The organism is Niveispirillum sp. FG156, from assembly GCF_057809555.1.
In genome coordinates this window covers 1-42,431 of the sequence record NZ_JBMDKE010000054.1, presented here as the reverse complement: position 1 = coordinate 42,431, position 42,431 = coordinate 1, and the positions used below count along the sequence as shown (strand labels likewise).

Sequence of the window (42,431 nt, the reverse complement as noted above, 5' to 3'; positions counted from 1 at the left end):
CAGATTCTCACATCGACGCCATCTTGTGAATCCTTTGTCAGCGTCATTGCACTAGACCCGACAGATTTGACTGATCTGAGTTTAGCCGATAGGGATTTGCGGTCCAGCCGCAACCGATAAGATCAAGGGGGCCGGGCCATCGGGAGTTTAGCCGATAGGGATTTGCGGTCCAGCCGCAACACTTGACCCGTGTCGGCAACGAGATTGACTAGTTTAGCCGATAGGGATTTGCGGTCCAGCCGCAACAGGCACGAGGCTTTGGTCCTTGCATCGCAGAGTTTAGCCGATAGGGATTTGCGGTCCAGCCGCAACGTGAAGGCCCACCATCCGCCAAACGATGAAAGTTTAGCCGATAGGGATTTGCGGTCCAGCCGCAACACGGCGGGTTCGTTCAGGGTGGCGCGGGCCAGTTTAGCCGATAGGGATTTGCGGTCCAGCCGCAACAAGTACGTGGAAGGGGGCGGGGATGATGAAAGTTTAGCCGATAGGGATTTGCGGTCCAGCCGCAACTTGGTCGCCATGAAGGGCGCCATCTGCCCCAGTTTAGCCGATAGGGATTTGCGGTCCAGCCGTAACAATGACGGACATCGGCGCATCGGAAATCTTAGTTTAGCCGATAGGGATTTGCGGTCCAGCCGCAACCAGTCCAGATCGCGGTTCAGGCGGCGATTTGGGTTGCCGGACTCCTTTCGTTCCATTTGGCCTCAGCGTCGCGGCGCAGGTCCGCAGCCAGTTTAGCGAGGAAAGCAGCGGCCGCTATGCATAGGGTCATGTGGCGGTGCCAGCCGTGCCATGATCGGGCCTCGCAATGGTCGAGGCCTAGGTCGTCTTTGGCGCGCTGGAAACATTCCTCGATAGTCCAGCGCAGCCCGGCGGCACCGGCCAGTTCAGCCATGGCGGTGCCGGCCGGTGCAAAGACGAAATAATAGGCCCGCCTGCCCGGATTGTGCCGGTTGCGGCGGATCAGGACCCAGCGTTCGAACCCTTCGTCACAGGTCCAGGCCAGCGGGATCCGTGCCCAGTCGTAAAGGCGCAGGCCCATGGCGCCTTCGCCGGCAGCCAGACGGGTCCAGGCTTCGGCCGGCAGGTCATCGGCCATGGCCCGCGGGTCGGTCTGCAACAAGCCTTCCGCTGTCAAGAACCGCAAGGTCTGGTTGGAACGGACGGCGAGTACATAGGGCTGCCGACGCCCCTCCAGCATGCGGCGCAGGCCGCCGTCCGAACCATACAAGGCATCGGCCAGCACCCAGGCACAGGTCACGCCACCATCCAGCGCCGCCGCGATCAGATCACGGGCGATCTGTGTCTTTGGTGCGAATGTTACGTCCTCCGGCACCTGCGCCTTCGCCCGGCGAGCCGTGTCCCCGCCCCAGTCCTTCGGCAGATACAGCCGACGGTCGATCAGTGCCTGGCCCCACGGCCCCGCATAGGCCAGAAACACACCAACCTGGTAATTCTCGATCCGGCCCGCCGTCCCCGAATATTGACGACCGACCCCAACCGAATGGGCGCCCTTCTTCACAAAGCCGGTCCCATCCACCACCAGGACCCCATCCCCGCCACCTAACGCCTCAAGCGCGTAGCCCCCAACCGTCCGGCAGACCGCGTCCGCATCCCAGCGCGAGCGCCCCAGCAGCGACTGCATCCGACAGCAACCCGTCAATGAAAGCCGACACAGACTGCCGAACCTCAGCCCGGCCAAGCAGAAAAACTAACCGGTCCTTCAAGTCCGACAAGGCCTCGCCCCACCCCAACAACGGTCCAGACCAGTCAGATACTCCCATGTCTCAGCATCCATAGCCCGAAGACACAGGGAATCATGGGAAATCTACAAATGCAACTGTAGTACTAAGCCGCCACCGGCCCCACATAGCGGGACGCGGGACGCATCAGACGGCCCGTCGCTTCCTGCTCCATGACATGCGCGCTCCACCCGGCAACGCGACCCATGGCGAAGATCGGTGTGAACAGGTCACGGTGCAGGCCCACGGCATCCAACAGCAGGGCCGTGTAGAACTCCACATTGGTTTCCAGCGGACGGTCGGGCCGGTGGGCGGCCAATGCTGAAACGGCCGCACGCTCCACCTGTTCGGCCAGATCGATGCGCGGGCTGCGCAGGGGGCGGACGGCGACCTTCAGCACCTCCGCACGCGGGTCGCGCACCCGGTAGATACGGTGGCCGAACCCCATCAGCCGCCGCCCCGCCGCCAGTTCGCCCGCGATCCAGTCGGGGGCGGCATCCGCACTCCCAATGGCGTCCAGCATGTCCAGCACGGGGCCGGGCGCACCGCCATGCAGCGGCCCCTTCAGGGCGCAGAGCCCGGCCACCACGCTGCTGACCATCCCGGCACGGGTGGAGGCCACGATGCGGGCGGCGAAGGTGGAGGCGTTCAGGCCATGGTCACTGACCGTCACCAGATAGGTGTCAAGCGCGCGGGCCAGTACCGGATCGGCGGCATGCCCCGTCATCATGCGCAGGAAATCCGCCGCATGGCCGGCACCGGCGTCAGGCGCGCTGGGGGACAGCCCCTGGGCATGGCGCACCCGTGCCGCGATGAAGACGGGAACGGCGGCCACCACACGCACTGCGTCATCCGCCGCGTCACCATCGGGCAAGGATGACAGCATCAGGCGCAGCGCCTCCACCGCGCTCAGCCCCGCCGTGGCAGGCAGCAGATTGGGCAGCTGCGCCGCAACGGCCACCCGCGCCCGGCCAATGGCATCACGCAGGGCATCGGGCCGCCCGCCCAGCGGATGGAACCCCTGCCACAGCAGGGCCGTGATCCCTTCGAAATCCAGGGTCTGCGCCGCGCGTTCCACGGGCAGGCCACGCAGGACGAGTTCGCCTGCCGCCCCATCCACATGGCTCAACACGGTTTCGGCGGCGATGATCCCATCCAGTCCGGTCGTCATTTCCGGCTCCTTGCAGCTTGTTGCATCCTGGACAGGGTTGGACGATGCGGATATACAGTCAATATTGATTCAATAAATCAATATATCATCATGACCGCACCCCTGACCCTGTCCGCCAAGGAAGCCGCCGCCGAGCTGGGCGTCAGCCTGGCCACGCTTTATGCCTATGTCAGCCGGGGCCTGATCCGGTCCGACGCCCCGGCGGGTGGGCGCACGCGGCTGTACCGCGCCGAGGACGTCCGCGCCCTGGTGACCCGACGTGACCGGCCCGTGGAGGCGGCCAGCGACCGGGCGCTGGATTGGGGCGCACCGGTACTGGAATCGGCCATCACCCTGATCACAGGCGACGGGCTGTATTATCGCGGACGGGATGCCGGCGATCTGGCGGCAGGCGCCACGCTGGAGGCGGTGGCCAGCCTGCTGTGGGACAGCACGGAGGATGCTTTCGCGGAGGAACCGCCCGCCCTGCCCGCCTTTGCCAGCCTGCCGCTGGGGCTGGACCCGCTGGACCGGCTTTTGTCGCTGCTGCCGCTGGCGGCGGCGGGCGACCTGCGGTCCGTGAACCGTACCCCGGCGGGGCTGGCGCGGACGGGCGCGCGCATCCTGCGCCTGACGGCGGGCATCCTGACAGGCACCAACCCCTCCGCCCTGCCCCTGCATCAGCAGCTGTGCGGCGCCTGGGGCGTGGCGGGGCCGGGGGCGGAGCTGGTCCGCGCGGCCCTGGTCCTGTGTGCGGATCATGAACTGAACGCATCGGCTTTTACCGTCCGCTGCGTCGCCTCCACCGGGGCCAGCCCCTATGCCGCCCTGTCGGCGGGGATTGGCGCGTTGCGGGGGCCGCGCCATGGCGGCATGACGGCGCGGGTGGCGGCCATCCTGCCGCGCCTGCTGGATGCGCCAGACCCGGCCCAGGCCCTGGCCGCCCATCTGGCGCGCGGGGATGAACTGCCGGGATTCGGGCATCCGCTTTACGCCAAGGGCGATGTCCGGGCGGCCTGGCTGCTGAAGCGGATGGCGGCAACCTGGGGTGCCGATACCCGCATGCGCCGCGCAATGGCGCTGGCCCGCACCGCGACGGAGATGGCGGGGACACCGCCGACCATCGACTTTGCCCTGGTCCTGCTGGCTGACCGGCTGGGCCTGCCGCCGCATGCACCCATTACCATCTTCACCCTGGGGCGCAGTGCGGGGTGGGTGGCGCATCTGCTGGAACAGGTGCGGTCAGGCGTCCTGATCCGACCGCGCGCCCGCTATACAGGGGTGCGGCCTGCCTGACCCCTTGCCCCGACGCGGTATCTTCGCCATATCCAGGGCATGAGCGAGCCTGCCGATAAATACAGTGAAGAGGCCCTGCGCATCGATCCGATCAAGATGCGCAGCGATGCCGACCTTGTCCGCCGCCGCTTCTGGGACAAGCTGCGCGGCAGTCTGGCCCGCATTCCCTTTGCAGACCGCATCATCGCCGCCCGGTATGCGGCCACTGACCCGGCCACGCCGCTGCGGGACAAGGCGGTGCTGCTGGGCGCGCTGGCCTATTTCATCATGCCGGTGGATGCGGTGCCGGACTTCGTCACCCTGTTGGGCTTCACCGACGATCTGGCCGTCCTGACACTCGCCCTGCGCACGGCCTCCGTGTCGATCAGGGAGGAACACCGACAGCAGGCCCGCGCCTGGCTGGATGGACACTCAGTCAGCAAGGCCAAGGCAGAGGATGTGGCCAAGGGGCCGATCATCGATCATGACGGGCGGGCATAAGCATAATTGCCTCCCCAGCAAAGGCCGGGGCCCAGGGGCCGCAAGCATCAACTTTTCCATCTGGCTCGATTTGGAAGTACCAGCGTTGGGCGCGTGGCCCCTGGGCCCCGGCCTTCGCCGGGGAGACAAATTAGGATAAGTAGCCAATCAGGCGCATAAAAAGGCCCCAGCCCGTTACCGGACCGGGGCGCAAAATCAGCTCCGTAACGCTTAGCCGTGGGCCAGGATGGCCAGCAGCAGCAGCGCCACGATGTTGGTGATCTTGATCATCGGGTTCACGGCGGGACCAGCCGTGTCCTTGTAAGGGTCGCCGACGGTGTCACCGGTCACAGCCGCCTTGTGCGCGTCCGAACCCTTGCCGCCATGATGGCCCTCTTCGATGTATTTCTTGGCATTGTCCCAGGCACCGCCGCCCGACGTCATCGAGATGGCGACGAACAGGCCCGTGACGATCACGCCCAGCAGCATGGCGCCGACGGCACTGAACGCCGCACCCTTACCCGCGATGGCGGCCACGATGAAGTACAGCACGACCGGGGCCAGCACCGGCAGCAGCGAGGGGATGATCATCTCCTTGATGGCTGCCTTGGTCAGCATGTCGACGGCGCGGCCATAGTCCGGCTTGGACGTGCCGGCCATGATGCCCGGATCGTCACGGAACTGTCGCCGCACCTCTTCCACCACGGAACCGGCGGCGCGACCCACGGCGGTCATACCCATGGCACCGAACAGATAGGGCAGCAGGCCGCCCAGGATCAGGCCGACGACGACATAGGGGTTGGCGAGGCTGAAATCGACGGTCACACCCTGGAAATAGGGATAGGCGTCGGTATTGGCGATGAAGTACTTCAGATCCTCATTATAGGCTGCGAACAGCACCAGGGCGCCCAGACCGGCGGAGCCGATGGCATAGCCCTTGGTGACGGCCTTGGTGGTGTTGCCGACCGCGTCCAGCGCGTCGGTGGTGACGCGCACATCCTTGGGCAGGTCGGCCATTTCGGCTATGCCGCCGCCATTATCGGTGACGGGGCCATAGGCATCCAGCGCCACGACCATGCCGGCAACCGCCAGCATGCTGGTGACCGCAATGGCGATGCCGAACAATCCTGCCAGCAGGAAGCAGGCGATGATGGCGACGCAGATCACCAGGGCCGGCAATGCGGTCGATTCCATCGACACGGCCAGACCCTGGATGACGTTGGTGCCGTGGCCCGTGGTGGAGGACTGCGCCACCGACTTCACGGGGCGGTAATTGGTGCCCGTGTAATATTCGGTGATCCAGACGATCAGGCCGGTGACGGCCAGACCGATCAGCCCGCAATAGAACAGATGCCGGCCCGTGAAGGTCACGCCATCACCCGTGGTGAAGACGGTGTGGAAACCTTCGGGCAGCACATAATGCGTGACCCCGCCGATGGCGACCAGCGACAGCAGACCGCAGGCGATGAAGCCCTTGTACAGCGCGCCCATGATGTTGTTGGACGAGCCCAACTTCACGAAATAGGTGCCGATGATGGAGGTGATGATGCACGCCCCGCCAATGGCCAGCGGATAGACCAGGGCCGAAGCCAGGACCCCCTGACCCGCGAAGAAGATGGAGGCCAGCACCATGGTGGCCACAACGGTCACCGCATAGGTTTCGAACAGGTCGGCGGCCATGCCGGCGCAGTCGCCGACATTGTCACCGACATTGTCGGCGATCACGGCGGGGTTGCGCGGGTCATCTTCGGGAATGCCGGCCTCGACCTTGCCCACCAGATCGGCGCCCACGTCGGCACCCTTGGTGAAGATGCCGCCGCCCAGGCGCGCGAAGATGGAGATCAGCGAGGCGCCAAAGCCGAGCGCGACCAGCGCGTCGATCAGTTCACGTCCCGTGACACCCATGGAGGTCAGCACGAAATAATAGCCGGCGACGCCCAGCAGGGCGAGGCCCGCCACCAGCATGCCCGTAACGGCACCGGCGCGGAACGCCAGCGACAGACCCTGGGCCAGCCCTTGACGCGAGGCCTCTGCCGTGCGGACATTGGCGCGCACGGAGATGTTCATGCCGATATAGCCGGCAGCGGCGGACAGGACCGCGCCGATCACGAAGCCGATGGTTACCTTGACGCCCAGCAGCACACCCACCAGCACCGCGATCACGACTCCGACAATGCCGATGGTCGTATATTGACGGTTCAGATAGGCACCCGCACCGATCTGGATGGCGTGGGCGATTTCCTGCATGCGGGCATTGCCCGGACTGGCGGAGAGCACGGCACGGGCCGTTACCAGCCCATAAAGAATGGCCAGCACCCCACATGCCAGCACGAAGTACAGCACTTGCGTGGTCATGTCGTTTCCTTACCCTGTTGAAGATGCCGCTTCTTTTTTCTGACCGGATGGCCGGCGGCATTAGGTGGGCGCAAGCATGCCATGCGTTTTTAAATGCGGCAATACGCCACCATTAACCAGACTTGCACTTTGCACTGCGGCATTGCAGTGCGGGATGATTCGGACGCGGATGCGGCAGCGTCCGTGCAACGGTGTGAAACAAAAAATAAAGGTGTGTTTCAGGAGCGCGCACCTTTCCCGCTCCGAAAGCCGATGGCTCCGGATGGGCGTAGGCGCAACTGGGGCGTTGATGACGATATTATAGCAGGATGGCAGCCAGAGGTCAGCAGTGCCGACGCGGCGCGTATCGGTTCTTAGGGTAGGGTCTGTCAGATTTATGTGGGGTCGCCCCCCGCGGTCATCCCCGCGAAAGCGGGGACCCAGCAAGAGCAGCGATAGCTGCGACATGATTCATATCGGCGCTGACCGCGCCTCTCGCTGGGTCCCCGCTTTCGCGGGGATGACTGTTGAGGACGCACCAACCCAATTCCACAAAACCTGACAATCCCTAATAAACCGGCCGCTGGCTGACCGACTGGATCAGCACGTCATGCACGATGCCGGGGCCCAGGACCTTGTCCGTGGTTTCCATCAACTTGGTCTTCAGGGCGGGAATGTTCAGGACCTGACCGTCGATCACCTGCCCCTTGTCGATGCCACCATAAAGGGCCTGGACATAGGCATCGATCAGACGCGGGCTTTGCACGCGGACCTGTTCGCGGGTCGTGTCGTCATCCACTTCCAGGCTGACGGTGACCATGATGTTCTGTTCCACGGTCTTAGCGCCCATGACGGGCACGATCATCGGCCCCACCTGCACGAAGACGGGGGGACCCGTGCGCTCCTTCTTCTTGGGCGCTTCTTCCGCATGCTCGCCTTCCTTGTGCGGCTTCGGCCCGAACATGACGTAGCCGCCGACACCGGCGCCGATCAGCACCAGCAAAGCCAGGACAAGCAGGATGATATTCTTCATGGAACAGACGCCCCTTCAACAGACAGACGCATCATAGCACCCCGACGCCCGCGCCCAAGAGCGCCAATTCCGGGAAGGTGCTGCGCCCCGCCGAATTGAACGTTGTTCATTCACTGTTTGAAGTCAAGCGAAGGTTGGGAGCAAAGCCCGCCCCAACCTTCGTGATCGGTTCAGCGCGGCTGTGCCTGGACGGTCCGCACCTTGATCTCTCCGCCCGGCGCGAAGGTGACGGTGGAGGACTGGCCCAGGGCGATGTCATGGATGCCCGTCACGGCCCCGGTGGTGATCAGGGTGCCTGCCGGCAAGGCGATGCCGCGCGCCCGGCAATGGGCCAGCAGGAAGGCGACGGCCTGGACCGGCGTGCCGGGGATGCTGGCAAAGCTGCCCGTACCGACCAGTTCGCCTTCGATCCGGGTTTCAACGGTCAGGCTTTCCGGTGCCGCATCGGCCCAGCCCTTCAGTTCGGGACCCACGATCAGGCCGGCATTATTGCCGAAATCGCTGACCACGACGGTGGGGCCCAGCTTGTTGATGGTGGCCAGCGGGCTGCCGGCCAGTTCGATACCGGCATGGATGGAACCGATCAGGGACTTCGCCTCAGCCTCATCCGACGGGCCGCTGGCCGGCATTTCGGCGCCCAGCTTCACCACGAACTCCCCCTCCACCGCCGCGAAGCCGCCGGGAATGACCGGCAGGTCGATGACCTGACCTTCGCTGTAATCCCAGACATTGCCGTCAAACACGGGACCGGCCAGGCGCATGGCCCCCAGTTTCTCCCGGAAGGAAGGCGGCACCATGCCGATCTTCCAGCCGCGCACCGGCGTGGGCCAGAGCGCGCGCGCCACATCCTGAATGTCATAGGACTGGGTCAGGTGATCGGGGATCGTGCCGGGATAATCCGGCAGGGATGTTGCGGCACGGCGGGCAGCGACAAAACGCTGGGCGATTTCCTGGGCGGTGGACACCGTCATAACTCCTGAAATATGGGATATATCAGGCGCCATCCTATGATGACACCGGTTTCCATGCAAGGCGGCAGGAGCCGTTGGATGAACCCACGGCCCCACCCATCAGGCCTTGGGCGGCGCGCTGCTTTCGCGGACCACCAGATGCGGTTGGAAAATCGTCTCGCGCAGCTTGGCGTCGGGCTGCGCGATGCGCTGGATCAGTTTTTCCGCCGCCACGCGGCCCATGTCGCGGACGGGCGAGCGTACAGTGGACAGGGCGGGGCACATGCGCAGGGCCAGCTGGCTGTCATCGAAACCGACAACAGTCAGCTCCTGGGGGATGGTGATGCCCTTCTGATAGGCGATGCGATAGACGCCGGCGGCCATTTCATCGTTACATGCGAAAATGGCCGTGGGCGGGTTCGCCATCGACAGCAGCTTTTCGGCGCATTCCTGGCCGCTTTCGAACGTGTAGGCGCCCTGGGCCGACAGTTCGGGGTCCAGCGACAGACCGTGGCGAGCCAGACCGTCGGCAAAGCCACGGCGGCGTTCCTGGGCGGATTTATATTGCGGTGTGCCGGCGATGTAGCCGATGCGGCGATGGCCCAACTCGACCAGATGGTCGGCCACCTCCGCCGCACCCTTATAATCCTCATACACGACCAGATGGGCCGCGACATCCAGGGGCACGCAGGCGACGCGGATAAAGCGGCAGCCGATTTCCACCAGCATGGCGGCCAGCGCCTCATCCTCCGACAAGGGCGGCAGCAGGATGACGCCATCCAGCTTCTGCCGCTCCACGAACTGCCGCATCTCCTTCATATAGGTCGGGCTGGTCCGGATGCAGGGATGCACCACCAGCTCAAACCCGCTTTTGCGGCAGGCCTCCAGAATGCCCGCCTGGACATTCACCACATACTGGCTGTTGGGATTGTCATAGATGATGCCCAGCAGGAAGGAGCGCTGGGACGCCAGCCCGCGGGCCTGCGGGTCCGGCTCGTACCCGATATCATCGATGACCTTGGCGATCTTCTGACGGGTTTCCTCATTTACCAGGGGCGACTGGTTGATGACCCGCGACACCGTCTTCTTCGACACTTCCGCCAGACGGGCCACATCATTGATGGTGGGCCGGCGCTTCAGGTCCCAGATATAGGTCTTCGGCGCTTCCGGCTTTTCGGCCTGTTCGGTCACGGCGGCAGCGTCGGCGGTGCGGGCACGGGGCATGGAGGGTGCTGTCCCATTTCGATGTGTTTATCGGCATCAATTGTCCCCCCAGGGGACAATAGGAATGTACTGCACTGTGCGCCGGGATGGCGCAACCCCAAATCAGTCATGGTCCGGGTTTGACGGCAGTGAAAGTCTGCTTTTCGTTTGCCCAGGCCTACAGAATAATGGTAACCGGTGTCAAATCATGTGTAAAGACGGTACGCAAAGCCAGTACCGGCTTCTGTGATAAAGGGAGTGCCCCGATGAAGATGCGCCCGGCAGCACTTGCTGCCCTGCTGTGCCTGCTGCCCTCCCTTCCCGCTGCCGCCATTGGCCGCGATGTGGCGCCCGCCGCCATACCGGCCTTTCCGGGGGCCGAAGGGGCCGGTGCCTATGCCATGGGGGGACGGGGGGGACGGGTCTTCACCGTTACCAGCCTGGAAGATGCAGGACCGGGCAGCCTGCGCGAGGCGGTGGAGGCCAAGGGACCGCGCATGGTGGTGTTCGCCGTGTCGGGGACCATCCAGCTGAAATCCGACCTGCGTATCAAGAACGATTTCATCACCATCGCGGGCCAGTCGGCGCCCGGCGGCGGCATCACCTTGCGCGATTATCCGCTGATCGTGACGGCCAGCCATGTGGTGATCCGCCATGTCCGCTCCCGCTTGGGCAGTGCGGCGGGACAGGAAGCCGATGCCGTCACGGTCTTTGATGGCAAGCACATCATCCTGGACCATGTCTCCGCCAGTTGGTCCACCGATGAAAGCCTGTCGCTGTCCTTCAAGTGGAAGGAAGGGATGACGGGGCTGGACAATGTGACGGTGCAATGGTCGGTGATCGCCGAAAGCCTGAACAAGTCGGTGCATGCCAAGGGCGATCACGGCTATGGCACGCTGGCGCGCGGGTCGTTCGGATCGCGTTTCAGCTTTCACCATAATCTGTGGGCCAGCCACACGGCCCGCATGCCGCGCCCCGGCAATTTTGAAAAGCAGGCCGATGACCCGACCGGCGCCTTCATGGATTTCCGCAACAATGTCTTCTTCAATTGGAAGGGGACGGGCAAGGGCGGGGCGTCGGGCTATAACGCCGATACCGATGCCGTCACGGCCTATAATTTCGTGAATAATTACTATGTGGCCGGCCCAGATTCGAAGGGCGCACATGCGTTTGACGAGAAAAGCCCCGTGGCCAGGGCGTATTTTGCCGGCAACTGGATGAACCATGCCGAGCCGGCGGACCCCTGGTCGCTGGTCACCGGTGTGCAGGCCGATGGCTACCGCCAGTCTGCCCCCATCCCGATGGCGGCGGTGACGACGGAGCCCGCCGATGCCGCCTTCCGCGCGGTTCTGGCCAAGGCCGGGGCGGGCCGCGTGCGCGACAGTGTGGATGAGCGGATCACGGCAGGCGTGGCCAAGGGCGAGGGTCGGATCATCGACAATCAGGACGATGTCGGCGGCTGGCCGGTGCTGACGGCGGGAGTGGCACCGACCGACAGCGACCGGGACGGCATGCCCGATGCCTGGGAAAAGGCCCACGGCCTGAACCCAACCGATCCGGCGGACGGGGCGACCGACCAGGATGGCGATGGCTATACCAATCTGGAAGAATATCTGAACGGGTTATGAGGGGCGAACGGGGGTTGCCCTCACCCTCCCAAGCCTTGGCAGGCTTGGGCCCCTCCCTCTCCCACGTTCGTGGGCGAGGGGTGGAAATTTTGTCCCTCGCTTGGCGGGAGGGTGAGGGTGCAACCGACTTGGATCAGCTCTTGTCGGCCATGACCTGACCGGTGGCGCCGTCGACGCGGATGGTGCGGGTGCCGTTGCCGTTCAGCACCTCGACCTCATAGGTCAGGCGGCCATTATCGTGATCGACCTCGGCCTCGATGGCCTTGCCGCCGCCCTTATTCTCCGCGATGCCGATGGCCTGCGCCAGGCTGGTGGAAGAGGCGGTCAGTTCGCGGGGCTCCACGCCCGCCCCCAGTTGCTGTGCCCAGGTGGCCAGGGTCTGCTTGTCAGCCGAAGCGATCTTGCCGTTGGAGGCATCGACATCCCAGCGGGTCACGGTCTCGCCGGACACGATGTCGATCTGATACAGGCCGACGCTGTTCTTGGTATCGAAATCGACATCCACCGCCTTGCCCTTGCCCTGCTGTTCAGCCTGGGCAATGGCCTGGGTCAGGGAAACCTTGGCCTGACGGAAGGCGGCGATGTCACTGTCGGAGCTGGCGGCCAGGGCCGGGGCGACTAGGACCAGGGACAGGGCGGCTGTGCCGAGAAGCATCTTCATGGTTTGCATCCTCCGGTTAGTGGATGCAGCCTTAACGATACCACCCTGCCCCTGGTTCCGGGCTTACCCCGTTTGAGGCGTTTGTGTTAAACGCCGGGCGTCGCGAACGCGGCTGCCGCGCGGGCATTGGCGGTGATGCCGGCCCAGTCGCCATCCGCGATCTGCTTGTTGGTGGCGATCCAGGAGCCGCCGACGCCGACCACATTCTTCAGCGCCAGATAAGACGCCACCTTGTCGCGCCCGATGCCGCCCGTGGGGCAGAAGCGGGCCTGCGGCAGGGGGGCGGCCAGGGCGGCGATGGTGCCGGCACCGCCATACTGCTCCGCCGGGAACAGCTTCAGCACCTCAAACCCGTCATCCAAACGCTCCAGCACCTCGCTGGGCGTGGCCACACCGGGGATGACCGGCACGCCACAGGCCTTCAGCGGGGCCACCAGGGCCGCCGTCGTGGCAGGGGTCACGATGAAATCCGACCCCGCCGACATGGCGGCATCCAGGTCCGACGGCTTCAGGATGGTGCCGGCACCCACGATCAGGCCGGGCACGGCCCGCTTCATGGCGGTGATGGCGTCAAGGGCGGCGGGCGTGCGCAAGGTCACCTCCACCACCGACAGGCCACCCTCCTTCAGGGCCACGGCCAAGGGGTCGGCATCCTCCACCCTTTCGATGGTCAGGACCGGAATGACGGGCGAGCTTTTCAGCAGCAGGGTGAAGGCCTGGATATTCACGTTGTAAGGCTCCCATCAACAGGAAAACGGCCCCGCCTGTGCCGGTGGGGCCGTGATGAGGTCGGAACAGGAGATCAAGGCAATAGCGGAGGCGATCATGCATTGCCACCGGTTTCCACGCCGGGCCGCGATGCAGCCCCGTGGGGTCTTCCCCCGACCCTGTCGGGCCGGGGGAAGCGGAGGTCATCAATACTTGTACTTGGCACCCAGGAAGAACTGGCGGCCATAATGGACATATTCTTCAGAGTTCTGGCGCTCGCTGGTACCGACCCAGCGCTCGTCGAACTCGTCGGTCAGGTTGATGGCTTCGAACGTCACCGAGATCTGCTCGCTAATGTTGTAGCTGGCCGAGAAGTCCAGGTTGAAGGTCGAGGCCTTGCCACGGATGTCGTTGGCATTGCCCGGCGATATCTGCGTCAGGTAGCTGTCGCGGAAGGAGCCGGAGACGCGGGCGCTGAAATCATCGTTCTCATAGTAAAGAGTGGCATTGAACGACTTGGGCGACAGACCAACCAGCGGCTCACGCACGATACGGGTGCCGACGCGATAGTCGATATCCGACGTCACATAGGTGAAGTTGGCGATACCACCGAAATCATCGAACGGAGCCGGCAGGAAGGTGAACGGCTTCTGCACGCTGATTTCAAAGCCCTTCAGCGGGCCGCCCTTGGTATTGCCGGAGCGGGTGATGGTGAAGGTTGTGTCAGGCCTATTGTTGTTGGCCAGAAGGCTCTCCGGCAGCCCCGTTTCGGCAAAAGTCATCTGCTCGGAGATGTTCTGGATGTAGCTCTTGATGTCCTTATAGAAGAAGCCAACCGTTACCAGCGTCTCCTTCTCCGGATACCATTCAAAGGAGAGATCGACCGTATTGGCGCGGATCGGGTTCAGTTCCGGGTTGCCGACGCTGATGGTCTGGCTGGCATTGGTGATCGAACCACCGGGGGTCAGGTTCGGCAGGTCGGGGCGCGACATCACCTTGGCCGCCCCAAAGCGTACCAGGAAATCGTCAATCGGCTCCAGCGACAGGTTGATAGCCGGCAACGTATCGTCATAGTCGCGCTGCTTGGTGACCAGCGTCGTGCCGACATAGCCGGTGGAGGTCAGCTTGGTCTTCACCTGACGCAGACCGACATTGCCACGGAACGGCATATCACCCAGTTCGGTATTGAAATCGGCCTGGACGAAGGCGCTCAGGCTGCGTTCGCGGGCGTTGCGGTTATTGCCGATGGCGCCCTGGCCGTCCTTGGCGACGCGGAAATCGCCATATTGGTTGATACAGTTACAGTAGAAACCCAGCAGTTCCTCAAACTTGTCGATCGACGGAACCACCCAGGAAGTCGGCGTACCGTTCGGGATATTCAGGTGACGACCGAAGCCCGACACCAGTTCCGACAGGCTGGCGATGGTGGTGCCGGCCGGCAGCGGTACGGCGGCCTCGGTGAGATTGCCGGTCCCCTGGATCGCATCCAGCGTGCCGTAACGGCGCCATTCCTGGGTCTTGAACTTGTAATCCTTGTGGGCCAGACCGGCCTTCAGGGTTACCCAGTCCTGGGCATCCCACTCAAACTCGCCCCGGAAGGTCTGGAAATCGTTATTCGTCTTGTTGGGACGAATACGGATCAGTGACTGGTCACCGATGACAGCGCCGTTGCGGACCAGACGGGTCGACGGGCTGAAGATATAGTTGGCCGGATTGGTGACGTCGAAACCGTAATTGAAGGCCGGCAGGTTCTTGTTGCCGGAATAGTCGTAGCTGTAGCCCTGGACATTATAGGCTTCCAGCGACAGGGTCGTCTGTTCCGGGTTGTCCTGCACCGAGGAGGACCAGCCGGCAACACCCTTGAAACGGATCGTGTCGGTGAATTCCTGGTCTAGATTGAAGGAATATTGCAGGAATTCGGTCTGCAGGCGGTCGCGGCGCTGTTCGGTACGGATATCGACGCCGTTGAAGGTGCCCTTGATCAGGTTGCCCAGATCATCATAGGTGGCCTGGGTGACGGTGGTGCCGCCCATGCCGCCCGCACTGGTGTTGCGGCTGAAGGAAATGGCTTCCAGATACTGTTCCTGGCGCGTGCCCTTCAGATCGGCATAGAGGCCGTCCAGCGTGATACGCGTCGTCTCAAACGGCTGGAACTGCAGGGCGGCGGTGGCGCCCAGGCGTTCCTGATCGTAATCCAAGCGGCCATAGCGCGGGATGCGCGGGTGCCAGGCCGACTGTTCCGGCAGGGCGCGGTTGGCCGGCGAGTTGGACACCGTATTGCCCGGACCTCCAAACAGGAAGTTGGCCGTGGCGCTGCCCAGACCCGTGGTCTGATTGACCGTGCCGATCGTGTCGATGCCACGTTCCCAACGGCCCGTGGAGGAGCCTTCCTCCAGACGGTTGGTCTCCGAGTAGGCGACGGAGAACAGGGCGCCGATCTTGCCATCCGCGAAAGTATCGGACACCAGCAGGGTGCCGCGCGGGTCCTTCGACTTGGACAGATCATTATAGCCGATCTTGCCCGAAGCGGAGAAAACGAACTTGTTATAGTCGAACGGGCGGGCCGTCTGCAGGTCGACCGTGGCGCCCAGCGAGCCTTCCTCGGTCTGGGCAGACGTGGACTTGCGCACCGTCAGGCTGTTGAACAGTTCCGACGCGAAAATCTGGAAGTCGAAGCCGCGGCCACGGTTGGCGCCGCCCGACCCGTCCTTGCCGCCCGTGGTGGCCAGGGCTTCCAGCCCGTTCAGCCGCACGCGGGTGAAGGTGGAGGAAAGACCGCGCACCGTGATCGAACGGCCTTCGCCGCCATCACGGTCGATGGAGACGCCGGGGATACGCTGCAGCGATTCTGCCAGATTGGTATCCGGGAACTTGCCAATATCTTCGGCATTGATGACATCGACGATGTCATTCTCGTTCCGCTTCTTGTTGATGGCGCTGGCCAGCGAGCCACGGAAGCCCGTAACCACGATTTCTTCCAGGGCTTCCTGTGCCTGCGCACCCGCAGGGATCAAGCCGGCCAGCAGGACCAGGGCCGAGGCGCCGGCGAGACGGCGGCGGATGCAGGGCGTACCCGCGAACTTCATCATTGCTTCCTTCCCCTTCAGATTTATCGTTCTGGCCGCACCGATCCAGCCCGCAGCCGGAACGGCAAGCAGGGGGTAGGACGAACGATTTAGGTCTTTATACCAGTCGTCTTAGCCGGTAGGCGTTGACACCGGTGACAGGGCTATTAATGATCCGATCTGACACCGGTGGCAATACGTTTTTGCATTGAGATATCCAAGTTCGTCACAGGATGTGGCACAAATCCCGCAGTAGGTGGGTTTGCATGGTGGAAGGGAGAGACCCGATGACCGGGCGTATCGTGTGTTTTGGTGAATTGCTGATGCGCCTGACGGCGCCGGGCCGGGAAATGCTGCTGCAAAGCCCGCGTCTGGACGTCACCTTTGGCGGGGCGGAGGCCAATGTCGCCGTGTCGTTGGCCCGATTCGGCTGGGACGCTGCCGTCGTCTCCACCCTGCCCGACCAGGGCATTGGCGAGGCCTGCCGGGGTGAGTTGCGCCGCTATGGCATCGACACGCGCGGCATCCAGATGCGCCATGGCCGCATGGGCCTGTACTTCCTGACCGTCGGCGCCATGCAGCGCCCGTCGGAGATCATTTATGACCGCGCCGGGTCCGCATTCGCGGTGACGGAGGCTGGCGCCTATGATTGGCCCACGCTGCTGAACGGGGCCGAATGGCTGCATGTCGGCGGTATCACGCCCGCCGTCAGCGAAGAGGCCGAGAAGGCCGTGGTCGCGGCGGCAGAAGCCGCCAAGGCCGCCGGCGTCAAAGTTTCCTTCGACTGTAACTACCGCGCCAAGCTGTGGGCCGACCGGGGCGGTGACGCGCCGGCGGTGTTTGCCAAACTGGCCTCCTGCGCCGATCTGATGTTCGGGAATGAGCGCGACATCGCCCTGATCTTAGGCGCGGATTTCCATGCCCTTCCCCTGTCGGAGCGGTTTTTGGCGGCGGCGGAGCTGGCGTTTAAGACCTGGCCGGGCCTGAAATGGCTGGCCTCCACCATCCGCAGCCATCATGACGTGGACCATCAGGAACTGACGGGACGTGTCGCCGCGCGTGACCACCGGGTGCATTATTCCCGCACCTACAAGCTGAACGGCATTGTCGACCGCATTGGCGGCGGCGACGCCTTTGCCGCCGGCCTGATCCATGGACTGGACAAGGGCTGGGCCGCCGATCAGGCCATCAATTTCGCCGCCGCCGCCGCCGCGCTGAAACATTCGGTGCCGGGTGACGCCAATCTGGTGTCGGTGGCCGACGTGATGAGCCTGGTCAATGAGGAAGGGTTGGATGTGAAGCGGTGAGGGCACTGTTGCTCCGTTGCTCCCTCACCCTCCCAAGCCTTCCGGCTTGGGAGGGTGAGGGAACCACGCCAGCCCCCCACTCCAAGCCATGCACGCCGCGCAGTCTTGCCCCGGCGCGTGCCCCGGATGGCGCAAAAGCCGCTGCGCAACTATATTACGTCCATCGAAAACAACGATGGAGACTCATCATGCGGTACTTTTTCCTGCTTCCTATGCTGCGGCTCGGTGCTTTTTCCCGGTATGCCGTTTCGGTTGAGCAGTACCCGGCCAACCGCCGCGATTGAGGCGGAAAGGCCTGCTTCTTTAAGCAGTTCCCATTTTTCAGTCTGATGTATGCTGTTCCCTCAAACGCCGGGCGGCGGCATCCGCCGCCTTGGCTCACGCAGGCACAAGCCTGCGGGCCAGCAGTCGCTGGCCTTCAAGGGGCAAATTAATGCCCCTTGATATGAGTATCGGTTCGGTGGGGAACCGGCATGGTTGTCAGGACAGCGCCCCGGCGGGTACCCTCGCCGGGGCGTTTTCATGTCTGGCCCAGATCAGAAGCAAGGATCGCATCATGACCCATCCCGCCGCCGAAGGCTTTTACATGCCCGCCGAATGGGCGCCGCATGCGCGCTGCTGGATGGCGTGGCCGGTGCGGGAGGAAACGTTCCCCAACGGCCTGCCCGCCGCGCGTGCCGCCTATGCCGAGGTGGCGAAGGCCATTGCGCAGTTCGAACCAGTGACCATGCTGTGCCCCGACGGGGCGCTGGCCGATGTCTCGCTGGCCTGCGGGCCGGGCGTGTCGGTGCTGCCGGTGCCCTGCTCCGACAGCTGGCTGCGCGACAACGCGCCCAGCTTTGTCGTGAACGGCAAGGGCGATGTGGCCGGCGTGCATTGGGGCTTCAATGCCTGGGGCCGGAATTATGACGATTTTCAGCCGGATACGCAGGTCGGGCGCCTGATCCTGGAGAACCAGGGACTGAAGCGGTTCGCGGCCCCGCTGGTGATGGAGGGCGGGTCATTCCATGTCGATGGCGAGGGGACACTGCTGACGACCGAGGAATGCCTGCTGAACCCCAACCGCAACCCGCATCTGTCGCGCGGCGAAATTGAGGCGCATCTGGCGTCCCATCTGGGCGTGCGGGAATTCATCTGGCTGAACAGGGGCTATGAGCAGGATGAAACCGACGGCCATATCGATGAGATCGCGGCCTTTGTGAAGCCGGGCGTCGTGCTGACCATGGTGACCGACGATACGTCGGACCCGAACTATCCCGTGTTCCAGGACAATGTCGCCCGGCTGAAGGCCGCGCGCGACGCGGCGGGCCGGACGCTGGAGGTCGTGACCCTGCGCACGCCGGCGCGTCAGGAACAGCATGGCGTGCGCCTGACGCTCTCCTACACCAATTTCTACATGGCCAATGGCGGCATCGTCATGCCGCTGTTCGAAGACCCGATGGATGCCGAGGCCGTCACCCTGTTCGGCAAGCTGTTCCCCGACCGGCATATCGTGCCGGTGCCGGCGCTGGATATCGTGCGCGGCGGCGGTGGTATCCATTGCATCACGCAGCAGCAGCCGGTGGGGTGAGGTGGCAGCGTTGCACCGCGGATTACGCTTACGCTAATCCGCGCTACGTCCCTAACGTCCCCGCGAGGCTGCATCCGTAGCGCGGATTAGGCGAAGCCGTAATCCGCGAAAACCCCGGCGTCATCCCTTCACCGACCCCGACGTGATCCCCTCGACAAAATATTTCTGCGCCAGGAAAAAGACGATCAGCGAGGGCAGCAGGGCGATGGTGGACATGGCCAGGACCTGGTTCCAGGCCGTGGCCTCCGTCACGTCGATGGCCATTTTCAGGGCCAGGGCTACGGGGTATTTGCCCACCGAGGACAGGTAGATCAGGGGATAGAGGAAGTCGTTCAGGCTCCACATGAACTGGAACAGCGCGACGGAGATGATGGCCGGCATGATCACCGGTACCACCACATGCCACAGTACCTGAAGCGAGTTGCAGCCATCGATGACGGCCGCTTCCTCCATATCGGGCGGGATGCCACGCAGGAACTGCACCACCATGAACACAAAGAAGCCGTCGGTAGCGAAGGCGCAGGGAACATAGAGCGGCAGATAGGTATCCAGCCAGCCGAATTCCCGGAACATCAGATATTGTGGGATCAGCAGCACGCTTTTCGGCAGCAGGATGGTCGCCACCATCAGCGCGAACCAAAGCTGCTTGCCCGGCATGCGGAACCGCGCGAAGCCGAAGGCCACCAGCACCGATGACACGACGGTCAGCACCACCTTCGGCATGATGAAGGCGAAACTGTTCAGCAGGTATGTCGCGAAGCTGTATTCGGTGCCGGTGCGCCAGCCCTTCACCACCCCATCCATGGTCGGTTCCTGCGGCCACAAGCCGACCGATCCGAAAATCTCATGGTTGGGCTTGAAGCTGGCGGCCACCATCCAGAACAGGGGATAGAGCATGACCAGCCCCACCCCGATCAGCACGCCATAGCGCAGCAGGGCACTGAAACGGCCAATCCAGGCGGCATCGCGGCGAGGCACGCTGATCAGGCTCATTCCCCATCCTCCCGCTCATTCCCGTAGAAGACCCAGTATTTGGCAGACGCAAAGGCGATGATGGTGAACAGCGCGATGATCAGGAACAGGACCCAGGAGAGGGCGGCGGCGTAACCGACATTGAAGTACTTGAATGCCTCTTCATAGATCATCAGGGGCAGCAGGTAGGTGGATTTCAGCGGCCCGCCGCCCGTGATGATATAAGGTCCGTTAAACTCCTGAAATGCCTGCACGATCTGCATAATGAAATTGAAAAAGATCACCGGCGTCAGCAGCGGCAGGGTGATGGTGAAGAAAATGCGGGCCTTGCCGGCCCCATCGATGGTCGCCGCCTCATAAAGGTCGGTGGGAATGTTCTGCAGACCCGCCAGGAACACCACCATGGCCGACCCGAATTGCCACAGGCGCAGCAGCACGACGGTGAACAGGGCATAGGCAGGCTCCCCCAGCCAGTTCAGCGGCTCCCCCCCTGCCCAGACCAGAACCTGATTGATCAGCCCATCGCCCGCGAAGACATAGCGCCACAGCACGGCAATGGCCACCGACCCGCCCAGAATGGAAGGCACGTAATAGGCGGTGCGGAAAAAGCCGATGCCCCGCAGCTTGAAATTCAAGACGAAGGCGATGAACAGGGCGAAGGCCAGTTTCAGGGGCACGGTGATGAACACATAGAGGAAGGTGACGCCCAGCGAGCCATGGAACGTGTCGTCGCCCGCCATCTGCGTGTAATTGCCCAGCCCCAGAAACCGCGCCTGTTCCACCGGGTCCTGCAACTGATAATCCGAAAAGGACAGCAGGAAGGATGCCAGGAAAGGAAACAGGGTGAAGGTCGCCAGACCGATCAGGAAGGGCGCGATGTAGAGATAGCCGGAGACGCGGTTGTCATACATGGGCAGACCTGCCATTGCGCTGGCGCTGACCCATCCCGCCCCCCTTCGTCATCCCGGCGAAAGCCGGGACCCAAGGGCCGCAGGGAAAGCCATAGCCACCGCCAACCAGGATGCCACCGATAGGTCGGGCACGCTGCCCCTGGGTCCCGGCTTTCGCCGGGATGACGATGATGGGAGGATGATTAGCAGGCCTGTTCATAATCCCCCCTCACGCCGCCACGGCTGCGCGCGCCGCCGGTTCACCCACGGCGCGGCCATCGGCATCGAACAGGTGGCATTGCGCCAGCCGGACGCCGATGCGCAGACCCGTGCCGATGCGCAGGGGCACATCGCCACTGATCTTTACCACCAGCACCCCATCGGACAGCGACGGCATGCGCAGATGCGCCAATGTTTCCCCGCCCAGCCGTTCGACCAGATCGATGATGGCGTCAAACTCCACCGCCTGATCATCGTCCATGTCCGCCGGGGTGGGGCCGACGCGAAAATGTTCTGGCCGGATGCCCACCGTGACCTTGGCCCCCGGCTTCACCGCCGCGTCATGGCGGGGCAGGCGCAAGGTGGCGCCGTTCAGGCGCACGCTGACGCTGTCCGTTTCCACCGCCTCCACGATCCCATCCATGAAATTCATGCGGGGGGAGCCGATGAAGCCGGCCACGAACAGGTTGGCGGGGTGACGGTACAGCTCGATGGGTGCGCCGATCTGTTCGATCCGCCCGGCATTCAGCACCACGATGCGGGTGGCCAGCGTCATCGCCTCCACCTGATCATGGGTCACATAGATCATGGTGGCGCCCAGCTTGGCATGCAGGCGCGCGATCTCCACCCGCATCTGGCCGCGCAGCGCGGCATCCAGATTGGACAGAGGTTCGTCGAACAGGAATACCTCCGGTTCACGCACGATGCAGCGGCCAATGGCCACCCGCTGCCGCTGCCCGCCCGACAGGGCGCGGGGCTTGCGGTCCAGCAAGGGGGTCAGTTGCAGGATCTCCGCCGCCTTTGCCACCTTTTCCTTGATCAGGGGTTTGGGCAGGCCCGCGATCTTCAGGCCGAAGCCCATGTTTTCCGCCACGCTCATGTGGGGGTAAAGCGCGTAGGATTGGAACACCATGGCGATGCCGCGTTCGGACGGGTGAACCAGGGTGACATCGCGGTCGCCGATCATGATCGACCCGCCGGTCGGCAGTTCCAGGCCGGACACCAGGCGCAGCAAGGTGGACTTGCCACAGCCCGATGGGCCGACAAACACCGTCAGTTCCCCCGGCGCGATTTCCAGGTCCACACCCTTGATCACATCGACGGCGCCGAAGCATTTCGTCACCCCGCGCAGCAATACCCTACCCTTGGCCACGCCCCCTCCCCTGCTTTTATCGGTGGTCGCCCCTTCGGCGATGTCAGCCTTGGATGCCACCTGTCCTCTTGATCTATCCGGTAACCGGTGTCAGTTTCAATCAGCCAGACGCGGGACGCGCCGGAAAGGTGCCGGCTGTCCGCATGCCCGAGGATGACGCCAAGATGAGTTGCGTGCAACCACCCGCACCGCTGCATGACGAGCTTCCGTCCGCCCATATCGTCGATCCCGCCGATGATGTGGCCATCGCCGTCAAGGCGCTGGAGGCCGGCACGCGGATTGAGCTGGGCGCGCACAGCGTCACCCTGCTGTCCGACATTCCGCGCGGGCACAAGTTCGCCCTGCGCCCGTTGAGGGCGGGTGAGGCGGTACGCAAATATGGTTGGCCGATTGGCGTTGCCACCGCTGGCATCGATCCCGGCGCGCATGTTCACAGCCATAATCTGGCCACCGGCCTGTCGGGTACGCTGAGCTATCAGTACGCGCCGGCGGGCACGGATGCGGCCTGGACCGCCATGCCGAAGCCCGACCAGAGTTTCATGGGATACCGGCGCCCCGACGGGCGGGTGGGGACGCGAAACGAAATCTGGATCCTGTGTACCGTCGGCTGTGTTGCCCGCACCGCAGAGCGTATCGCCACGCTGGCCAGCCACCGCTTTGCCGGCAAGGTGGATGGGGTGGTCGCCTTCCCGCACCCGTTCGGCTGTTCACAGCTGGGCGACGATCTGGCGCATACCAAATCCATCATCGCAGCATTGGCGCAGCATCCCAATGCCGGCGGCGTCCTGCTGCTGGGCCTGGGGTGTGAAAGCAACCAGTTGGACAAGCTGCTGCGCGATGCGCCCGGCATCGACCGGTCGCGCCTGCGCGCCTTTACCGCGCAGGCCAGCAGCGATGAGGTCGAAGACGGCATCAATGCGGTCGCCGAACTGGTGGAGATCGCGGCGGGCGATGTCCGCGTGCCCTGCCCCGCATCCGATCTGGTGATCGGTCTGAAATGCGGTGGGTCGGACGGGTTCAGCGGCCTGACCGCCAACCCCCTGGTGGGCCGCATGGCCGACCGGGTGACGGCGGCGGGCGGCAGCGCCATCCTGACCGAGATCCCGGAGATTTTCGGGGCGGAGGAACTTCTGATGCGCCGGGCCGTTGACGAGACGGTGTTTGACGGCGTCGTCAATGTGGTCAATGGCTTCAAGCAATATTTCCTGGACCATAACCAGCCCGTCTATGAGAATCCGTCCCCCGGCAATATCGCGGGCGGCATCACGACGCTGGAGGAAAAGTCGCTGGGTGCCGTGCAGAAAGGGGGCCGTGCGCCCCTGTGCGATGTCATCGCCTATGGGCAGATGCGGCGGGTCAAGGGCCTGACCCTGCTGGAGGCGCCCGGCAATGACGGTGTTTCCTCCACGGCACTGACGGCGGCGGGTGCCACGGTGATCCTGTTCACCACGGGGCGCGGCACGCCGCTGGGCTTTCCGGCCCCAACCCTGAAGATCGCGTCCAACAGCGCGCTGGCCCGGCAGAAACCGAACTGGATCGATTTCGATGCCGGCCTGGCCCTGACCGATGCCGGGCTGGACGGGGCGGCGGATGCGATGTGGTCCCTGATCCTGGACACCGCGTCGGGCAAGGAAACCCGCGCGGAAAAGAACGGCCAGCGTGAAATCGCCATCTGGAAGAACGGAGTGACCCTGTAATGCCGACCCTGTCCACCGCCAATCTGGACCTGCTGCGCGCCGATGTGGCCAGCCCCGCCTATGACCGGGATGCCGCCGGGATCGGTGTGGTCCATTTCGGGCCCGGCGCCTTCTTCCGCGCACATCAGGCGTTCTTCTTTGATGAGGCGCTGGCACAGGGTGGCAACTGGGCCATCTGTGCCGCTGCCTTGCGCAGCACCGATGTGCGCGACGCCCTGCGGCCCCAGGATAATCTCTATATCCTGGCGGAGCTGGAGCGGGAGACGCGGTATCGCGTGATCGGATCGATCAAGGAGACGCTGGCCGGTCCGGGCGACCGCGCGGCCCTGCTGGACCGGCTGGCCAATCCCGATACGGTGATCGTCACCATGACGGTCACGGAGAAGGGGTACTGCCTGAAGGGCGATGGCAGCCTTGATTTCGATCATCCCGACATTGCCCATGATGTGGCCGAGCCGCTGAACCCCGTCAGCCTGATCGGCCATCTGGTTGAAGGGCTGCGGCGTCGGTTCAAGGCTGGGACCGCGCCCTTCACCGTCATTTCCTGCGATAACCTTGTCGATAACGGCCACAAGCTGGGCCGCGCCGTGGCGGCCCTGGCCGAACGGCAGGATGCGGCACTGGCCGACTGGATACGGACCAAGGTCGCCTTTCCGCGCACCATGGTGGACAGTATCACGCCTGCCACCGACGATGCGCTGCGCGCCCGCGTGGCCAGTGAAACCGGCCTCTCGGATAATTGGCCGATCCAGCGTGAACGCTTCACGCAATGGGTAATCGAGGACAAGTTCTGCAATATCCGCCCGGATTTCGCGTCCATCGGCGTGACCCTGACCAAGGATGTCAGCGCCTATGACCGGGCCAAGCTGCGCCTCTTGAACGGGCCGCATTCAACGCTGGCCTATCTGGGATCGCTGGCGGGGTATGAGACGGTGGCCGACGCCATGGGCGATGCGGATCTGGCCGGGTTCGTGCGCCGCCTGATGCTGGACGATATTCGCCCCACCCTGAATCCCGACGCAGGCATCGATTATCCCGCCTATATCGACGCCATTCTGGCTCGCTTTGCCAATCCCGGCATCCGGCATCTTCTGTCGCAGATCGCCTGGGACGGGTCAGCCAAGCTGCCCTTCCGCCTGTTCGGTACCATCGCCGAGCGGCTGGCGGCGGGGGCAGCGGTCGATAATCTGGCATTGCCCGTGGCGGCCTGGATGCATTTCATCCGGGGCAAGGTGGCGGATGGGACCAAGCTGACCGACCCGCTGTCCGATGCGCTGCTGACCATCGGGCGGGCCTGCACCGGCGATGCGCACCGCGATGTCTGCGGCTTCTTCGCGCTGGAACAGGTATTCCCGGTGACGCTGACCGGCAATGCCGCCTTCCGCACGGCCCTGGAACGCGCCTACGGCCTGCTGGATGGCGGGGTCAAGGCGGCGTTGCGGGGGATTTGAGGTTTTGAGGAAATCGGGGCCGGGATTGCACCGGCCCCGAATTGCATCAGGTTTCAGTCCCGGACACCGTTTCGGGCCGTTCCTGCAGCTTCGCCGCGGCCTCCGCCAACTCCTTGTACCGGCGGGCGGAGAAGGGGATGGAAATGATATAGACCAGCCCCACCACCGACAGCGTCATCCAGGGCGCGCTGACCAGGGCGGCGGCGGTTGCCCCCACGCCCAGCAGCACGAAAACGACATAGCGCTGCGGGATGCGCAGCCCCTTCATGGAGAAGGTGGGCACGGCACTGATCATCAATCCCGCCACCGCCACGGTCCAGGGGGCGACGATCCAAGGGCTGTCGAACCAGCCCGGCCCCGCCTCCAAGGTCGCGATCAGTGGCAACAGCGCCAGGAACGCCCCCGCCGGGGCGGGCACGCCCGTAAAGTAATTATAGGCAAAGGCAGGTTTCTCCGCCGCCGCTCCCAGCATGGTGTTGAACCGCGCCAGACGCAGGGCCGCACAGACACCCATCAGCAGGGCCGCCATCCAGCCGACGGTACGGGCATCGTCCAGTGACCAGAGATAGAGGATCATGGCCGGCGCCACGCCAAAGCTGACCACGTCGGACAGGCTGTCCAGTTCCTCGCCAAACTTGCTCTGGGCGTTCAGCATGCGTGCGATGCGACCGTCCAGCATGTCGAACAGGGCACCGACGGCGATGGCGATCACCGCCTCCTGCCACTTGCCCTCCATGGCGAATCGGATGCCTGTCATGCCCGATGCCAGATTCAGCATCGTCAGCATGTTGGGCAGCAGCTTGTTGATGGACAGGCCCTTCAGGCGCGGCGGCCGAAGCCGCCGAACCCGGTGCCGGTGACCCGTGCGCGATGACGGGTTCTCCTCCGGCGGCATCAGCGGACCTCGCCCTCGCGCTGTTCATCGCTGCTGTTCAGATCGGCCAGCACCGTTTCGCCGGCGATCATCTTCTGACCCACAACGACCTGCGGATGCACGCCATCGGGCAGGTAGATGTCGCAGCGGCTGCCAAAGCGGATCAGGCCATAGCGTTCGCCGGCCTTCAGCGACTGAACGGGCGCCACCCACCAGATGATGCGGCGGGCGACCAGACCGGCGATCTGCACAAAGGCGATCTCACGCCCGTCGGGCAGGCCCAGACGGATGGACATCCGCTCATTCTCTTCGCTGGCCTTGTCCAGGTCGGCGTTCAGGAACTTGCCGGGCTTGTACTCCGCGGCCTTGATCACGCCATCGGTGGGGCAGCGGTTCACATGCACGTCGAAGACGTTCAGGAACACGGAGATGCGGGTCAGCTTCTCCTCGCCCATACCCAGCTCCGCCGGCGGGGCGACCTTGGTGATCAAGGTGACGCGGCCATCGGCGGGGGAGACGACCAGACCCGGCTTGGTCGGCGTCACGCGGTCGGGATCGCGGAAGAAATAGACGCACCAGGCGGTCAGGACCAGCCCGATCCAGCCCAGCGCCGGGGACAGGGTGGCCAGCAGGGCCGAGACCACGGCGAACAGGGCGATAAAAGGCCAGCCGGCCTTGTTGATCGGGACGATGACGGTTTTCAGCGCGGACATGTCTTTCGCGGCTACCCGCTAATGGTGGAACAAGCGGCCATACTAGACAGTCGGAACATGGATTTGAAGCGCCATGGTCAAACCCTTGGGCCAAGGGCGATTTTTCCACACAATCGAGGTAGGCCGGCAGGCGCATTGACCCGAACGGACGGGCAAGCGACAGTCGTGTCGGTTGTATTTCTCCCGAGGAGCCGCCCTTGACCATCAGCATCGCGCGTTTTGCCGGCCTGGCCGCCCTGTTGCTGCTGGCCGGTTGCGGCACGCCGAAGCCGGCAGCCCTGGTGGAACGGCCCCCCGATGCGCGTTTCGTGGCCAGCCTGCCCGATGGTCCCATCACCCAGCCCGCCGAACCGGCAGAGGCAGCGGCGGCGCTGGCCGAAGCCGAGGCGCAATCCAAGGCCAGCAGCGATCCCGCCACACAGCTTGCCGTCTGGCAGAAGGCGGCAGCGGCGGGCAGTCCGGAGGGCCGGTTCCGCTATGCCACCATGCTGTCCTTTGGTGCTGCCGGGCCGGACAAGGTGGGCGCAGGATTCGACATGCTGCTGGACCTTGCCAAAAAGGGGCATGGTCCGGCGGCCATGTCGCTGTGGCGGCTGTCGAAACTCTCCAAATCCGCCAACCTGAACCAGCATGCCCCCTATTGGTTCAACATCGCCCGCCGGTCGGGCGATCCCATGGCGGTGGAAGTCTATGACAAGGTCTTGGCCGATTACCGCGCCAAGGGCGAACTGCCGCCCGGCAGCGGCACCGGCGATTATTTCAACAGCGCTATCACCTTCTCCCAACCGCTTGCCGGCAGCCATGAGGGCGTGCCGCTGGAATATAAAGTGGTGGGGGTGCTCTATCCGGGCTGGAAGCGGGTGACGCAATCGCTGATCCAGCGGAATGGGAAAAGCTTCGACGTACTGGAACTGGAGAATGTTGAGGGTCAGCGGGTGAAGATTTTTTTCGACATCACGGCTTGGGTAAGACCCTAAAACTACAATTGGGTGTCTTCAGTTTCTATTTCTGTCAGCTGCGGCTCAAGTGTTTTTGACGCTTTTAGCAGTTGCTCACTAACCATAGCTGACAACATAAGCATTGTTTCACACTCTCGCTTCATTGTTTCGAGTTTTGATATGATCTGTGCATTGGCTGAACTTTCCGCAAGCCCGTCACTGGACACCTTACCTCCAATAGAAGAAACATCGTCGTCAAAATACTTCCACGACTCTTCAAATTTATAGTTTAAATCATTGAGCATCGATATCTGACTAACAATCAATAACTTTGCCCTTGCCAATACGGACACATCTTCATCGTCAATATTTACCAATATATTTGCCCGAGCGGCCCTGTCTTGACTTTCAATATCGTAGCGCCCAATGTTATTAAGGCTCCAAATATATAAATCAAGAGAAGCGTAGCGATTATGCACAGAAGTCATGATACGACTAATTCTAAATAAATATTTATGCAGAACTCCAAACGTCTTTTCTACCTCTTTTTTAATTTCACCCCGCAATCGAATTTTAGCTTCTTCCCTGAATTTCGCCTCACGCTCCCTCTTTGCAATGTCAGCATTATATTGCTCTTTCCAAAAAACACCCCATAAAGCAAATGAGGCTGCCAAAAGGGCAACAGAGGCACTAACAAGTGTTTGATAGTCTTTTATGAATGTTAAGCCAATTGCAATAAAACCACTAATTGATATTGTAAAAATTACCCCAACGATCACACCAACGAGCCCAACCGCGAGAAACTGCGATACCCTTCGTTCCATTTCAGCCCCCACTCGATTGCTTTAGCAGCAAAGCTATGATCTTCAGATTAAACACCCAACATCAAGATTTACATAGCATAATACGCAGAAAGCTAAAATTGTAACCATAATAATTCGATTGATCAGTCCGGCATTTGGGACGCTACCAACTGATGCCATTATATATGAACAGAAGATACTGCTACAGCATCTAACGACGAAGTGATGCAACTGTGTTTACAGCTTGCATTATCAGCCTCTGGCCTCAGCGCTTCCATCCCGCTATAGCATCGCCCCATGCCTGACTTTCCCGCCCTTCCCATTGACGATGCCCTGCCGGCCCTGCTGTCGGCGCTGGACACCGGTACGACCGCGGTGCTGCAGGCCCCGCCGGGGGCCGGTAAGACGACGCGGGTGCCGCTGGCCATGCTGGACCAGAGCTGGGCGGCGGGCGGGCGCATCATCATGCTGGAACCCCGCCGTCTGGCCGCACGGGGCGCAGCGCGGCGGATGGCGCAGATGCTGGGCGAGGAGGTGGGGCAGACGGTCGGTTACCGGGTGCGCATGGACAGTCGCGTCTCGGCCGCCACCCGGATTGAGGTGGTGACGGAGGGGATTTTCCTGCGCCGCCTGCAATCCGATGCGTCGCTGGACGGGGTCGCGGCGGTACTGTTCGATGAGTTTCACGAGCGCAGCCTGGACGCCGATCTGGCGCTGGCCTTTTGTCTGCAGACGCGCGAGCTGCTGCGCGATGATCTGCGGCTGGTGGTGATGTCGGCGACGCTGGATGGCGGGCCGGTGGCGGCCTTGCTGGGCGGGGCGCCGCTGGTCACATCGGAAGGGCGCGCCTTTCCCGTGGAGACAAGCTGGGTGGAACCGGGGCCGACCGACCGCGCGGATGAACATATGGCCCGTACGATCCGCCGCGCCCTGGCCGATGAAGATGGCTCCGTCCTGGCCTTTCTGCCCGGCAGTGGGGAGATCCGGCGGGTGGAAAGGCTGCTGGCCGACGGTCCCCTGCCCGCCAATGTCCTGCTGACCCCGCTTTATGGCGACATGAGCCTGGAGGCGCAGGATATCGCCATCCGCCCCGCCCCGGCAGGCCAGCGCAAGGTGGTGCTGTCCACCAGCATCGCCGAAACCAGCCTGACCATTGAGGGTATCCGCATCGTTATCGATAGCGGCCTGTCGCGCCTGCAACGCTTTGATCCGCGCAGCGGCATGGGACGGCTGGAAACCGTCAAATCCTCCCGCGCATCCGCCGATCAGCGACGGGGCCGCGCCGGTCGCCTGTCGGCGGGTGTCTGTTACCGGTTATGGTCGGAGGCCAGCGACCGCGCCCTGATCCCCTTCACCGCCGCCGAGATCACGCGCGCCGACCTGACGCCGCTGGCCCTGGAGCTGGCGCAATGGGGGATTATCGACGCCGATGAACTGTCCTGGCTGGACAGTCCGCCGGCAGCGACTCTGGCCCAGGCGCGCAAGCTGCTGCAACAGCTGGGTGCCATCGACGACGCCCTGCGCATCACGGCCCATGGCAAGGCCATGGCGGGGCTGGGCGTGCATCCGCGACTGGCGCATCTGGTGCTGCGCGGTAAAGAACTTGGCCGCACGCGGCTGGCCTGCCGCATCGCGGCCTTGATCGGGGAGCGGGATATTCTGCGCGGCGGCGGGCGGCGGGATGCCGACCTGCGCACCCGCCTGGAACATCTGGATGAACGCGGGCGCGGCGGCGATGTCGATCGTGGAGCCCTGCATCAGGCGCTGGAACAGGCGCGGCAGTTGGAACGGCAGGTGGGTGGGCCGGCGGGGCCGGTGGATCACGACGATGCCGGCCTGCTGCTGGCGCTGGCCTATCCCGACCGGATCGGCCAACGGCGGGCGGGAGCGGCGGGGCAGTTCCGCCTGTCGGGCGGACGCGGGGCCATGCTGGACCCGACCGACGCGCTGGCCGCTGCCGACCTGCTGGCGGTCGCCGATCTGGACGGCCAGGGGCGTGACGCGCGCATCTTCCTGGCGGCTCCGGTCACGCAATCCGCATTGGAAGAGGCCTTTGCCGACGTGATCCGGGCGGAGACGGAGGTGGTGTGGGACGGGCGGGAGCAGATTGTGCAGGCCCGTCGCCGCCGCCGTCTGTTTGAACTGTCGCTGAAGGATGAGCCGCTGAACAATCCGCCCCCTGATCTGGTCCTGCCGGCCATGCTGGAGGGGGTGCGGGCCATGGGTCTTGCCTGCCTGCCCTGGAGCAAGGAGCTGGAGGGATGGCGGCGGCGGGTGGATTTCCTGCACCGGGCATCGCCCGACCGCTGGCCCGACATGTCGGACGAGGGGCTGCTGGCAAGCCTGGAGGATTGGCTGGCGCCGTATCTGTCGGGTGTGACGCGGCGGTCGCACCTGGACCGGGTCGACCTGCATTCGGCCCTGACCGGTATCCTGGACTGGAACCAGCGGCAGGCCATGGATGCGGAAATCCCCACGCATCTGACGGTGCCCACCGGCAACCGCATCCCCATTGACTACTCGGGTGAAGAACCCGTGCTGGCGGTACGGTTGCAGGAACTGTTCGGTCTGGCGGAAACGCCGCGCCTGGGCGGCGGGCGCATCCCCGTGCTGCTGCATCTTCTGTCGCCCGCGCACAGGCCGGTGCAGGTGACACGCGATCTGGCCGGGTTCTGGGCTGGTTCGTACAAGGATGTGAAGAAGGAACTGGCCGGACGCTACCCCCGCCATTACTGGCCCGACGATCCCCTGATCGCCGAACCCACGGCCCGGGCCAAGCGGCGCGGCACCTGAAGCCATGCGTGACACGGCCATCGCCACAGCCTAACCGCGATGAAATGGGTATTGTGATCCCGAAAAGGAAGCGTAGCCTGATCTTATATCAGACAGCGATAATGGAGGTTCCCTTTGCGTTGGACCATCCGTCTGAAACTCGTCGCTGTAGGCGTGATCGCCTTTGTCGGGCTGTCCACCCTGGCGGCAACCTTCTTCATTGTTGACAGGGTCTCCGTGGAGAAATCGGCCATTTCAGATCAGGCAGAGGCCTATCTGAAGCTGGTGCACAAAGCCGGTGCGCTTGCCACTGAAATGAGTCTGGTGGCCATGGATGTGATCGTCGACAAGGATGACGGTGCCGTCAGCGCCGAGCGTACCAAAGCCATGCATGAGGGCCTAGACGCACTGGCCGCCCTGACGGCGCAATTGTCAGCGACGGCCACAGCGGCGGAGAAGGCGTATACCGCCAAGGCCGCGACCGATACCGCCGCCCTGACCCTGGCCATGCGCGACGGGTTGGTGAAGGCCGTGGAGGGGCGGGCCGATACCGCCCGTTTCGCCGAACTGGATGACCAGATTGATGGGTTGGCCGAGGAGATCAAAAGCCAGTTGGATGCTGTCGATGCGCTGGTCACGGCGCGGGCCGACCGGGCGGAGGCGGAACGGCGCGACTGGATGGCGAAGTCCCGGATGGTGGCGGGGGCGGCCTATGGCGTGACCCTGCTGGTGATGATCACCATCCTGACGCTGGTCAGTCGCGCCATCATCGGGCCGATCCAGGGGTTGACCAATGTCATGGGACGGCTGGCGGCGGGGGATACGGCGGTCACCCTGCCCATCTGTGACAACGGCGACGAGTTGACTGAAATGGTGGCCGCCACAGGCCATTTCCGCGATGTCGCCGTCGCCAATGCCGCCCTGGAACAGCAGAACGCCGCCGCCACCGCGCAGGCGGAGGCCGAACGCCGCCGGACAATGGAAGAGGTGGCCGACGCCATCGACCGACAGGTGAAAGTGGCCGTTCAGGCCATCGTAGAAGGGATCGGCAAGGTCCATGCCCTGACCAGCGATATGGCGGAAAAGGCACGCGAAACCACCATCTCCTCCACCGCCATTGCCAGCGCCACCCAGGATGCGGCCAGCAATGTGCAATCGGTGGCGGGGGCGGCAGAGGAACTGGGCATTGCCAGTGCCGAGATCGCGCGGCAGGTCAGCACCGCCACAAGCGTCACCCAGGACGCCGTGGCAGAGGCGGACACCGCGCGGCAGGTGATGAACGGCCTATCTACCGCCGCCGGCCATATCGGCGCGGTGGTCGCCCTGATCAGCGATATCGCATCGCAGACCAACCTTCTGGCGCTGAACGCCACCATTGAGGCGGCACGGGCCGGTGAGGCGGGCAAAGGCTTTGCCGTGGTGGCGGGCGAGGTGAAAAGCCTGGCCGGACAGACGGCGCGGGCGACCGACGAAATCACCCGCCAGATCGCATCCCTGTCGCAGACGGTGGCCGACGCGGTGGCCGCCATCGGCCGCATCGCCGCCACCATCGAGGCCGTGAACGGCAACGCCGCCGCTATCGCCAGCGCCGTGGAGGAGCAGGCGGCCACCATCGCCGGCGTTTCCGACAATACGGCACAGGCCGCCACCGCATCGCGCGCCGTGTCCGAACAGGTCAGCGGCATCTCGCAAGGGGCCAGTGCCGCCCTTGACAGCGCCGCCGGGGTCGAACGCTGGACCCAGGAACTGGTGGAACAAGCGGGCGCATTGGCCCGGCAGGTGGAGCATTTTGCAGTTGATATCAGACGGACGGCAACGGGTTGAGGGCGCCCGAGGAGTAGGCGGGGCACCCTCAACCCAATATCCGATCATTTCGTTAACTACCGCCACCCGCGCTATTGGCACCATTCTTGTTTTTCGATGAGAAGTTATCCCGATCCTCAATTATTTGAGTGCCCCACTTTTGCGTCTCCCCCATCGTAATGTCATACAGATCGGAACAGTATTTTCTGAGTATACTGAGGGCTTCCCGATATTTTCTGCAATCTTCAGATTCCTTGCATTCCCTGCCATGGGAAGCCGTATCGGACTGGGGTGCATCAGATGCCTCCGTCCTTTGGCTCGTCTCAGGCGGCCTCTCTCCAGCGTCAGGCGGCGAACCCTCCTTTGTTGGCTTTCCCGGGCTGTCACTGCCCCCATGATGGTCAGCATCATGACAATTGTTCACCAGCACTGCACGCCACTCTATCTCGTTTGTGATAACTAATTTTTCAAGTTGAAGTTGTGAAGTGATATAACGGATATGACCACTTGTCGCGCCGGTAAATTGATCTGCTGCATAAAATGCACCGGCAATAGCAAGAAAAAGCAGACTGACCGTCGAATATTCAGGCAAAGCCAGATCTGCATTAAAATAAATTAACGCTTTTTCGATGAAAGGCTTTGAAACCGGAGACGCAACTGGAATAATACTACCAAATGCGCCAAAAATAAAACATGGATATCTAAAATATCTAGAGACTTTTGATTTTTTACTCTTTTTTAAATAATAATAATTTATCATTGACATGGCGGCTTCAGTAGTAGCTTCAAATAACTTTGATAGCTCCGCAACCCTATCGTTACCATTTACGTCAAAATTTCTTATTTTCTCCAGAATAACTTTAAATTTTACCGGATCTTCAGGTTTTGGGATGTCTTTGGGGGTATTTTTTGACCAGTTCCACATAATGCTTATTCCTGTCTATGGTAGAAGATAGATAGATACAATTCTCTATATAGGCATAAAATATATATTCGTGCATGGCAGATGCAAAATCCTACACCATGCACGCTCTCAGCAATGTTTTTCTGGAACATTCGGCGAACATCCTGTAGCGTCGCCGCCATGATCGGACCGGATATCGACCGCCTTATTCAGTTGCTGGCCAAGCTGCCCGGCCTGGGCCCCAGGTCGGCCCGGCGTGTGGCGCTGCATCTGATCAAGCGGCGCGACAGTCTGATGGCGCCGTTGGGGGAGGCGCTGGCGGCGGCGGCGGCATCGATCCGCACCTGCTCGGTCTGTGGCAACCTGGACAGCCACGATCCCTGCACCATCTGCGCCGACCATCACCGCGACTCGGGGTTGCTTTGTGTCGTAGAGGATGTGGGCGACCTCTGGGCGCTGGAGCGGACGGGGGCGTTCCGGGGGCGTTACCATGTGCTGGGCGGCACCTTGTCGGCGCTGGACGGGATCGGGCCGGACGATCTTTCCATCCCCAGCCTGCTGGAACGCGCCAGCCGCCCGGAGGTGCAGGAGGTGATCCTGGCGCTTAACGCCACGGTCGGCGGGCAGACGACGGCGCATTACCTGTCCGACCGACTGGCCCCTTGCGGCGTGCGCCTGTCGCGGCTGGCCCATGGCGTGCCCGTGGGCGGGGAACTGGATTATCTGGACGATGGCACCCTGACAGCGGCACTCCGGTCACGCCGCAGCCTGTGACATGGGCTGTTCTACTGTGGGTCATGGTCGAGGCGGATACCTCATCCTGACAGAACAGATCCTGTCAGGGTTCGCCTTCGGCTCGACCTGACCTACGCAGCAACATAGATCCGTCTGATATGTAAACAGCCCCCGCACAAGGCAGGTGAGACCGGTGTCACGCACCACCCCCTACTTTGGTCGCCTGGAAGTCATCTTAACGGTTTCGAGATTTATCTGTTGCAAGCTGTCCAAGCGTGGTTAGGCTACGCACCTGAGACAGGGTGCCGCAGGGTTACCGCTATCGAGGGTCCCCGGACGGGTGTCCGCCGGGGTTGGGTTCAAAGGTTTGAGCGCCATCCAGAGTTGGGATGGTGGCTTGGTTGAAAGGGGACGTTCACAGTGCTCTATCACCTGTATGATCTTCAGCATGCCGCCCTGACGCCCATGCGCCTGATGGCAGAGGCCACGCAACAGACCTTCCAGAACCCGTTCCTTCCCGCCTCCTATACCAAGGTTGGCCGCGCCGTGGCGGCAGGGGCAGAGCTGTTCAACCGCACCACGCGCCGCTGGGGCAAGCCGGATTTCGGCCTGCCGACCACGCGCATCAATGGCCGCGATGTCGCCGTGACCGAACAGGTCGTGCTGGAAAAGTCCTTCGGTAACTTGGTGAATTTCGCCCGCGCCGTTCCGCGCGATGACCCGAAGCTGCTGCTGGTCGCCCCGATGTCGGGCCATTACGCCACGCTGCTGCGCGGGACCGTTCAGGCGCTGCTGCCCAATCACGATGTCTATATCACTGACTGGCACGACGCCAAGCTGGTGCCGCTGTCCAAGGGTCGCTTCGACCTGGAGGACTATATCGACTATGTGATGGATTTCATCCGTCACCTCGGCCCCAACACGCATGTCATGGCTGTGTGCCAGCCGGCAGTGCCGGCCCTGGCCGCCGTCGCTCTGATGGCGCAGCTGGATGATCCGTGCCAGCCCTCCTCCATGACGCTGATGGGTGGGCCCATCGATACTGCCGCTGCCCCGACGGTGGTGACGCAGTTGGCCGTGGACAAGGATATCGGCTGGTTTGAGCGCAACGTCGTCTCGACCGTGCCCTTCTATTATCCGGGCGCCCTGCGCCAGGTTTATCCGGGCTTCGTGCAGTTGACGGGCTTCATGTCCATGAACCTGGACCGCCATGTCGGTGAGCATATGAAGCTGTTCCGCCATCTGGTGCGCGGCGACGGCGACAGTGCGGAGGCACACCGCAAATTCTATGACGAATATCTGTCTGTCATGGATTTGACGGCGGAATTCTACCTGCAGACCGTCAATCAGGTGTTCCAGGAACGCGCCCTGCCCAATGGCCGCATGAAGTGGCGCGGCATGACCGTCGATCCCTCTGCCATCGAAAAGACCGCCCTGCTGACGGTGGAAGGCGAGTTGGACGATATCTCCGCCCCCGGCCAGACCATCGCCGCCCATGGCCTGTGCAGCAGCATTCCCGAGGCCAAGAAGCACAACCACCTGCAAAAGGCGGTCGGCCATTATGGTATTTTCAACGGTCGCAAATGGCGCGAAGATATCGAGCCGCGCGTGCGTCGCTTCATTCTGGAAAATGACGCGGTGCGCGCCGGGCGGAAGACGACCGCCGCGGCCTGAGTGACGGGGGAAATCACGATAAGGCGGGGGCGCCGGTCCTGATGGATCGGCGCCCCTTTTTATACCAATCCGCCTGATACTGACCGATGGTCAGTATCAGGCGGCCCTCAAACGCCGGGCGCATGCATCCGCACGCTTGGCTTGACGAGCGCACGAGCGCCGGGCCGCCAGTCGGCGGCCTCCAATCCGCCGAAGGTCAAACCTTCGGCGGATTGGTATTATTTGGATGGCTCCCGCCGCAGGCCATCGACAGCGGCGATGACACCGCCGGCCCAGGGCCAGATATCGGCATGGTGCATGCCCTTACCGTTCCAACCCTGGCCGCTGGCCGCCAGAACCGGACTTTCAGGGCATTCCACCTCCTGATACCGGGTCGGGGTCAGTACCGTGATGGCAAAAGCCCGCAGGCCATGGCCGTAGCGAGGGCCGCAATCCTGCGCCAGACGGTAAAGACCACCCTTCCACGCCACCACCCGGCCACCGGGGCGCGACCCGGTGGGGGATGATCGGCGCAACGGATTGGCCGGATGCGGATGCCACGGCCCGAACAGATCATCGGCATGATAGAGCACCAGCGCGTCATGCCGGTCGGGCGTGGGGCAGGCGAACATCCACCAGCGCCCGTCATGCTGGAACAAGGTGGGGTCGGCCAGCCGGCCCGCGACCAGATCAGCCACGGGCACCCAGCGCGTGGGAAACGGGTCAGCGCGATAGAGCCGCACCGCCCCGGCATCCAGGGTTTCCGGCAGCATGTAGATCTGCCCGTCATGGGTGAAGACCTGCGGATAGGAGAGGTGAAACCCGTCGCGCAGCACGATGCGCTGATAGGTCCAGCGGGTCAGGTCGGTGCTGCTAGCCCATCCCACCTCCCCCAACCCGCTATCATGGTTCAACACTTCAAAGAACAGGTGCCAGACCCCTGCATGGGGAAACAGGAACGGATCGGCCACGAAGCGAGCCACCACATCCGTCACCTGTTCACGCGTCATCACCGGCCCATCGCTGCCGGGCAACGGTGACAGGTGCAGCGGGTCAGGCCCCTGATAGATGGCGATGGACCAGGGGTCGGGGGGCAGCGGCGTCATGGCAACCGCCCGATCCGCCGCCGGCCCGTGGCCCAGCGATCCTTATAGGCCTCCAACCCGCGCAGCAGGTCAAATTCCGCCAGACCCCGCGCCGCCACCTCGCCCAGAGCAGAATGCAGCATCAGGACACCGGGCGAAAACGGCTCCATCACCGCCCGGAACCCGGCATTCCAGTAACCCAGATGGTCGGCCCCCACCATGCACAGGCACATGCCCGTTATCTCTCCCCCGCTGCGCAGGGTGACGACATGGGCGGCCCCGTCGGCCAACAGGCCCGGCAGGCCCGCGCGCACGAAGTCGGCAGCCCAGGGGAAGCGGGTAAACAGGCTGCGATCGCCGAACCGGTCCGCATGCAGGGACAGGAACAGGTCGGCGGCCAAGGACCATTCATCAGGTTTGAGTGCATCGACGATCACGCCCGCCGCCGCTGCCTTCCGCTGCGTCCGGGTCAGCTTCTCCCGAAAGGATGGGCTGCGGGCGGCCCGCCAAGCGTCATACCCCTGCGACAGGTCGGCAAAGGGACAATCAACGGTGGGGTCGGCCAGGGGTGCATCGGTGATGCGGCAGGCCGCGTCGGGCCGCACGCAGTCCAGTTCCAGTGAGGGGAACCAAACCCTGGCATGGGCCATCAGGGCGTGGGCCGCCGCGCGGTCGCCCCGGACCACCACCACGTCGTTGTAATCCGACAGGTTGCTGGCGAAACGCGCCGGGCCTTCCCCTTCCTGAACCAGGGGCAGCAGCCCGACCAGTTCCCCGCCACGCCACGCGGTCAGCAGCCGGGGGGACAGATGGGGAGCAGAGGCCAGCGCTGCCTGATACCAGACCGGACCCGAGAAAGCCCGGTTGCAGGAAGAACGCGCCAGAAGCGACAGCCAGGCGGGGCGCAGGGTGGCGATGGCGGCGGGATCATCCAGCAGGGTGCATGTCACCTCCCCCGCCGCGACCGCCATGTCGGCGGCCACCATGCCCACATCGTCCCCGATGAAGGTCGCCAGTCCCGCCACGGCAGGCGGGGCTGGCCGTGGGTCATTCCAGAACAGGCGATCCAGGCTGGGCAGATGCTCCAGCACACCCGGCGGCGGTGGATGGCGCAGCAGCACCATGCATGCCGCACGCGTCGGGTCGGGTTGACCGGCACGACCAGCCAGGAACGCGGCCGGGTCGGTGATGGCATCCACCCACAGGTCGCATTGGCTGTACCCGGAGGTGCTGCGGGCCAGTGCATGGGCGAGTGGCCCGCCATGCAGCCGGGCCGCCATCTCAATCAGCACCGGCCCGTCCGGCCCCATGCGGATTTCGCAATGGCCCGCCCCCTGCCCTATCCCCAGCGCATCCAGCACATGGCAGGCGAAAGCAAAGAGTGAGGGGACCAGGGGATGATCGCTGGGTAGCAGCGATTTGGTCATGAACTGACCGGCACTGTCAAAGCCGGGCGCCCCCTTGCCATAAGTCCAGAGGGTGGAAAGCCGGTGGACACCATCGAGGCTGACCGTGTCCACAACATATTCCGGACCCGAAATAAACTCCTGAACCAGTACCGCGCGGTTCATCGCCCCCATCACATCGCGTTGGCCATAAAGCGCATGGAAGGCACGGGCGGCCTGTTCGGCACTGGTGCAGTAATGAACACCATCCCCGCCCTTGGCCTGCTGCGGCTTGATGATCACGGGCCAGTGACTGTTCGCAAAATCAAGTACTTGGGCCAGATTGTCGGCCAGAATCTGACGCGGGACGCGCAGAGCGTGGGAGGCCGCCACCACATGCATACGGTGTTTATCCCGGCGCGCGGTGGACAGGTCCGTGCCATTGCCGGGCAGACCCAGCCGTTGGGACAGCCAATCCGCCGCCAGAACCGCTTGTTCCGAACCCGGAATGATCAGATCAACACCAATATCCTGCAACGGTTTCAGCCAGTTTTCCGGGTCGGGCGACCAGGGCAGATGATGGGTAAATCCATCCGCATCCTGCCCATCCTGCCCTGGCACCAGAACGGTCATCACGCCCTTGGCCAACAAGGCGGGCGCCAGCAGCACGCCTGCATCCAGCGGATCGACAATGGCCACGCACCGGACCTCAGACATCTGGATGCTCCAGTATCGACAGGAATCGGATGAAGTGGCTGACATCCGTGCAGGGCAGGAAGGCCGTCGCCGCCTGCCAGGCACGCTGCGACTGTTCGGCATAATGCGCGGGGTTCCGCAGAAGGAGGGACAGGGCTGCCTGCCACGGGCCGATATCCTGTTCGGAGACCGAACCATCGACATCAAGCGGACGGACAGGCAATGCGGTAGCGGCATCCAGCCCAGCCTCCCCCTGCCCGCCCTGATTTCCGGTCAGGACGGGGATGCCGCGCAGCATGGCATCCACCGCGACATAGCCGAACGTTTCAGGGATCAGGGAGGGGGCCAGCAGGATGCGGGCCTGGGCCAGAACCGTGCCCACCGCGTCCGCCGGTTCCAGGATGCGGATATGGGGCCGGGCCGACAGTTGTTGCAGCACGGCTTGATCCGCGCCCCAGGTTGGGACGGCGGCAAAGGGGGTGTCAGGAAACCGGTCGGCCAAGGCCAGGAAGATGGAAAGGCCCTTCACGGCACAGGGATTGATCATCATCACCGCCCCATCCGCCGGGGGCCGCCGTTGCGGGAACGGACCCTGCCCAAAGACCGGAAAATAAAGCAGCGATGCTGTCAGCCCGCCATGCTGGCGGATATAATCCTGGCTGTAGCGGCTGACGACGACCAAGGCGCGCACCCGTTTCAACCGGTCATGGCGCGCGGCATCGGGCGCGGTGGCGGCGGGGCCGAAGGGCAGATGCGTATGGGTATGGACCAGGGCGATGGTGCGATCCGCCGCCACGCTCAGGGCCGGGTTCAGCAGACGGCCATCGCGATCGTCCGATACCAATATCCAGTCGGCATCAATGGCGCGCAGCCGGGCGGCGATCCGGGATTGCGCATCGGCGCCGGTGAAATCCATCACCTCCACCTGCACGCCCTGATGGCGGTAACGCTGCGTGCCGTCTTCGGTCTGGGTCACGGCGATGCCGCGCGCGGCCAGCCCTTGCCCACCGAATTGATGCGCCAGCACCGACCCCGCCCCCGCCGGGCGGCATAGCGACCAGCAATCGAAGCCGCGTGCCGCCAACGCCTCCATCAGCAGGCGGTTGGCCTTATTCCCGCCACCGAAGGAGGGGAAATGCACCGCGTCCTGCAGAAGAATGATCCGGGTTGCCACGCCGCGCCTGACTCCATCATTAAGTCATATGATAGATTGCGCCTTATGGTATTTTGCCAGCACCATAATATCAATATTCATGGTTGCAGCATGGGAATGATCTTGGACGGATTGGTCTGCGCCCTGCTAGGGGTGGTGGAGGCAGCGGGGCCGAGGACGGCAGCGGGCCGTGCACGGGACCTGACGGTTTCCTGGCTACGCTGGAACTATGCCGGCGACATTCTGGAGGATGCGTCCCTGCCCCGGCTGCTGTCGCGCGCCGCCGATGCCGGGTACCGTAGCCTGCTGGTTCAGGGCTATGGCCATATCCTGACCGAACATGCCGGCCCCGCCGGCGGTAAGGCGGTCAGCGCCTTTGACGCACTGGCCGCATGGGCGGCTGGCAAGGACATGATCCTGGCGGGCACGCCCGACCGCTGCCTTCTGGTTGATCTGACCCGCTGGCAGGCGGCGGGACGGCCCGATCCCACCGCGCTGCCGTCCGTGCCATTCGGCGCGGCGCTGTCGCCGCATCTTCTGGACCTGGGGGCCGACATGGGCGGGGCCGGGCCGTTCCTGGCCTTTCTGGCGGAAATGGGCGCCAAGGGGGAGCGCGGGGTTTTCGTCCTGAATTACGAGAATTATGCCGATGTGGACGATCCATCGCCGGATTTTCCGCGCCCCCTGTCGCGGCTTTACTGCGTGGCCGCCGGGTTGAAGCCCAATCGGATTCTGGAAACCCACGGCTTCAATGCCGACAGCCGCATCCTGTTCTTCGATTACAGCCAGCATGCCCTGGATTTCCGCCGCCGCCTGGACGGGGGCTGGGACGGGCGCGACTACCACGCCTATCTGCGGCGGGAATTCGCGCGCGACGGCGATACGCATTTCTACCTCTGGCCCGGCGTCACACCGGGACAGATGGATTGGGTGGAGATGGAGCGTCTGTGGCAGGGGGAACTGTCCCGCTGGGGCGGGGCAGACCGGTTTGCCGACCATTGGCAGCGTTATAGGGCCATCGGGCGCGATTACGTGTGCTGCAACATCCTGGAACCGGGGACCCTGCTGGACCGGATCGAGGATCGGCCCGGTGCGGCGATCTGGTGGAGCAATGCCTTCTGCACCATCTACAGCGCCCTGCATCACGGCCTGTCGGGCAAGCGGCGTCTTTATGAGGAATGGATCGACGCGCTGGCCCGGCGCGCACCGTCCCTGTTTCTCTATGGCGCGGATCACGCCAACATGAGCGTGAATGGCATGAATGCGGCGGACTATCACGACGCCTATCACCGCGCGGGCGGTGACCCGCTGACGGCCCGCCATCTCTACCGCCATACCCTGCGTTTCTAGAACATGTTTCCTCAAGCGCCGGCGCTGCATCCGCAGCTTGGGCTTACGCGGCACGTGCCGCGGGGGGGGGGGCGGCCGC

31 protein-coding genes, 1 pseudogene and 1 CRISPR repeat array are annotated in these 42,431 nt (G+C 63.5%); of the genes and pseudogenes, 13 read left to right on the top strand and 19 right to left on the bottom strand.

Annotation, left to right across the window (positions count from 1 at the left end; all coding sequences use genetic code 11):
• Positions 1–78: 78 nt before the first annotated feature.
• Positions 79–642: a CRISPR direct-repeat array (repeat unit 36 nt; unit sequence AGTTTAGCCGATAGGGATTTGCGGTCCAGCCGCAAC).
• Positions 643–658: 16 nt separating this feature from the next.
• Together ACODSP_RS25700 and ACODSP_RS25695 are read right to left on the bottom strand one after the other, a co-directional pair.
• Positions 659–1,784: pseudogene (locus ACODSP_RS25700) on the bottom strand (IS701 family transposase).
• 64 nt (positions 1,785–1,848) lie between these two features.
• Positions 1,849–2,913 carry a citrate synthase/methylcitrate synthase gene (locus ACODSP_RS25695; protein WP_488968373.1) on the bottom strand — a complete coding sequence of 355 codons (1,065 nt, stop codon included), beginning with the start codon at positions 2,911–2,913 and terminating at the stop codon, positions 1,849–1,851.
• Between the two features lie 90 nt (positions 2,914–3,003).
• Between ACODSP_RS25695 and ACODSP_RS25690 the strand changes: the two genes are divergently transcribed.
• Both ACODSP_RS25690 and ACODSP_RS25685 read left to right on the top strand, forming a co-directional pair.
• Complete coding sequence (locus ACODSP_RS25690) at positions 3,004–4,188, top strand: citrate synthase family protein (protein ID WP_488968372.1); 1,185 nt, start codon at positions 3,004–3,006, stop codon at positions 4,186–4,188.
• A 39-nt stretch (positions 4,189–4,227) separates the two neighbouring features.
• Positions 4,228–4,668, top strand: coding sequence for a YkvA family protein (locus tag ACODSP_RS25685; protein ID WP_488968371.1), 441 nt, complete (start codon positions 4,228–4,230; stop codon positions 4,666–4,668).
• A 210-nt stretch (positions 4,669–4,878) separates the two neighbouring features.
• On the opposite strand, the gene ACODSP_RS25680 is transcribed toward ACODSP_RS25685, so the two are convergent.
• From ACODSP_RS25680 to ACODSP_RS25665, 4 genes are all read right to left on the bottom strand, one after another.
• Positions 4,879–7,002 carry a sodium-translocating pyrophosphatase gene (locus tag ACODSP_RS25680; RefSeq protein WP_488968370.1) on the bottom strand — a complete coding sequence of 708 codons (2,124 nt, stop codon included), beginning with the start codon at positions 7,000–7,002 and terminating at the stop codon, positions 4,879–4,881.
• Positions 7,003–7,549: 547 nt separating this feature from the next.
• Positions 7,550–8,014, bottom strand: coding sequence for a flagellar basal body-associated FliL family protein (locus tag ACODSP_RS25675; RefSeq protein WP_488968369.1), 465 nt, complete (start codon positions 8,012–8,014; stop codon positions 7,550–7,552).
• A gap of 170 nt (positions 8,015–8,184) precedes the next feature.
• The gene (locus tag ACODSP_RS25670) at positions 8,185–8,985 is read right to left on the bottom strand and encodes a 2-keto-4-pentenoate hydratase (protein WP_488968368.1); all 801 of its coding nucleotides are present in this window, start codon (positions 8,983–8,985) and stop codon (positions 8,185–8,187) included.
• Between the two features lie 99 nt (positions 8,986–9,084).
• Positions 9,085–10,188, bottom strand: coding sequence for a LacI family DNA-binding transcriptional regulator (locus ACODSP_RS25665; protein ID WP_488968367.1), 1,104 nt, complete (start codon positions 10,186–10,188; stop codon positions 9,085–9,087).
• Positions 10,189–10,433: 245 nt separating this feature from the next.
• Here ACODSP_RS25665 and ACODSP_RS25660 point away from each other — a divergent pair, with 245 nt between their 5' ends.
• Positions 10,434–11,795: a pectate lyase family protein gene (locus ACODSP_RS25660; protein WP_488968366.1), complete on the top strand. Its 1,362-nt coding sequence runs from the start codon at positions 10,434–10,436 to the stop codon at positions 11,793–11,795.
• Between the two features lie 133 nt (positions 11,796–11,928).
• Here ACODSP_RS25660 and ACODSP_RS25655 read toward each other — a convergent pair whose 3' ends face one another.
• The 3 genes from ACODSP_RS25655 to ACODSP_RS25645 form a co-directional block, all read right to left on the bottom strand.
• Positions 11,929–12,456 (bottom strand): PepSY domain-containing protein, encoded by a 528-nt coding sequence (locus ACODSP_RS25655; RefSeq protein WP_488968365.1) that lies wholly within the window; start codon positions 12,454–12,456, stop codon positions 11,929–11,931.
• A gap of 86 nt (positions 12,457–12,542) precedes the next feature.
• Positions 12,543–13,184: a bifunctional 4-hydroxy-2-oxoglutarate aldolase/2-dehydro-3-deoxy-phosphogluconate aldolase gene (gene eda, locus ACODSP_RS25650; RefSeq protein ID WP_488968364.1), complete on the bottom strand. Its 642-nt coding sequence runs from the start codon at positions 13,182–13,184 to the stop codon at positions 12,543–12,545.
• Between the two features lie 186 nt (positions 13,185–13,370).
• Positions 13,371–16,253, bottom strand: coding sequence for a TonB-dependent receptor (locus ACODSP_RS25645; RefSeq protein WP_488968363.1), 2,883 nt, complete (start codon positions 16,251–16,253; stop codon positions 13,371–13,373).
• 263 nt (positions 16,254–16,516) lie between these two features.
• Here ACODSP_RS25645 and ACODSP_RS25640 point away from each other — a divergent pair, with 263 nt between their 5' ends.
• The gene (locus ACODSP_RS25640) at positions 16,517–17,536 is read left to right on the top strand and encodes a PfkB family carbohydrate kinase (RefSeq protein WP_488968362.1); all 1,020 of its coding nucleotides are present in this window, start codon (positions 16,517–16,519) and stop codon (positions 17,534–17,536) included.
• A gap of 556 nt (positions 17,537–18,092) precedes the next feature.
• Positions 18,093–19,106, top strand: coding sequence for an agmatine deiminase family protein (locus ACODSP_RS25635; RefSeq protein ID WP_488968361.1), 1,014 nt, complete (start codon positions 18,093–18,095; stop codon positions 19,104–19,106).
• A gap of 120 nt (positions 19,107–19,226) precedes the next feature.
• On the opposite strand, the gene ACODSP_RS25630 is transcribed toward ACODSP_RS25635, so the two are convergent.
• The 3 genes from ACODSP_RS25630 to ACODSP_RS25620 all read right to left on the bottom strand — a co-directional run bounded on the left by ACODSP_RS25630 (position 19,227) and on the right by ACODSP_RS25620 (position 22,340).
• Positions 19,227–20,099 (bottom strand): carbohydrate ABC transporter permease, encoded by an 873-nt coding sequence (locus tag ACODSP_RS25630; RefSeq protein ID WP_488968360.1) that lies wholly within the window; start codon positions 20,097–20,099, stop codon positions 19,227–19,229.
• Entirely contained in the window at positions 20,096–20,989 is an 894-nt protein-coding gene (locus tag ACODSP_RS25625) for a carbohydrate ABC transporter permease (RefSeq protein ID WP_102114935.1), read from the bottom strand. The genes ACODSP_RS25630 and ACODSP_RS25625 overlap by 4 nt, the downstream gene beginning before the upstream one ends.
• 208 nt (positions 20,990–21,197) lie before the next feature.
• Positions 21,198–22,340: an ABC transporter ATP-binding protein gene (locus ACODSP_RS25620; protein WP_488968359.1), complete on the bottom strand. Its 1,143-nt coding sequence runs from the start codon at positions 22,338–22,340 to the stop codon at positions 21,198–21,200.
• A 143-nt stretch (positions 22,341–22,483) separates the two neighbouring features.
• Between ACODSP_RS25620 and ACODSP_RS25615 the strand changes: the two genes are divergently transcribed.
• The gene (locus ACODSP_RS25615; RefSeq protein WP_488968358.1) at positions 22,484–24,037 is read left to right on the top strand and encodes a UxaA family hydrolase; all 1,554 of its coding nucleotides are present in this window, start codon (positions 22,484–22,486) and stop codon (positions 24,035–24,037) included.
• A complete protein-coding gene (locus ACODSP_RS25610) occupies positions 24,037–25,488 on the top strand; it encodes a mannitol dehydrogenase family protein (protein WP_488968357.1) in 1,452 nt (483 codons plus the stop codon). The genes ACODSP_RS25615 and ACODSP_RS25610 overlap by 1 nt, the downstream gene beginning before the upstream one ends.
• A 46-nt stretch (positions 25,489–25,534) precedes the next feature.
• On the opposite strand, the gene pssA is transcribed toward ACODSP_RS25610, so the two are convergent.
• A complete protein-coding gene (gene pssA, locus ACODSP_RS25605; RefSeq protein ID WP_444733659.1) occupies positions 25,535–26,383 on the bottom strand; it encodes a CDP-diacylglycerol--serine O-phosphatidyltransferase in 849 nt (282 codons plus the stop codon).
• Entirely contained in the window at positions 26,383–27,075 is a 693-nt protein-coding gene (locus ACODSP_RS25600; protein ID WP_488968356.1) for a phosphatidylserine decarboxylase, read from the bottom strand. Before ACODSP_RS25600 ends, pssA begins: the two co-directional genes overlap by 1 nt.
• 197 nt (positions 27,076–27,272) lie before the next feature.
• Here ACODSP_RS25600 and ACODSP_RS25595 point away from each other — a divergent pair, with 197 nt between their 5' ends.
• Positions 27,273–28,052 (top strand): SEL1-like repeat protein, encoded by a 780-nt coding sequence (locus ACODSP_RS25595; RefSeq protein WP_488968355.1) that lies wholly within the window; start codon positions 27,273–27,275, stop codon positions 28,050–28,052.
• 2 nt (positions 28,053–28,054) lie between these two features.
• Here the strand turns inward: ACODSP_RS25595 and ACODSP_RS25590 are convergent, their stop codons facing one another.
• Complete coding sequence (locus ACODSP_RS25590; RefSeq protein ID WP_488968354.1) at positions 28,055–28,837, bottom strand: hypothetical protein; 783 nt, start codon at positions 28,835–28,837, stop codon at positions 28,055–28,057.
• A 276-nt stretch (positions 28,838–29,113) separates the two neighbouring features.
• Here ACODSP_RS25590 and hrpB point away from each other — a divergent pair, with 276 nt between their 5' ends.
• The gene (hrpB, locus tag ACODSP_RS25585) at positions 29,114–31,609 is read left to right on the top strand and encodes an ATP-dependent helicase HrpB (RefSeq protein ID WP_488968353.1); all 2,496 of its coding nucleotides are present in this window, start codon (positions 29,114–29,116) and stop codon (positions 31,607–31,609) included.
• 114 nt (positions 31,610–31,723) lie between these two features.
• On the top strand, positions 31,724–33,412 hold the full coding sequence (locus tag ACODSP_RS25580; RefSeq protein WP_488968352.1) for a methyl-accepting chemotaxis protein: 1,689 nt from the start codon (positions 31,724–31,726) through the stop codon (positions 33,410–33,412).
• A 52-nt stretch (positions 33,413–33,464) separates the two neighbouring features.
• Here ACODSP_RS25580 and ACODSP_RS25575 read toward each other — a convergent pair whose 3' ends face one another.
• A complete protein-coding gene (locus tag ACODSP_RS25575; protein WP_488968351.1) occupies positions 33,465–34,316 on the bottom strand; it encodes an SLATT domain-containing protein in 852 nt (283 codons plus the stop codon).
• Positions 34,317–34,475: 159 nt separating this feature from the next.
• On the opposite strand from ACODSP_RS25575, the gene recR reads away from it, so the two are divergent.
• Positions 34,476–35,069 carry a recombination mediator RecR gene (gene recR / locus ACODSP_RS25570; protein WP_488968350.1) on the top strand — a complete coding sequence of 198 codons (594 nt, stop codon included), beginning with the start codon at positions 34,476–34,478 and terminating at the stop codon, positions 35,067–35,069.
• Positions 35,070–35,450: 381 nt separating this feature from the next.
• Positions 35,451–36,704 (top strand): polyhydroxyalkanoate depolymerase, encoded by a 1,254-nt coding sequence (locus ACODSP_RS25565; protein WP_488968349.1) that lies wholly within the window; start codon positions 35,451–35,453, stop codon positions 36,702–36,704.
• A 218-nt stretch (positions 36,705–36,922) separates the two neighbouring features.
• Here ACODSP_RS25565 and ACODSP_RS25560 read toward each other — a convergent pair whose 3' ends face one another.
• The 3 genes from ACODSP_RS25560 to ACODSP_RS25550 are packed head-to-tail and all read right to left on the bottom strand — an operon-like array spanning position 36,923 to position 41,023.
• Positions 36,923–37,789, bottom strand: coding sequence for a glucosamine inositolphosphorylceramide transferase family protein (locus ACODSP_RS25560; RefSeq protein ID WP_488968348.1), 867 nt, complete (start codon positions 37,787–37,789; stop codon positions 36,923–36,925).
• Positions 37,786–39,870 (bottom strand): GNAT family N-acetyltransferase, encoded by a 2,085-nt coding sequence (locus tag ACODSP_RS25555; RefSeq protein WP_488968347.1) that lies wholly within the window; start codon positions 39,868–39,870, stop codon positions 37,786–37,788. Before ACODSP_RS25555 ends, ACODSP_RS25560 begins: the two co-directional genes overlap by 4 nt.
• On the bottom strand, positions 39,863–41,023 hold the full coding sequence (locus ACODSP_RS25550) for a glycosyltransferase family 4 protein (protein WP_488968346.1): 1,161 nt from the start codon (positions 41,021–41,023) through the stop codon (positions 39,863–39,865). The genes ACODSP_RS25555 and ACODSP_RS25550 overlap by 8 nt, the downstream gene beginning before the upstream one ends.
• A gap of 90 nt (positions 41,024–41,113) precedes the next feature.
• Here ACODSP_RS25550 and ACODSP_RS25545 point away from each other — a divergent pair, with 90 nt between their 5' ends.
• A complete protein-coding gene (locus tag ACODSP_RS25545; RefSeq protein WP_488968345.1) occupies positions 41,114–42,352 on the top strand; it encodes a hypothetical protein in 1,239 nt (412 codons plus the stop codon).
• Positions 42,353–42,431: the final 79 nt, after the last annotated feature.

Excerpts from the sequence above, each read along its gene's own strand:
- ACODSP_RS25695 (WP_488968373.1), bottom strand. The coding sequence starts at position 2,913 with ATGACGACCGGACTGGATGGGATCATCGCCGCCGAAACCGTGTTGAGC.
- ACODSP_RS25690 (WP_488968372.1), top strand. The coding sequence starts at position 3,004 with ATGACCGCACCCCTGACCCTGTCCGCCAAGGAAGCCGCCGCCGAGCTG.
- ACODSP_RS25685 (WP_488968371.1), top strand. The coding sequence starts at position 4,228 with ATGAGCGAGCCTGCCGATAAATACAGTGAAGAGGCCCTGCGCATCGAT.
- ACODSP_RS25680 (WP_488968370.1), bottom strand. The coding sequence starts at position 7,002 with ATGACCACGCAAGTGCTGTACTTCGTGCTGGCATGTGGGGTGCTGGCC.
- ACODSP_RS25675 (WP_488968369.1), bottom strand. The coding sequence starts at position 8,014 with ATGAAGAATATCATCCTGCTTGTCCTGGCTTTGCTGGTGCTGATCGGC.
- ACODSP_RS25670 (WP_488968368.1), bottom strand. The coding sequence starts at position 8,985 with ATGACGGTGTCCACCGCCCAGGAAATCGCCCAGCGTTTTGTCGCTGCC.
- ACODSP_RS25665 (WP_488968367.1), bottom strand. The coding sequence starts at position 10,188 with ATGCCCCGTGCCCGCACCGCCGACGCTGCCGCCGTGACCGAACAGGCC.
- ACODSP_RS25660 (WP_488968366.1), top strand. The coding sequence starts at position 10,434 with ATGAAGATGCGCCCGGCAGCACTTGCTGCCCTGCTGTGCCTGCTGCCC.
- ACODSP_RS25655 (WP_488968365.1), bottom strand. The coding sequence starts at position 12,456 with ATGAAGATGCTTCTCGGCACAGCCGCCCTGTCCCTGGTCCTAGTCGCC.
- ACODSP_RS25645 (WP_488968363.1), bottom strand. The coding sequence starts at position 16,253 with ATGATGAAGTTCGCGGGTACGCCCTGCATCCGCCGCCGTCTCGCCGGC.
- ACODSP_RS25640 (WP_488968362.1), top strand. The coding sequence starts at position 16,517 with ATGACCGGGCGTATCGTGTGTTTTGGTGAATTGCTGATGCGCCTGACG.
- ACODSP_RS25635 (WP_488968361.1), top strand. The coding sequence starts at position 18,093 with ATGACCCATCCCGCCGCCGAAGGCTTTTACATGCCCGCCGAATGGGCG.
- ACODSP_RS25630 (WP_488968360.1), bottom strand. The coding sequence starts at position 20,099 with ATGAGCCTGATCAGCGTGCCTCGCCGCGATGCCGCCTGGATTGGCCGT.
- ACODSP_RS25625 (WP_102114935.1), bottom strand. The coding sequence starts at position 20,989 with ATGTATGACAACCGCGTCTCCGGCTATCTCTACATCGCGCCCTTCCTG.
- ACODSP_RS25615 (WP_488968358.1), top strand. The coding sequence starts at position 22,484 with ATGCCCGAGGATGACGCCAAGATGAGTTGCGTGCAACCACCCGCACCG.
- ACODSP_RS25610 (WP_488968357.1), top strand. The coding sequence starts at position 24,037 with ATGCCGACCCTGTCCACCGCCAATCTGGACCTGCTGCGCGCCGATGTG.
- pssA (WP_444733659.1), bottom strand. The coding sequence starts at position 26,383 with ATGCCGCCGGAGGAGAACCCGTCATCGCGCACGGGTCACCGGCACCGG.
- ACODSP_RS25600 (WP_488968356.1), bottom strand. The coding sequence starts at position 27,075 with ATGTCCGCGCTGAAAACCGTCATCGTCCCGATCAACAAGGCCGGCTGG.
- ACODSP_RS25590 (WP_488968354.1), bottom strand. The coding sequence starts at position 28,837 with ATGGAACGAAGGGTATCGCAGTTTCTCGCGGTTGGGCTCGTTGGTGTG.
- hrpB (WP_488968353.1), top strand. The coding sequence starts at position 29,114 with ATGCCTGACTTTCCCGCCCTTCCCATTGACGATGCCCTGCCGGCCCTG.
- ACODSP_RS25575 (WP_488968351.1), bottom strand. The coding sequence starts at position 34,316 with ATGTGGAACTGGTCAAAAAATACCCCCAAAGACATCCCAAAACCTGAA.
- recR (WP_488968350.1), top strand. The coding sequence starts at position 34,476 with ATGATCGGACCGGATATCGACCGCCTTATTCAGTTGCTGGCCAAGCTG.
- ACODSP_RS25560 (WP_488968348.1), bottom strand. The coding sequence starts at position 37,789 with ATGACGCCGCTGCCCCCCGACCCCTGGTCCATCGCCATCTATCAGGGG.
- ACODSP_RS25555 (WP_488968347.1), bottom strand. The coding sequence starts at position 39,870 with ATGTCTGAGGTCCGGTGCGTGGCCATTGTCGATCCGCTGGATGCAGGC.
- ACODSP_RS25545 (WP_488968345.1), top strand. The coding sequence starts at position 41,114 with ATGGGAATGATCTTGGACGGATTGGTCTGCGCCCTGCTAGGGGTGGTG.